The sequence below is a fragment of the Acinetobacter calcoaceticus genome, from assembly GCF_900520355.1.
In the GTDB taxonomy this organism is placed as follows: Bacteria; Pseudomonadota; Gammaproteobacteria; order Pseudomonadales; family Moraxellaceae; genus Acinetobacter; species Acinetobacter calcoaceticus_C.
Window position 1 is genome coordinate 980120 of sequence record NZ_LS999521.1, and the last position, 56956, is coordinate 1037075.

Consider the following 56956-nt stretch of genomic DNA (forward strand, 5'->3'; position numbering starts at 1 on the left):
TGCTTTAGGTGAGATTGGGCGTATTTTTGAATTAAAAAATAATAATCAGTCGCAGTGGGTCATCATCGGTATTTTTTCAGGAATGACCATTGGACAGCTCATTGCAGGCCCATTATCTGATGCTATTGGGCGTAAACGCATTTTATTCACAGGAATTATTATTTATTTTCTGGGAAGTTTATTGTGTTTTTCCACACAAAGTTTTGAGTGGTTCTTAGTTGGGCGCTTTATTCAGGGACTTGGTGTTTCGGGGCCTTACGTTGCTTCTATTTCTATCGTGAGAGATAAATACAGCGGAGCTCAAATGGCACGCATCATGTCTTTAATTATGATGGTGTTTATGGTGGCTCCTGCAATTGCACCAAGTTTGGGGCAGCTCATTATTCATTTCTTTGGTTGGCGTGAAATTTTTGTTTTATATATGGTCTATGCCACAGTTGTGGGAGCATGGGTCGCTTTACGACTAGAAGAGACTTTACTTCCCGAAAATCGTTTGCCCATGCGTATAGACGCATTTAAGGAAGGCTTTAAAGAGGTCGTAAGTAATAAAACCACTATGAGTTATCTCTTATGTGCAGGGTTCTGCTTCGGTGGATTTATTGGTTATTTAGGAACTTCACAGCAAATTTTTATGCAGCAGTTTAGTAAAACAGGGCAAGAGTTTAGTGCTTATTTTGCTGTGCTGGCAGGTGTAATGGGAATTGCATCATTTACAAACTCTAAAATTGTCATGAAGTTTGGTATGCGCCCAATCTGTATTTATGGCTTTTTGGGCTTATGTTTAATTTCTTTAATTTTCTTGTTAATTCAACTTGCGGGTGTAACGGTATCATTTTGGATGTTTATGCTTTATGCCTGCATTTTGTTTTTATTATTTGGAACCCTCTTTGGTAATTTAAATGCGATTGCCATGGAACCGATGGGGCATGTTGCTGGAATGGCATCGGCTATTATTGGTGCAGCTTCCTCTGTATTGTCACTTATTCTGGCATCTATTATTGGGCAGTTATATAACGGTACATTAATTCCAATGACTTGCGGTTTTGTGATTTTGTGTGGTTTAGCTTTTGTTATGACGATATATGAGAACAGACATTTAAGAAAAATGAGTGCTTAAGAGTTTAAAGGTGAAGATAGGCCACTGATTTTTTAAATTTTCTTTAGACTAAAAGTTGCATATGGATGAGTGCAGCTCTTTTAAGCGTTTTAGAAAACTTAGGAGACTATAGACATAGAGCTATTTATCGCAGTATGCTCGGTTCGAGGTTGGACCAATTTTTGCTTTCTCTGCAACAACGATAAAAAATCGGAGATCAAAATGATGAAAAACAAAAATCACATGAAAATGATTTATACAAAAGATAAAGGCTGGCGTTGGTTTGGTTTAGCGCTTGCTCTTCAAATACTATTTATTGGAGTGAATTATTTAGCAATGATGAGCTGACTTTGATTTTAGTTCTTTTTTAACGGTATGATTTAAACCTAATTTATAAGTCTTGAGCCATTTTACTCATGCTAAAGCTGATTTATTACGTACCAGAATCATATCTTGAGACGACTAAACAAGCCATTTTTTCTGCTGGTGCAGGCGGCATTGGTAATTACGAACACTGTGCATGGCAAGTGAAGGGAATAGGGCAGTTTAAGCCAGTTAAGGGAGCTGATCCTTATATCGGGCAACTAAATGAACTTGAGCAAGTCGAGGAATGGCGTGTCGAAACAATTGTTCCTGAAGAAAACGCAAAGGCTGTAGCGAAAGTATTAAAGGCAAGCCATCCTTACGAAGAGCCTGCCTTTGAGTTTGTTCAAATCATAGAAATTGATTTTAATTAAACTGAGAGAAGTCGGGTTTACGTTTTTGCATAAATGCTTGAACGGCCTCTAGCATTTCGGGTGAGCGAACGCGTTGCATAAAGATTTCAGCTTCATGATCAACACATTCAATAATTTGTTCTAAATTATGCTTCATAAGTGCTTTAGTTTGTTTTAAAGATGCAAGAGGTAAAGCTGCTAAGTGTTGAGCAGTCTGTTGAGCTGAAACATAAGCGTCTTCAACCACTTCATTGACTAAGCCTGCTTGTACCGCAGTTTCTACATTAAATTTTTTCGCAGTAAATAAAAGCTCGGCTGCTTTATGATAGCCTGCTTGTTGAACGAGTAATTGGCTTGCTCCACCTTCAGGAGAAAGACCGAGGCTTACAAATGGAATTTGGAAAAGAGCTGTATTGTCAGCAAAAACCAGATCTGCATGTAATAAAATCGTAACGCCAATACCAATTGCGACACCTTTTATAGCAACAATAAGTGGCTTTGATAATTTGGCAGCCGCTTTAAGTAAAACGAATGGTGGGACTTCTCCGGCTGGGCCTGTGTTAGGATTTTGTACAAAACCCATAAAGTCTTTCATGTCATTGCCAGCAGTAAAATCTTGTTCTGCACCGCGTAGAACGACTACTCTAACTTCTTTATTGAGGTCGGCTTCATCTAGTGCTTTAGCAATCCATAAATAAAGTTCGCCATACAGTGCATTTTTTGCTTCTGGACGATTTATGGCTAAGGTGAGTACGCCACCCTCTAAATTTGCGTTTAAATGTTGATGAGGTTGTTGAATACAGCTAAGTGTCATCGTACTATCCTTGCTTTAAACCACGTTGTTAATTTTTAGGCTCTCATTATGGCGCATATTTTTTGTATTAAGCGTAACTGGTGAGTTCATAAAAAGTGAAAATCTAATTATGTATAAATTTGACTATCTCGTTTTTATAGGTCGTTTTCAACCATTTCATTTGGCTCATATGCAGACAATTGAAATTGCCTTACAGCAAAGCCACTATGTAGTTTTGGCATTAGGCTCTGCACAAATGGAACGTAATATTAAAAACCCGTTCCTTGCGATTGAACGAGAGCAAATGATTTTATCTAATTTCTCATTAGATGAGCAAAAACGTATTAAATTTGTGCATGTGGTCGATGTTTATAATGATGAAAAATGGGTAAAACAAGTCAAATCTTTAGTGAATGGGGTGATTGAACCTACCTCAACAGTAGGTTTGATAGGACATTTTAAAGATGAGTCTTCTTACTATTTAAAACTTTTCCCTGAATGGATTATGGTTGAGCTTGATAGTTTAAAAGATTCTATTTCGGCAACGCCAATGCGTGAAGCTTATTACCGTGGTGAAATCCAAACAGAATTTTTCCCTGTGGGAACCATTCAGTTTTTGGATGAATTTCAAAAAACACGTACTTATCAGCAGTTACAACAACGATTTGAACAAGATGACCGTTCTAATTTAGATGAGTTTGAATAAACGCATTAGAATAGATCAAGCATCTGCCCAAAAAATAATTCGATTGGAAAAAGGATCGGTGATACTAAGCTCAAGTGTTTCCCAATCTGTTTTTTCAACTTGAGGTTTGGCGAACTTATAATCTTTTTGACTCAATTCACTATGCAGCTCATAAATAGGTTCCCAATAAATACGGATTGCACTATGCGGGCTTGCATCTCCAAAATGTTCCGATAAGTGAATTACGCATTCATCTTTGGAAATTTGTAGATATAAGGGAAAGTTATCTTCAAATTGATGCTGCCAATCAAGCTGAAAACCTAAGAATTCTAGATAAAATGATTGGGCTAAATTCACATCAAAAATTCTTAAGATAGGAGTGATTGAACCTGATTGCATCATTATTCCTTTTAACGTGTGCCAAATTGTTGAGTCCAATAACTCTTTTGTTTTACAGACTGATCAGAGGCGCAGGCAAGTGCGTAAGTTGTGAATTTCGGGTTCATTATATTACTACAATGCAAAGGGCTAGCTATCCATTTAGTAATTACTTCATTTAAAGTTTTTTGACCACTTGCAACATTCTCGCCATTGGCTTTACCCAAGGCATTATAGTTTTTTAAACGTGTTCTGAAATCTTGACCTGTTGAGCTTACGTGGCTAAGAAAATTATGATTTGCCATATCTACACTATGGGCGAGGGCACCTTTATATAAATTATTATTCCAGCTAAGAGGCTTTGCGGCTGAGAAATATTGTTGGCCACATTGGCGTGATTGTTGGCGAACTTGATTAATTCTATCAAGTACAGCTTGTTGATAAGCTGGGTTTTGTAAATCTTGGCAGCTTATTTCAATGGCAGTTTTCTGAATTTGAGCAATTGATGGGGTGGTGTCGGTTGGCATGGGTAATGTATTTGCACTACATGCGCAGATAAAAAGAGTCAAAGGCAGTAAAGAGTAATTTTTGAGTAGACTCATGTGAACGCCTTAAAATAATTATTCTAATGTTTTTATCATACGCCAAAGTAAAATTATTGAGCAATTCTTTGCAATAAAAAAGCAAGTTCGATACTCGCTTTTTTATTGCATAACTTTATCAAACCGATTGAAGGGCTTTTAGGTCTTCAAGTACTTGTTCAGCATGTCCTGCTGCTTTGACTTTACGGTAGCTTTTAACTAAGGTTTTGTTATGGAAAATGAAAGTAGAGCGTTCAATTCCCATAACTTTTTTGCCATACATATTTTTTTCTTTAATGACATCAAAATGATTACAGAGCACTTCTTCTTTGTCGCTAATGAGGTCAATCGTGAGCGCTTGTTTTTCAGTAAAGTTTTGATGGGCTTTTACCGAGTCGCGTGAAATACCGAAAATACGTGTACCTAAAGCTTCAAATTGGTCTTTTAAACAAGAGAAACCAACTGCTTGTGTTGTACATCCTGGTGTTGAATCTTTTGGGTAGAAATAAATGATTAACCATTCATTTTCAACCTCGGCCAAGTTCACTTCACCGTGGGTAGTAGGAAAAACTTGATTTGGTAATTGAATATTCTCAGACATTTCTCATCCTTCAAAAGCTAAATTTGATCTAATTCAAGTGGTAAAAAAGCATATTCTTCATGATAAACAATATCGAGCTTTCTTACAGGAATTGCTTTGTTAAAAATTGGGCCGTCAATCACGGTTGTATGAAATTCACCGCCTTCGCCACATGGATCAATACCGCGATTCTCAAGTTCTGTTATATATTCTAAGGTTAAAGTTTTTCCTAAATCTTCAATTGTCATGCCTAGTTTTAAGTTTACTGTCACGATGACACTACAGAAACCAAGATTGATAAACTCTTCAACAACCTCACGATGTGGACGTAGCCAAAGAGGCATGCCTAATTTGAGCCCCACTTGTTGAGTGATCCGATCATGCCAACACCCATGTTCAGGCATATCAAGGTCACCTGTAACGAGTACCTCTGCACCTTGTTGTTTTGCTTGAATGAGTAATGTAATAAATTTAGCTTCATAGTCATTCCAGCTTGATGAAGCCATGAATATTGGTAGGCCAATTGCTTCAGCTTGAGCTTGAATAATATCAAGTGGCATAGCATGTGAACGAGAGCGCTCGCCTTGTTCTTCCAACATAACGATGAGTCCATTAACCGTACCAGTTTGCATTGCATGGTAGAGTGCAAGAGAACTATCTTTGCCACCACTGAATGAGACAATAGACTGTTTGTTAATTGCGTTGGTTTTCCATTGTTCTTGCATGGTTTATTTCGAATGAATTGGTCAAGATTGATTTTATTTTAACAGAGCTACAAAAAAGCCTGCATAAATGCAGGCTTAATTTGGAATAACTAAAGCTTATTTTTTAGGAGCTTGTTGTTGAGCTGCTTTCATTGCATCTTCAGTTAATTTTTCAAGCTTAGTTGTTAACTGAGGGCCGAAACATGCTTTAAGATCACGGTTTTGCTGTTGTACAAATCCTAGAGAGCTTGGGCTTTTCTTGGCATTGATTGCACTTTGGATTTCCCATTTTTGTGCTTCAGTGACTTTACCTTGTGCTTCAACTTGGCAGCTACAGAATTTGCTAACTTCAGATGAACTTAGTTTGCCACCTTTAGCTGTTTGATCTTTACAAACGTTAACTAATGCACCTTTAACGTTAGTACTTTTATATGCTGCTTGAACTGGGTTTTCGGCAGCATGTGCTGCGCCAGCCATAAGAGCAACTGTTGAAAACAAAGATGAAAGAATAAGATTTGATTTTAACAACTTCATAAATTTTACCTACTTATTACGGTATATAGCGTGTTGGGTCGGCAACACCAGCCTCGATAAAGCCTTCTTTACGCAAACGGCAACTGTCACATTTGCCACACGCACGTCCTTGAGCATCTGCTTGGTAGCAAGATACCGTTTGACTATAGTCTACGCCATGTTCAATCCCTAAACGTATAATATTCGCTTTGGATAAATGTAACAGGGGTGTTTCAAATTTAAGTGGTTTTCCTTCTACGCCAGCTTTAGTTGCTAACCGTGCCATATTGGCAAAAGCATCAATAAATTCAGGACGACAATCAGGATATCCTGAATAATCAACAGCATTGATACCAATAACGATAGCTTCAGCATTAAATACTTCGGCTGCGGCTAGGGCATAAGAGAGGAAAATAGTGTTACGCGCTGGTACATAAGTTACAGGAATACCTTCTTGTAACTGTTCTGGTACGGCAATGTTGTGATCTGTAAGTGCAGATCCACCTAAATTAGCCAAATCAATATTAATTACACGATGTTCAACCCCTGCACGTTGAGCTAATGCTTTTGCAGCATCAAGTTCAGTGGTTGAGCGTTGACCATACATAAAACTAATAGTAATACATTCATAGCGTGCTTGTGCCCAAGCTAGGCAAGTGGTTGAGTCTAAGCCGCCTGAAAGTAAAACAATCGCACGAGGGCGCATATTTTTCTCCATATTCGGAATGATTTATTTTATTGAGTGATTAGCGACCTGATTCGTCATTCCACAGCAGTTTATGTAACTGAAGTTGGAAGCGAACGGGTAATTTATCATCCAGTATCCACTGTGCCAGATCACGTGCTAGACGTGGCAGGCCAACAGCACCTTTTTCAACTGCAAAGGCAGGGGAGAACCAAACGGTACTGACTTTTTTATGCAGTTGATATTTTTCAACTTGTTGCTTTGACCATTCATAATCTTCGCGGTTACAAATGACGAATTTAATTTGGTCACGCGCAGTCAAATGATCAAGATTGCTGATGAGATTACGATGTTCCTCACCAGAAGTTGGAGTTTTTAAGTCGAGAACTTTAGAAACACGCGAATCTACTTTTGAGACATCGAGCGCGCCACTGGTTTCTAAAGAAACATCAAAGCCAGCTTCACATAGACGTTGTAATAAAATCAAACAGTTTGGCTGTGCAAGTGGTTCACCACCAGTTACACAAATATAAGGCGTTTGAAATTGAGTAGCTGTTTCAATGATATGTTCAAGTGAAAAACGTTCACCACCTTCAAAAGAATAAGTGGTATCACAATAGCTACAACGTAATGGACAGCCCGTTAGACGAATAAATACAGTCGGTAAACCAGAAGCATTTGCTTCACCCTGCAACGAGTAAAAAATCTCGGTAATGCGTAAACCGGACGCAGGGTCTGAGACAGGAATTGCAGAGGAACGTAAGGAAGCCATTCTAGAAATACCACACTATATAAAAAATAAAATCTCTACGATCAGTGTTGACCGTAGAGATATTTGATCAAACTGAAATTAGTCAGCGCGTAACAAATCGTTCAAACTTGTTTTTGCACGTGTTTGCGCATCAACTTTTTTCACAATAATTGCAGCGTATAAGCTGTAAGTACCACATTTAGAAGGCAGGCTACCTGCTACAACAACTGAACCTGCTGGAACGCGACCATAGTGGATTTCGCCAGTTGCGCGGTCATAAATTTTAGTTGATTGACCAATGAAAACGCCCATTGAAATTACTGAGCCTTCTTCAACAATAACGCCTTCAACGATTTCTGAACGCGCACCGATAAAGCAGTTGTCTTCAATAATGGTTGGGTTAGCTTGTAATGGTTCTAAAACACCACCGATACCTACACCACCAGACAAATGAACGTTTTTACCGATTTGAGCACATGAACCTACAGTTGCCCATGTATCAACCATTGTGCCTTCATCTACATAAGCACCAATGTTTACATAAGAAGGCATTAACACTACGTTTTTAGCTTGGAAGCTACCACGACGTGCTACAGCAGGAGGAACAACACGTACACCGGCTGCTTTAAATTGTTCTTCAGTCCAACCAGAGAATTTAGTTTCTACTTTGTCGTAGAAGCGAAGATCACATGACTCGATTGGTTTATTGTCATTAAGTTTAAATGATAATAAAACAGCTTTTTTTAACCATTGGTGAACAACCCATTCACCATTGATTTTTTCAGCAACTCGAAGTGTACCGTTATCTAAACCAGCAATAGCTTCTTCAACAGCTTGGCGAATTTCGCTTGAGCAATCTGCTGCAGTAAAGTTTGCGCGGTCTTCAAATGCTTGCTCAATGATCGTAGAAAGCTGAGACATGATCTTCCTTCCATAAAAAATTTTAAAGATTTTACACTAATTTGTGACAAGAATCTTTGAAAAAACGTGTTACGTTTAATTGAAGATACAAATAGGTTAAATGAAAATAAGCTTATTAGATAATCAAGTGTTTTTTACACAAAAATGATTTGAAAATAAAAATTTAACTCAATTTGTATCAAAAAATAACAGAAATCTAGCATTTTTTGTATAAAAAAGACTCTAAGCTCTCTTTATTATGATTTCAGTCACAAGATGAATAAATTAAAAACAAAGCCTTTTTGAGGAGAAAACTATGAAAGTATTACGTGTTTTAGTAACAACAACAGCTTTATTCGCTGCTGGTGCTGCAATGGCAGATGAAGCCGTTGTTCATGACAGCTACGCATTTGATCAAAAACAATTACTTCCTGTGGGAGTGCGTGCTGAGGTAGGTACAACTGGTTACGGTGGTGCTTTATTATGGCAAGCAAACCCATATGTAGGTTTGGCTCTAGGTTATAACGGTGGTGACATTTCGTGGACAGATGATGTTTCTGTAAATGGTACTAAATATGACCTAGATATGGATAATAACAATATCTATTTAAATGCTGAGATTCGTCCTTGGGGTGCTAGTTCTAATCCATGGGCTCAAGGCTTATATGTAGCTGCAGGTGCTGCTTATCTCGATAATGATTATGACTTAGCTAAACGTATTGGTAACGGTGAAACTTTATCAATTGATGGTAAGAACTATCAACAAGCAGTTGCTGGTCAAGAGGGCGGTGTAAGAGGTAAGATGAATTATGAAAATAATATTGCCCCTTATTTAGGTTTCGGCTTCGCTCCAAAAATTAACAAAAACTGGGGCGTATTTGGTGAGGTAGGTGCATACTATACTGGCAACCCTAAAGTACAGTTAACTCAATATAACCTTGCTCCAGTGAATGGTAATCCAACATCTGCTCAAGATGCAGTTGATAAGGAAGAAAATGAAATTCGTAATGATAATAAATATGAATGGATGCCAGTTGGTAAAGTTGGTGTGAATTTCTACTGGTAATATCCTAAAGAAAAAACGAGCCACGGCTCGTTTTTTTCATCTAGCAAAATAAAAGAGCTAAAAAGCTCTTTTATTTTGTTCTTAATTTTTATTCATCTGGGTAAGCAATTTTCTTAAGTGCTTTAATATCAGCATCTGGAGAGCACAGCGAAATAAATTCATAGCCATAACCGCGTAATAGATGGCCTTTACGAACCGCAATCCATGTCGTGTTTACACCAAAAATATCGGTTTTAGTTTGTTTTAAACGATGATCACGTTCTGTGTCATAAGCTACGGCATTGACAATGCCGACCCCCATGCCCAATTCGACATAAGTCTTGATAACGTCCGCATCAAGTGCAGACATTACGATATCTGCATCGAGGTGAGCTTCTTCGAAAGCTTTGTCAATTTTTGATCGACCTGTAAAACCACCATGATAAGTAATGAGTGGATAGTCCGCTAAAAGTTCAAGCGTAATCTTGTCTGCCTTCACTAAAGGATGATTTTGCGGTGTGATAATACTGTGTTGCCATTGATAGTAAGGAATACTCGCTAGATTTTCTTCAGTTGTTAAAGATTCTGTAGCAATCCCAATATCTGCCTCACCTTGTAAGAGCATTTCTGAAATTTCAACAGGGCTGGCTTGTTGTAAAATCAAATGAACTTTAGGAAATAACTTCTTAAATTGATTGACGATCGGAGGCAGTACATAACGTGCCTGAGTATGGGTCGTCGCGATCGTTAATGTTCCTTCATCAACTTTATTAAAGTCTTCTGCAAGGCGTTTAATATTTTCAGCATCAACTAACATGCGTTCAACGATGCCAAGAAGAGATTGTCCTGGTTCGGTTAAACCTAAAAGTCGTTTACCTTTCCGTATAAAAAGTTGTACACCTAGCTCGTCTTCTAAATCTTTAATATGTTTACTTACGCCCGATTGAGACGTGTAGAGTGCAGCCGATGCTTCGGTTAAGTTAAAGTTTTGGCGTACAGTTTCTCGGATAATTCTTAATTGTTGAAAGTTCATTCACACTTTTCCTTACCAAATATATTTCTTAAGCAACTTGATCTGCAAATAAGTGCAGTTGAGATGCACTTACCCAAACGGTTTGATTTGGTTTAAATGCATGTAATTTTGCAGCTTCATTGCTCAGAGCAATCTCAATTAAACGTCCATTACGGTCTTGTAATTCCGCCACAACTTTTCCAGCAATCCAGATTTCACGTACAAAAGTCGCTTCAATAGTATTAGCCTGCGGTTGCGAGTGAATATGTAACTCATCTGGACGGGCAAAAGCAATCACTTTTCCTTGAGGCGCCTCAACCAAAGTTGGTAATTGAATTCGGTCATTGCCAATACGGATAATACCGCCTGTGTTTTCACCTTCAAAACGATTTGCCTGACCTAAGAAATCAAAGACAAATGGGGTTGATGGTTTTTCATAGACTTCACGAGGAGAACCAATCTGCTCGACATTGCCTTTATTCATGACAATAATCTGGTCTGCTACTTCAAGTGCTTCTTCTTGATCGTGGGTCACGAAAATTGAAGTAATGTGCAACTCATCATGTAGGTTACGTAACCAGCGACGTAATTCCTTACGGACTTTAGCATCTAAGGCACCGAATGGTTCATCAAGCAATAATACCCGTGGTTCTACAGCCAAGGCGCGTGCTAATGCAATACGCTGGCGTTGTCCGCCTGAAAGCTGAGCAGGGTAGCGGTCTGCCAAAAATCCAAGTTGAACCAGATCAAGCAAACGAGTCACGCGTTTTTTAATTTCAGCTTCAGATGGACGGGTTGCACGGGGACGAACACGTAAGCCAAAGGCAATATTGTCAAATACGGTCATGTGGCGGAATAAAGCATAGTGCTGAAATACAAAGCCGACCTGACGCTCACGGACATGTACATTGGTTGCATCTTCGCCTTCAAGTAGCACTTGACCGCCATCGGCTGACTCTAGGCCCGCAATAATACGTAGTAGAGTTGTTTTACCGCAACCAGATGGGCCGAGTAGGGCAACCAGTTCACCTTCCGGAAAATCTAGTGAAATATTTTTAAGCGCATGGAATGCACCAAAGTGTTTTTCAATATTTTTAACTTGAATACTCATGTGTTCATTCCTTACGAATTAGTTGAATGCGGTTCTGGTTTGTCTTGGCGTAGTTCTAACCAAGTTTTTAGTACCAGTGTTAATAGGGCTAAAAAAGCAAGTAATGAGGACACGGCAAACGCTGCACTAAATGTGTACTCGTTATATAAAATTTCGACATGAAGTGGCAGGGTGTTGGTTTCACCACGGATGTGACCAGAAACCACTGATACTGCACCAAACTCACCCATTGCACGGGCATTACACAAAATCACGCCATAAATGAGGCCCCATTTAATGTTGGGTAGTGTGACCTTCCAAAACGTTTGCCATCCTGATGCGCCGAGTACAATTGCTGCTTCTTCTTCTTCAGTGCCTTGAGCTTCCATGAGGGGAATTAATTCACGAGCGACAAATGGAACAGTAATAAAAATAGTGGCTAAAACAATTGCAGGTACGGCATATAAAATCTTAATGTCATGGTCCATCAACCATCCACCAAACCAGCCTTGCGCACCAAAAATTAATACAATCATTAAGCCGGCAATAACGGGTGAAACCGAAAAAGGCATGTCAATGATGGTGGTTAAAATGGCTTTACCTTTAAATTGAAATTTGGAAACTGCCCATGCTGCTGCAACACCGAATACCACATTAATTGGAACGGCGATTGCTGCGGTTAACAGCGTTAATTTCACTGCCGATAGCGTGTCTGGATCAATCAACGCTTGAACATAGACTTCAAGTCCTTGTTTAAATGCTTCTACAAAAACCAGAATGAGTGGCAACATTAGGCAGCTTAAGAAGAAAATCAAAGCAACCGTAATGAGCGTGTAACGGACCCAAACTGGTTCACGGGTGGCGTCACGTGATTGCAATTTAAATGCAAGTGCATTGCTGTCGCTGTGTAGGTTCATGTGATATTTCTCCCTGTACGACGGTTTGCCCAGACTTGAAGTAAATTAATGGAAAATAAAATGATAAAAGAGAGAACTAACATGACCGCAGCAATCGTTGTTGCACCCGCGTAATCATATTCTTCAAGACGTGAAATGATCATGAGTGGAGCAATTTCAGTTTTAAAAGGTTGGTTACCTGCAATAAAAATAACCGAACCATATTCACCAACGCCGCGGGCGAATGCTAAAGCAAAGCCTGTAAATAGGGCTGGTAATAAAATAGGCAAAATGATTTTTGTAATGGTTTGCCAGCGATTTGCCCCAAGTGCCGATGCCGCTTCTTCTAACTCGGTTTCAATATCACTCAAAACAGGTTGAACTGTTCGTACAATGAATGGAATACCAATAAATACTAAAGCTAGAGTAATCCCGATAGGCGTGTACGCAACCTCAATACCCAGTGGCACTAAATATTGGCCAATCCAGCCGGTAGGAGCATAGAGTGAGGTAAGTGCAATACCTGCAACTGCGGTTGGTAATGCAAAAGGTAAATCTACTAGGGCATCAACCAGACGTTTTCCGGGGAAGTTATAACGTACAAGGCACCAAGCCAGAAGCAAGCCAAATACAACATTAATAAAGGCTGCAATTAATGCTGAACTAAAGCTGAGTTGAAGCGACTTTAAAATACGTTCAGAAGTTAAAATTTCCCACAATCCGTCCCATCCGATTCCAAATGATTTGATAAAGACTGCGGCTAATGGAATAAGCACAATAAAAGACACATAGGCGAGGGTAAAACCTAATGAAAGGCCAAACCCAGGCAGCACTCGGGATCGCTGCGACATGATATTTCCTCAAAGAGAAAAGCCTGCTGAAACCAGTAAGCGAATAAATAAAGATAAACAGTGCGATATAAAGATGGGTATTAAGCAAATTTCAAAGAGAAATGAGTTTTTACCGGGTCGAAAGATGAGCGACTACACATCGAATTTTCTGGAATCAAATAATTCAGCAGGGCCGGAAAGGGACCAAAACCCGATGCAACATTAATATGACCAACTTCCCCTAAGTTAATCGGTTCTAGACGCCAAGCTTTTGCAAGCTGTAAGGCATCTACAAAACCCAACCATGGGTCATTTTCACTAATGAGCAGCGTAGCTGGAATATCAATTCGCAAATGATAGAAATACTCTTTGTAGTCAGTCAGACTATGCCGAGCAAAGCCTGCTTCACCAAAACGTGCCGGATTGGCTGGAGCCACCAAAATAAGTTTTTTGACTTGGCTTTTTAATTCAGGGTGCTCAGCTAAAGCTGCGACACTGGTTAAGCAGCCAAAGCTATGTGCAACAATTTGTACAGGAGCTTTTACTGCTTGAACTGTTTTAACGAACTGCTCAATCCATTCACTTAATACGGGTCTATCCCAGTTTTTTTGCTCAACACGAGAACTAGACACAAGTTGACGCTGCAACCAAGATTGCCAATGCTGATGTTCACTTCCACCTACGCCTGGAACAATTACAGTGTGAGTCATGTCTGTTCTCCTTGTCTTTAGTGCAAAGAATTACTTCTCTGTACTATTGATTTTCACGATTTGATCGAAAACACCGCCGTTATCGAAGTGCTGTTTTTGCACCTTCGTCCAGCCACCAAATTCTTTATCAATCGTAACCAATTTCAACGGCTTAAATACGTTGCTGTATTTTTTAAGCACGGCTGCATTACGTGGACGATAGAAGTTGCGTGCTGCAATTTCTTGACCTGCTGGAGAATACAAATAGTTGAGATAACCTTTAGCAATGGTTAAGTTGCCTTTTTTTGTTGCATTTTTCTCGACAATTGCTACAGGAGGTTCAGCTAAGATTGAAAGAGAGGGAGTAATGATTTCAAACTTGCCCGGTTGCTCACGAGTTGCTAAATGTGCTTCATTTTCCCAAGCCAGTAAGACATCACCAATACCACGCTCAGCAAAAGTTGTAGTTGCACCACGCGCACCTGAGTCTAAAACTTTGGTATGTTTATAAATTTGACGAACAAACTCTTGAGCTTTTGCATCGTTACCACCTGCTTGATGTTTTGCCCATGCCCATGCAGCAAGATAGTTCCAACGAGCACCACCAGAAGTTTTCGGGTTTGGTGTAATAATTTCTACACCTGGTTTGATTAAATCACCCCAGTCTTTAATTTGTTTAGGATTACCTTTACGCACTAAAAACACGATAGTTGATGTGTATGGAGTAGAATTCTGCGGTAACTTTTTCTGCCAGTCAGTTGGAAGTAATTTTGCTTTTTCAGCAATTTCATCAATATCTGCTGCAAGTGCTAAAGTCACTACATCTGCATTTAAGCCATCAATAACAGCACGAGCCTGTTTACCAGAGCCGCCGTGTGATTGTTTAAACTCAATATCTTGACCAGTACGTTGTTTCCAGTAAGTACCGAACTGTTTATTGAAATCTGTATATAACTCACGAGTAGGGTCGTAAGAGACGTTTAAAAATTCTTGAGCTGCAAATGATGAAACTGAAAGAAGTGCAGCGATAACCCCGACTTTTAACTGAGAAAAACGCATGAGATAAGTCCTCAAAAAATATGAAATGTTCAAAACATGAACGAAGAATAGCGCTAGTCTTTATTCTAAAAAAATAATAAAAAACGAATTTAATATGAAAAAAATAGAAATAGTAAAAACAGATAAGTTATTCTTAAATCTTGATATATAACAAGTTTCAAAAGTGGATACGAAATCGGTATAATTTTTAAAAATCAGTCATTTATTGTTTAAATGAAAGGTGTTGTATTGTTGGATCATTTTAAGCAGGGGGTGGATTAAACATGTGGTGTTTTAAAAATGGGCAACCTGTTGAAACCATTCCTTTACTCGATCGAGCATTTCATTATGGTGATGGATGCTTTACCACAATTCGTGTTTTTCAAAACCAGATTGAGCTTAAAGAAAGACATTGGGAACGGCTAAAACTTGCATGTCAAAAACTGTCTTTAACTGCAGATTTCGAATTAATAGAACAGAGTTTACAGCAACTACAAAAACAGCATCTTGTGCTCAATGGCACTTTAAAAATTGTGATTAGTCGTGGGATAGGTGACCGTGGTTATAGTTTGCCAAAGCATAATGCTGATATTTATATCTGGTTTTATCCGAAAGCTTTAGAGCCATTTCAGCCAGACTCTATCCAGTGTGGCGTTTTAAATCAGGCCTTAGGTTTAACCATGCCAAGCTTAGTTGGGCTTAAATCTTTAAACCGTCTTGAACAAGTATTGCTAAAAAAAGAAGCAGATCAACTAAGGTGGGCTGAAGCATTAGTTACTGATGTACAAGGTTATATTGTTGAAGGGGTCAGTAGTAATTGTTTTATTCGTTTAAATGATGGATGGATTACTCCCGAACTTCGCTATAATGGCGTCCACGGTGTAATGCGGGCAGAAATTCTGGCGCGTATGCAGCACCATGGTATTGCCTGTGAAGTACGTGTGGTTGAATTAGATGAAGTATCTGAAATACAAAGTCTATTCTTCTGTAATGCTTTACACCCTATGCGAGTGGTCACTCATTTAGGTGAAAAAACGCTAGAAACACAGGCATGCATAGATTTATTTCATATCCTTAACTTGAATCAGATTCATTAATATGCCGAAGCCACCTGTGAATGCGAAAGCAAAAAACGCCAAGAAAAATAACAAGAAACAAGCTCCAAAATTTTCTAAGCCACTGGTTTTAATTGGCCTTTTTATTGTCTTAATTTCTACTTTTGCCATTTTATGGTCGAGTTTATTTAAAGCTTATCCTATTGAAGGCAAAAAACAGATGTTATCGATTACATCTGGTGAAACCTATTCTGGTTTTATTGATCGGTTGGCGAAAGAAGGCCAAGTTAGCTTTCCAGTAGTATTGAAGCTTTATCAGAAATTTATGATTCATGACAGCATGAAAGCTGGTGTGTATGAAATTGAACAGGGAATGAGTGTAAGAGAAGTATTAGAGATGTTATCTGATGCGGATAATGCTCAGATGAACCGTGTTTTGGTCATTGAAGGTACAACTTTTAAACAGCTTATTACTGCACTAAAAAATGATAAAAACGTAAAAAATACAATATTAGATTTACCTGACGATCAGCTCATGAAAGCATTGGGCATTCCGTATGATCATCCTGAAGGTTTGTTTGCACCGAATACCTACTTTTTTGCTAAAGGCGAGACTGACAAGAAAATCCTTACCGATTTATATCATCGCCAAAGGAAAGCATTGGATGCAGCTTGGGCAAATCGTGCACCAAATTTACCTTATAAAGATAAATATGAAGCATTAATTATGGCTTCTATTGTTGAAAAAGAAACGAGCTTAGACAGTGAACTCACACAGGTTTCGGGTGTTTTTGTACGCCGTTTAAAAATGGGTATGCGTCTACAAACTGATCCAACTGTGATTTACGGTATGGGTGAAACTTATCGAGGTAACATTACCCGAGAAGACCTTCGTACCCCAACAGCATATAATACCTATACCATTAATGGCTTACCGCCAACACCAATTGCTTTGCCGAGCCAGAAAGCAATTGAAGCTGCGTTGCATCCAGATGATTCAAACAACATCTATTTTGTTGCAACCGGAAATGGTGGTCATAAATTTACGGCAAGCTTGCAAGCGCATAATCAAGCGGTGCAAGACTATTTATCCGTGTTGAGATCGAAGAAATAAGGAAAAAAGATGTTTATTAGCTTTGAAGGCACGGAAGGTGTAGGCAAAACTACGCTTATTCGAAAAATTCATCAGCATTTTGAAGAACAAGGTAAACAGGTTGTTTTAACACGTGAACCGGGTGGTACACCGCTAGCTGAACAAATTCGCGCTATGCTTTTGGCGGTTAATCATGATGAAAATATGAGTCATGATACTGAGTTGCTTCTGATTTATGCTGCCCGTGCGCAACATTTACAGCAAGTCATTGTACCTGCTTTAGAAGCCAAAAAAATTGTGCTAAGTGACCGTTTTACCGATGCAAGTTTTGCTTATCAATGTTCTGGTCGTGGTTTAAGCCAAGATAAATTACAGCTTTTAAATCAGAACTTTGTTTCACGCATGCCAGATATTACATTCTGGTTAGATGCACCGATTGAACTTGGTATGAATCGAGCACGCGAACGCGGAGCTTTAGATCGATTTGAACAAGAAAAGCTAAGCTTCTTTACCAAGGTTCGTGAAGGTTATGAAACCTTGTGGAAAGCTGAACCAGAACGGATTAAGCGATTAGATGCTACACAAAGTCCTGATCAGGTTTTTGAGCAAGCTTTGCAATATTTAGGATAGATAAGTGTATGAGCCACTCTCATATTTTATGGGAGTGGTTAAAAATAACGACAATTCTGGTTTGAATCGTCATAGAAAATATTCTTCATTTTCTTATGCTATCTTACATATGATTTTATAGATTGAAGAATAACAAGGATGAAAAGTTCAAAAGAAGAAATCGTGGCATTTCTTGAAAAGGAATTTCCACCCAGTCTTGAACATTGCACGATTGAATCAGTCACACCCAAAGCAGCAGTAGTTTATTATCACGTTGATCAAAGACATCAACGTCCCGGTGGCACCATATCTGGCCCAACTATGATGACTTTGGCAGATTTTGCTTTATATATCGCGATATTAGGTGAGATCGGTATTGTTGGTTTAGCTGTGACGACCAACTTTAATATTAATTTTTTAAGAAAACCCGCGGGTGATCAAGACTTACGTAGTGAATGTAAACTGATGAAAGTCGGGAAGAGCTTGGTTGTTGGTGAAGTTTGGATTTATTCAGTGGGATTAGATGAACCTGTGGCGCATGTTACCGCGACTTACTCAATTCCACCTCGATCATAAATATTAAAGTAATAAAAAGCACAGTCTGAACTGTGCTTTTTTGTAGAAAAACAGCTTAAATATCAGTATTAACCAATGGTTGTTCTACTGCAAAATTAGGCGGAGTCAAAACGGTCTTGCGTATTTCTTTAGAGGTTTCTGGATAATCTAGAGTGTAGTGCAAACCTCGAGACTCTTTACGTTGCATTGCACAACGAACAATCATCTCAGATACGAGAACAAGATTACGCAGTTCAATCAGATTCTTGCTCACACGATAGTCTTGATAGTATTCAGTAATCTCACGCTTTAACATTTCAATACGGTGTAAAGCACGTTCTAAACGTTTCGTGGTTCTGACAATACCGACGTAATTCCACATGGTGGAACGTAACTCATCCCAGTTTTGTAAAATCACCACATCTTCATCGGGATTGGTAACTTGAGAGTCATCCCAAGACGGTACTTCTGGTAGTTTTAAATCTTCATCAAATTTATTTTCGATGTCTTTTGCTGCGCTCATGCCATAGACGAAGCACTCAAGTAATGAGTTACTTGCCATACGGTTTGCACCATGTAAACCCGTATAAGATGTTTCACCAATCGCATATAAGCCTTCAATATCGGTTTGGCTATTTGAGTCGACTACAACACCGCCACAGGTGTAATGAGCAGCAGGTACGACAGGAATCATATCTTTGGTAATGTCGATGCCGAGCTCTAATAAACGTGCATAAAGTGTAGGGAAGTGTTCTTTAATAAATTCAGGTGATTTGTGGGTAATGTCTAACCACACATGGCGAATACCGAGACGTTTGATTTCGTGGTCAATGGTACGTGCGACAATATCGCGTGGAGCTAATTCCGCACGCTCATCAAAACGAAGCATGAAACGTTCACCATCAGGTAAGCGTAAATACGCACCTTCACCACGCATAGCTTCAGTAATTAAAAAAGAACGAGCTTGAGGGTGATAGAGACAAGTTGGATGGAATTGGTTAAATTCCATGTTCGCTACACGGCAACCCGCACGGTAAGCCATGGCAATGCCGTCACCTGTAGCAATATCTGGATTAGATGTGTATAGGTAAGCTTTCATTGCACCACCGCAAGCAAGCGCGGTAAATGGTGCAAGGACGGTATGCACCTTTTCTGTATTTTCATCTAATGCGTATAAACCAATAGCACGATTCGCTTGTTCGGTATGGCCTAATTTATGTGTTGTAATTAAATCAATCGCAATATAATTTTCAAAAATAGTAATATTTTTTCGTTCTTTAGCGCGTTCAACTAAAGTGGTTGAAATAGCTTTGCCTGTTGCATCAGCAGAATGAATAATGCGGCGGTGTGAATGGCCACCTTCTCGGGTTAAATGAAGTTGTTCATCTTCATCTAGGGTAAACTGAACGCCTTGCTTTAATAGAAAATCTACAGAAGAGCGACCACCTTCTACAGTATGCTGAACCGCATCCATTTCACACAAATGAGCACCTGCAATCATAGTGTCATTAATGTGTTGTTGAATAGAGTCAGTCTCATCAAGAACAGCAGCAACACCACCTTGAGCGTAGAAGGTACTTGCTTCAGTTAAAGCAGCTTTGGCTAAAACTGCAATATTAAAATGATTTGGTAACGATAAAGCCAGACTTAAACCAGCGCCGCCGCTGCCCACAATAATCACGTCAAAGTGGTGAATTGTCTGTAAATTAGGCATGTCCATTCGCAACAATTTAAAACGTCCGCTAATGACACCCCTTTTTATCTAAAAAGGCAAGAGCTTAAGCGCTCTAACTCACAGAAAAATTGCAATTGGCTTAAAAAGTTGCAATGCGTAAAATAATCATTGTGAGGATGTATTACAAATAAACATATTGTTACCCACAACTCCAAAGTGTTGTGATACAAAAGTTTTATTCTTTTTCTCGTAGACCAATTGTGGGTGAGCACCAAATGAAAACTCGCTATTTACAACAAGGAATGTATGCAGCGGTATTTACAGTTGCTGCTGTTCAGACAAATGCTGCTGTTGATTTTTCAAACCTCGTTGAACAAGTTAGTCCAGCAGTAGTGAGTGTGAATGTCGTAAAAAAAATGACTCAGGATGAATTGCTGCAGCAACAAGTTCCTGAAATTTTAAAACGTTTCTTCGGAAATCAAGTCATCATTCCACAGCAACAAGGTCCACAAGAAAAGACCGCATATGGTAGTGCTTTCTTTATTAGTAAAGATGGTTATCTACTCACAAACCATCATGTGATTGAAAATGCTTCACGCATTAGTATTACTTTAAATGATCGACGTGAAATTGATGCAACAGTTGTTGGTAGCGATGAGCGTACAGACGTTGCATTGTTAAAGGTGACCGGAAATAGCTATCCAGCTTTACGAGTAGGGAACGTTGACCGCTTACGAGTAGGAGAGCCTGTTTTAGCAATTGGTTCTCCATTTGGTTTTGACTATTCAGCATCTGCGGGTATTGTCAGTGCTAAATCACGAAATATGATGGGCGAAACTTCAGTACCGTTTATTCAAACTGATGTTGCGCTAAATCCTGGTAACTCTGGTGGGCCACTATTTAACCAAAATGGTGAAGTGGTCGGAGTTAACTCTCGTATATTTAGCGGTACTGGCGGATATATGGGGTTATCTTTCTCTATCCCAATTGATGTAGCAATGGATGTAGCTGATCAGCTTAAAACTAAAGGTAAGGTCACACGTTCTTATCTTGGCGTAATGATGCAAGATATTGATCGTAATCTTGCAGATGCTTACAAATTGCCTAAGCCTGAAGGCGCTTTAATTACTCAGATTTCTCCAAACTCACCTGCACAAAAAGCAGGACTTAGAGCTGGAGATGTCATCTTAAAATTAAATGGCGTCCCTGTACTTCGTACTAGTGATTTACTCTATTCTTTGAATAAGGTACAACCAAATCAAACTGTTCAGTTTGAAGTATTACGTGATGATAAAACCCGTAATATTTCGGCGACTTTAAGTACTGCACCAGATGAGACTCCTGCTACAGGAGCACAAGCTGCGGTGTCTAAAGGTCCAGTTCTAGGAATGAGCATTCGTGATTTAGCTGAACCAGAAAAAAGTGCTTTAAGTGTAAAAGGTGGTATCTATGTACAAGATGTTCGCCGTGGTGGCTTAGCGTCATTGTCAAATATCATTCCGGGTGATGTGATTATTCAAGTCAACAATAACCAGATTTTAAATAGTCAGGATTTTGCAAAAGTTGTTTCTAACTTGCAAAAAAATACCGTAGCACGTGTCGCAATTATTCGTCAGGGACAACGCGCAATGCTTGGTTTACGTATTCAGTAAACTTAAAAAAGAAACAATGAACCACCTTAAATATGGGTGGTTTTTTGTTATTTATCTTGAGCGTATAGTGATATCTACCTACACTTATTTTAGTTTGAACGTTAATAAATAAGAGTGAACATTTGTGAGTAGTATTTTTGATTTACATATTCAGGTACAGCCACATCATATTGATGCGTTAGGACATGTGAATAATGTAATGTATGTACAGTGGATGCAAGATGTAGCTGCTGCTCATGTTGAAACATTAGGAGTAGGGGTCACTAAATATCTAGAGTTAAAACATGCAATGGTCGCTGTTGAGCATCATGTGCAATATCGTAAAGCTGCATTTGAAGGTGAACAAATTGTATTACGCACATGGTTAGATGATATCAATGCGCTTTATTCTTTCCGCCAGTATGTATTTTTCCGTCCATCAGATCAGGCTGTATTATTTGTTGGAAATACCAAATGGGCATGTATTGAAATTGCCACAGGGCGCCCAAAACGAATGTCTCCAACTTTTACCCATGCATACAAGCCACTTGATTCAAGCATAAACCCTTATGATTTTACTGTTTCTTATACATGAGGTTGCTTAAGAAGGAATTGGGCTGCATTGGCCTTTTAAAAACATAAGTAAAAGGTAATGATTATTTTGGATACTTTAAAATATCCATCTGTTATAATCGCACGCAATTAATTTAACTGCTTTGGCTGTGTATTAAAACAAGCTACATAGCACTCTATATTTTCTCAAGGTAACCCATGGCGCAAGCTAAAAAATCCGTCGATATCAAAAATATACGAAATTTCTCGATTATTGCTCACATTGACCATGGTAAGTCTACATTGGCTGACCGTTTTATTCAGATGTGTGGTGGTCTACAAGATCGTGAAATGCAAGCCCAAGTCTTGGACTCAATGGAGCTTGAGCGTGAACGTGGGATTACCATTAAAGCCGCTTCTGTCACGCTGTATTACACTCATCCGAATGGTCAGGAATATCAACTTAACTTTATTGATACTCCTGGACACGTAGACTTCTCGTATGAAGTTTCTCGTTCTTTAGCCGCATGTGAAGGTGCGCTATTGGTTGTAGATGCTGCGCAAGGCGTAGAAGCACAATCAGTTGCAAACTGTTATACCGCAATTGAACAAGGTCTCGAAGTTCTTCCTATTTTAAATAAAATTGATTTACCGCAGGCTGAACCTGAACGTGTAATTCATGAAATTGAAGAAATTATCGGAATTGAAGCAACCGACGCACCAACCTGTTCAGCAAAAACTGGTTTAGGTGTTGAAGGTGTTTTAGAGCGTTTAGTCGATGTTATTCCATCACCTGAAGGCAATCGTGATGCTCCATTGCAGGCATTAATTATCGATTCATGGTTTGATAACTACCTAGGTGTAGTTTCTCTTGTACGTATTAAACAAGGTCGTATCCGTAAGGGCGACAAAATGTTGGTTAAATCGACAGGACAAACTCATCCGGTAACTTCAGTGGGTGTATTTAATCCTAAGCATACTGAAACAGATATTCTTGAAGCTGGTGAAGTAGGTTTTGTTATTGCGGGTATTAAAGATATTTTTGGTGCACCAGTAGGTGACACTATTACCCTTGCTGCTACACCTGATGTTGCTATTTTACCGGGTTTTAAAAAGGTTAAACCGCAGGTTTATGCTGGTCTTTTCCCGATTGATGCGAGTGATTTTGAGCCATTCCGTGAAGCACTACAAAAATTGCAGATCAACGACTCGGCTTTATTTTTTGAACCAGAAAGCTCAGATGCATTAGGTTTTGGTTTCCGTTGTGGCTTCTTAGGAATGCTACACATGGAGATTGTACAAGAGCGTTTAGAGCGTGAATATGACCTTGATCTAATCAGTTCTGCGCCTACCGTAATTTATGAAGCATTAACCAAGAAGGGCGAAACGATTTATATCGATAGTCCATCAAAAATGCCAGACGGATCTACTGTAGAAGATTTGCGCGAGCCGATTGCAGAGTGTCATATCCTTGTTCCTCAAGAATACTTAGGGAATGTAATGACCCTATGTATTGAACGCCGTGGTGTTCAAAAAGATATGAAATTCTTGGGTAATCAAGTTTCTATTACCTTTGAAATCCCGATGGCTGAAGTCGTTATGGATTTCTTTGATAAATTAAAATCATGTTCTCGTGGTTTTGCATCGCTAGACTATAACTTTGTACGTTTCGAAAGTTCAGCTTTAGTTAAGGTTGATGTATTAATTAATAGTGACAAGGTTGATGCCTTGGCTATGATTTGTCACCGTAATGACGCACGTCATCGTGGTATTGCATTGGTTGAGAAAATGAAAGATTTGATTCCTCGCCAAATGTACGACGTTGCTATTCAGGCGGCTATCGGTGCACAGATTATTGCTCGTTCTACTGTAAAAGCGATGCGTAAAAACGTATTAGCGAAATGTTATGGTGGTGACGTTTCACGTAAGAAAAAACTACTTTCTAAACAAAAAGAAGGTAAGAAACGTATGAAACAAGTGGGAAGTGTTGAAATTCCACAAGAAGCGTTCTTGGCTGTATTGAAAGTAGAAAGATAAGAAATGAGGGTAGGGGGAAGCAAAATATTGCTTTTCCCTACTTTAAGACAAGCAGCTAGGCTGCGAGTGAGGTCGTGTGGATTTTGATTTTAATTTAATTCTTGTTCCAGTTACGCTGATTCTATTTGCAGTGTGGTTGTTAGATAAACTTGTATTCAAACAGCGTGCAAATAAAGGGCGCGGGAACGAAAATTTTGTTATTACCTGGGCCTATGACTTTTGGCCAGTTTTAGCTGTAGTACTTGTACTTCGTTCATTTCTTTATGAACCATTTAATATTCCATCAGACTCTATGGTACCCACTTTAGAAACTGGTGATTTTATTCTGGTTAATAAATTTGATTATGGTGTGCGTTTACCTATCGTCAATAAGAAAATTATTGATGTGGGAGAACCCAAGCGTGGTGATGTGATTGTATTCCGTTATCCACCTCAACCTACCATTAGTTATATTAAACGTGTAATCGGTTTGCCGGGTGATCATCTTGTTTATGATCATGGACAATTGATTATTAACGGACAAAAAGTACCGAAAGTATTAACACAGTTTAGTCGCGAAAAAGATGTGTTAGATACCCCAACGTCTATTTATCATAAAGAGACGATAGGTGAGCACACCTTTACGATGCGTGAACTTGAAGGCGTAAATGTGGCGCGTCAAGCACCGTTTATCAACTATGTTGAAAATGGTAAATATGCAAACCAAGACGGTTTATATTGGGAAGTGACTGTTCCAAAAGGACATTACTTTGCAATGGGAGATAACCGTGATCAAAGTGCAGACAGTCGTTTCTGGGGCTTCGTTCCTGAAGAAAATTTAACAGGGCGAGCATTCTATGTGTGGATGCATAAAGAACCGGGTTTACATCTTCCTAACTTTGGCCGAAATGGAAAAATAGATTAAAAACAACCATTAGGAAAAAAAGAAATGCGTAAGGCACAACAAGGTACTTCGTATTTAGCAATTTTATTTGGGGTGGTTATATTTGCAGTTGCAGTAAAAGCTGTACTTGCAGTTTGGCCAGCATATTGGGATGATCGCTTGATTAATAATCAGATAGAGGAGCTTTTACAAGAAAGCTCTTCTGAGATCACACCACAGAAGTTTGCGACACAAATGGATCAGCGACTGGAAATGAACAATATTCGTGATCTCCACTTTAAAGAGATTGCGCAAGTGTTTAATCAGTCTGGTCTGATAGTCAAAAAGAAATATGAAGTAAGAAAACCTTTCTTATCAAATATTGATTTAGTTTTAACATTTGAGAAGAGTTTTGATAAAACATCAGTTCAAACTAAGTGATCCTCGCTTATTGAGTCGAATCGGATATCAATTCAAGCAGCTTGAATTGTTACAGTTAGCTTTGACTCATCGTTCGGTGAGTCATAAATACAATTACGAGCGCTTGGAATTTTTAGGCGATTCATTATTAGGTATGATTGTTGCCAATTATCTATATCATGCCTATCCAAATGAAAACGAAGGTCGTCTAACGCGTATGCGAGCGACTTTAGTACGTCAGGAAGCTTTAGGTAAGATTGCAACCGATTTGCAACTTAGTCGGTGTTTAATATTAAGTACGGGTGAATTGAAATCTGGTGGTCATCATCGTGAGTCAATATTGGCTGACACGGTAGAAGCGATTATTGGTGCAATTTATATTGATAGTGGTGATCTCAACTTACTTACAGATATTGTGCTAAAATGGTATGTACCCTATTTAGACCATATTGAACCTACGGATCAACTTAAAGACCCGAAATCACGTTTACAAGAGTATCTACAAGCACGTAAAAAACCTCTCCCTGTTTACGAGGTTGTAGATATTCAGGGTGATGCACCTCACCAGCACTTTAAAGTTGAATGTTTGATAGATGGTTTATCAAGGATTTATGGTGAGGGTTCAAGTCGTCGTTTTGCCGAGCAGGCAGCAGCGGCGGAAATTTTAAAGTTATTGGAGCAATAACCTGCATGTCGATGCATTCTGATCAAATCAATCCAGATTCAAATGATAACCAAGATCCTAATAATCTGATTGATCAATTTTTTAGTTCCAAAGGCGTGACAATTCCTTCGGATTTTAAGAGCGGATTTGTGGCGATTGTAGGACGTCCAAATGTGGGTAAATCTACCCTCATGAACCATTTATTAGGTCAAAAGCTCTCTATTACTTCGCGTAAACCTCAAACAACACGTCATAAAATTATTGGTATTGATTCGCGTGAAAAAATGCAGGCGGTATATGTAGATACCCCAGGTATGCATAAAAAAGAAGTACGCGCTATTAATAAAATGATGAACCGTGCAGCTCATTCTGCATTACGTGACGTCAATTTGGTCTTATTCGTTATTGATGCTTATAAGTGGACTCCAAATGACGACTTAGTGCTTGAAAAACTCAAAAATGCTGAAATGCCAGTAATTTTGGTGATTAACAAGGCTGATACTTTTGAAGATAAAAGAGATATTCTGCCTTTAATTCAAGAGCGTGCAAAGCTTATGAATTTTGCCGAGATTGTTCCTGTATCTGCATTACGTGGAGCAAATCTGGAACACTTGAGTGAAACGATTGAGAAGTATCTTCCTTATCAAGCGCCTTTGTATTCATTTGATCAGATTACTGACCGTTCTGAACGCTTTTTAGCTAGCGAAATTATTCGTGAAAAAATCATGCGCCAGTTAGGTGAAGAACTACCTTATGATTTAACAGTACAAATCGAATCTTTCAAAACGGAAGAAGCTGCTGTTAGTGAAAAAACGGGTCGTTTAAAACCAGCTTGTACTTATATTGATGCAACGATTTTTGTAGATCGTGCGGGCCAAAAAGCGATTGTAATTGGTGAAAAAGGTGCCAAGCTTAAAACAATCGGTATGGATGCCCGAAAAGACATGGAAAAAATGTTTGAGCAAAAAATTATGCTCACACTTTGGGTGAAAGTGAAGGGTGGCTGGTCTGATGATGAGCGTGCCTTAAAAAGCTTAGGATATAGTGATATCTAAAGGATAAGGATACTGGTATGAAAACAATTACATCATTGGTGACTATAGTTGGATGTACATTGATGTTACAAGGTTGTGTATATAAGCTTGTAACCGTACCAGTAGGGATCGCCTATAAAACTACAAAAGGTGTTGTCAAAGGTACAGCGGCTGTTGTAGGTGCGGTGATTCCTGATGGTGATGATGAGGATGACAAAAAAGAAAAAGAATCTGAGGAATAGTTTCTTTTTATGATGCGCAATGAAGTCCTCCATGGATATATGATTCATCACCGTAAGTACCGTGAAAAAAGTCATATTGTGCATCTTTTTACTCAGGAATATGGGCGAGTCGATGGTATTTTAAGACAGACTCCGCCCCCTCAGTATCAACCTATCCGATTACAAGCGACAGGTAAAAGTGAGCTAAAAAACTTTACCAAGTTAGAAATATTAAATCAGCCTGTTTTCTTTTTTGGTGACGCCTTTTTTGCCGGATTTTATTTAAGTGAAATCATTCTTCGGCTATGTCCACTAGAAGAGGCAATGCCTCAATCTTTTGAGCAATATCAGTTAACTCTATTGCAGTTACAGCAGCTCGCTTCTAATGATCAGCCCGATCTTTTTTTAAGACAGATATTGCGTCAGTTCGAACATGTGCTTCTGCCTGAACTAGGGTACGCACTTGATTTTTCAATTGATACTCAGCAGCAGCCGATTCAATCTCATCAGTTTTATCAATTTCAAGTGACCGAAGGTTTTGCTCCCGTTGCGCAGGCGAGTCGTTCCTCTTTGTCAGGAAAAGCGATTTTGTCTATGGTGGATTATGAGCAAGGACAGGATTTTTCTCACGAACAACTGCAATTATTAGGTAAACTATACCGTCAAATGATTACATCGCTTTTAGGAGATCGTCCCCTAAAAAGTCGACAATTGTGGATTCAAAATACTCAAACTCAATCGTAATTAGGATTTATTTATGGCTGCATTGCTTGGTGTAAACATAGACCATGTTGCTACTTTAAGACAGGCGCGCGGTACTACTTATCCAGACCCTGTAGAAGCTGCTCTCATTTGTGAACAAGCTGGTGCAGAAGGGATTACCTTGCATTTGCGTGAAGATCGTCGCCATATTCAGGATGATGACGTACGTCGTATGCGACCATTATTAAAAACACGCATGAATCTAGAAATGGCTGTTACTGATGAAATGGTTGAGTTTGCCAAAGAAATTCAGCCACAGCATGTATGCTTCGTGCCAGAAAGACGCCAAGAAGTAACAACTGAAGGTGGTTTAGATGTAGTAGGTAACTTTGATAAGGTTAAAGCTGCAACTCAGGCCTTGGCTGCTATTGGTTGTGATGTATCATTATTTATTGATGCCGATTTAGCTCAGATTGATGCAGCAATTGCTTGTGGAGCACCTACTATTGAATTACACACGGGGGCCTATGCAGACGCGATAACAGAACAAGAGCAGCAAGAAGAACTAGCACGTATTATAAAAGGTGTGGAATACGCAGCTTCAAAAGGTTTGGTGGTAAATGCGGGTCACGGACTTAATTTAAAGAATGTTGCTCCAATTGCTGCTATCTCACAAATTCACGAGTTAAACATTGGGCACTCGATTATTGCTGACAGCATTTTTGTAGGTCTGGTTCAAGCTGTTAAAGATATGAAAGCGGCAATTCAGGTGGCAGGTTAATTGGTTATGTCGAGTATCAATTACGATGAATTAATGCAACCTGTCTTGGCTTTTTTAGGATGCCAAACACCAAACGCGTGGTTAGATGAGGCAATTAATAATTTAGATATCTTGATGCAAGATCATGCTAATTGCGAAAAAAAAGCAGCTAGTACAGCAATGAACTTAATGTTCCGTTATAGCTTTTTTCCTGATTTGCAAGTAAAGCTTGCACAACTAGTACGGGAAGAAATGCTCCATTATGAACAGGTGCTTGAGCTTATGGCCAAGCGTGGTCAGAAATGGGATGGCTTAAGTGCAGGGCGCTATGCGGGTGGCTTGCGTAAAGAGATTCGTACTTATGAACCCGAAGCTTTAATTGATGTACTAGTGGTAGGTGCTTTTGTTGAGGCTCGCTCATGCGAACGTTTCCATGCACTTGCTCCACGCGTAGATGAAGAGTTGGGGCGCTATTATCGCTACTTGCTTAAGTCGGAGTCTCGTCATTTTGAAGACTATTTGGCACTTGCACTTGATGCTGCAAAAAATGCAAAAATGAAAAATCCTAAAGAGGATATTCAACAGCGAATTGAGCATATTCGTGAGGTTGAAAAGAATCTGATTTTAACGCCTGATGATACCTTCCGTTTTCACAGTGGCGTGCCTGCATAATATTAAAAGTTTTAAAAAAGTTTATCTTATCTAGATAAACTTTTTTTATTTTAACTCTTTAATTGTAAATTAATTTTTAAAATTGGTTAGCTTAGGATCTGCGCTGTTTATTACCTGTTAATCTTAATAAAATTATATTCCTACATTTTTAGTTTCTCGATTTTTATTATTCGTAATAAAATTTTCGAAAATTTTTATTTTTAAAGTAATAACGAATATTATGTAAATATACAGATAAGATTGTTCATAATCGGTTCAACTAAAGTAGTCAAATATTTTAAGGATATAAGAATGTTAGCATTAGTTACAGGTGCCTCGGCGGGCTTTGGTTATAGCATTTCAAAAAAACTGATTGAGTTAGGTTATAAGGTTATTGGCTGTGGAAGACGGGCAGAAAAACTAAAAGAATTACAGCAAGAGCTTGGTGATACATTCTATCCGTTAGTATTTGATATGACAGATACGGCAGAAAATATAAATAAAGCATTGGTTGATTTACCAGCTGAATTTCAAATCAGTCAAATTGATTTATTGGTTAATAATGCTGGTCTAGCATTAGGGCTAGAGTCAGCAGATAAATCAGATTTGGGTGATTGGTACACCATGGTCGATACCAATATTAAAGGGTTGATCACCGTTACACGGTTAATTTTACCGAATATGGTGAAGAAAAAATCAGGTTTAATTATCAATATGGGATCTATTGCAGGTACATATCCGTATCCGGGCGGTAATGTTTATGGTGCAACCAAAGCATTTGTGGAGCAATTTAGTTTAAACCTTCGAGCTGATTTGTCTGGTACTGGCATTCGAGTGACTAATATTGAGCCGGGGCTTTGCGGTGGTACAGAATTTTCTTTAGTACGTTTTAAAGGCGATCAGGAGAAAGTAAACAATCTGTATGATAAAAAGAACCCAATTTTGCCTGAAGATATTGCAAATACGGTAGCGTGGGTTGCATCACAACCTTCACATATTAATATTAACCGTATTGAAATGATGCCTACTTCTCAGTCTTTTAATCCTTTAAAAGTTGTTGAGGTAGAGTAATAAGGTTCAGAATGAACCGATAGTGAGTTTATAGATGCTATGTCTTTTGAATTTTGATTCGGACATTGAATGAAATTAATAGATTAATCATTAAATCCTCTATGTTGTGATAGGGGATTTTTTATGGTTATTGATAAATTTATGGCAAAAAAAAGCCCGCTTTAATGCTGCGGGCTTTTTAGTATTTGGCTCTCCCACCTGGGCTCGAACCAGGGACCTGCGGATTAACAGTCCGTCGCTCTACCGACTGAGCTATGGGAGAATCTGCATGCGATTATAAGGAGATTTTGAGAAGGGTCAAGTGTAAATTGCCATGTTTACTTTATTTTTGTGCTGTATGCTTTTTATTTGATCAGTTAAGGGGTGAGCTAAGAAATTACTTGCACTTTAAAAAATCAATTGCTAAATTCGGAACAGAACAAGCGTTTGAAGAAATTCAAACAGTGTGGATTTAAAACCAACTTGCCAGCACTAAAATGGCTAAATCGGAGATAAGTATGAAAACACTTACTGTTGCCTCTATTTTTTCTAATTTTGATTTTTATCAACGTAATTATCTCAATATTTTAAGTCAACCAGAATCTTATTACACGCCTGTAGAGGGTGCGTCGATTGATGCTTATCCTTTTAAAAAGCAGGACTTGTATTTAGGTGATTTATTGCAGCTTTGGTTTAGTTCCAAATGGAATGTGCATAGTTCACTAAAAGTTTTAAAAAGTTCAAAACTATTAAACCCTTCTAAAGCTTTATATATTTTTCAATTAGAAGGAGAGTTGCTGCTGGGCAAAAATAAAGTTCTAGCTTGGTCTGTTGAACATCAAGAGGTGGTAGAGCTTCAACTTAAAAATATTTGGGCCTCTTATGTCGTGGCACAAACCTGTGACCGTCCAGATAATTCAGATTACTCAATAAAAAAGGCAGCGGTTTAAAGCTGCCTTTAATGATTATGGGCGAATAATCATGCAGGTCGCTGTTGCATAAGCATACAGTTTACCTTCCTCATCAATAACCTTTCCTTCGGAAATTCCTAAGTTTTTACTTAAATTAATGACTTTACCTATCGCAATTAAAGGGTGGTTCTTTGGAATAGGGCGACACATTTTTACGTTAAGATCGATTGTTCCGTAGCCTACACCCGCAGGTAACATCGTATGTACTGCACAGCCAGTCACAGAGTCTAAAACTGTAGCAGCAAAGCCACCATGTACGCCGCCTAGCGGATTTAGATGATTATGATCTGCTTGGGCTTTAAAAGTAACAGACCCTTCTGAAATTTCAGTAGGTTGCATAGGTATGGTTTTACTAATACTTGCTGCTGGAATATGGCCATCAATCATCGCTTGTAAAAATTCAAGACCAGTCATTTCCATCGGATTTTTCATTTTTGAGTCCTTTAATTATATAAGTTCTTAAATGGAACTTGTTGTTAGCCTATTATTAAGTCATCGATATGTCAATTCCATGAGTTAAAGATTGAACTGATGAGTTGAAGATTTAAAGCTTATTTACGGAGCATAAAACATCTTTATTCTAAAAAGTGGAATAAATTAGTTGCATAATGAATTAGATAGATAAGAGATTCTTCTTATACACTATAAAAAATAGCAGGAGCATAAGGATAATGCTTTTAAAAATTGCACTTGTAATGGTGGCTTTTGCGGCAAATTCTGTGTTGTGCCGTTTGGCTTTAACAGAGCATCATATCGACCCAATGAGTTTTAGCTTAATACGAGTAGTGAGTGGTGCAGTTGTTTTATTGGGAATATTTTTATATTCAAAAACGTCTCAAACTCATGTTCAATGGAATTTTAAGAACGCATTTTTTCTAGCAGTTTATGTTTTAGCATTTTCTTGTGCCTATCTTCAAATAGATGCAGGTATAGGCGCTTTACTATTATTTGGTGTCGTGCAACTTACCATGGTGCTCTACGGTTATTGGCATGGCGAACAAATTGGCATGTACCGTGGTATTGGTTTATGCATAGCTTTAGCAGGCATGATTGTTTTGCTATTACCTGGTACTCACGCACCTCATTGGAAGTATGCTTTGCTTATGATGCTGTCTGGTTTGGCATGGGCTGGATACAGCATTGCTGGCCGTAACATGACACAACCTGTTGGCAGCACATTGGCAAATTTTATATTGGCTGTACCAATCGTTTTGTTGGCAAATATATTGCTTAATCAAGAGCGGTATATTGATTTGCAGGGTTGGGTGTTAGCAATTTTGTCTGGTGGTGTGACTTCAAGCGGGGCTTATGTAGTTTGGTATGCAATTTTGAAGCATATTGATCGAGTGACGGCCAGTACCGTGCAGTTGAGTGTGCCATGTTTGGCAATTTTAGGTGGAAATCTATTTGTGAATGAAGCTGTAACAGGGCGAGTTATTTTGTCTAGTTTTATGGTTTTGTTTGGAATTTTTCTGGTTATTTATATGATGCCCAAGAAAGGCAAAGTATAGATCAATAAAAAAAGGGTTCTCTAAAGAGAACCCTTTTTACGCAAAATGCAGATTATTTTGCAGCTTTTTCAGCTTCAATAGAAGCAATTGCAGCGTCTACACCTTCAATTGAGTCAGCAGCTTTTTTGATACGTGCTAACGCATCAACAAGTACTTCATCAGCAGTTGCATATGAAATACGCATAAAACCGCCTAGACCAAATGCATCACCAGGAACTACTGCTACACCAGTTTCTTCTAGTAACCATTCAGAGAACTCTGTGCAAGACTTTAAGCCTTTTGCACGAATAAGAGGACGAATGTTTGCATAGGCATAGAAAGCACCATCAGCAGGTAAACAAGAGATACCTTTGATGTCATTTAAGCCATTTACAACTAAGTCATGACGGCGTTTGAACGCTTTAATCATTGGTTGAAGTACGTCTTGAGGACCATTCAATGCAGCTTCAGCAGCAACTTGTGAAATAGAAGTTGGGTTTGAAGTTGATTGAGACTGGATTTTTTTCATTGCGCCAATAATTTTTGCTGGGCCGGCTGCATAGCCAATACGCCAACCTGTCATCGCATATGCTTTAGACACACCATTTAAAACAATCGTACGATCATATAAATCTGGAGCAACAGTTGCGATGTTGTAGAACTCATCTTCCCAACGAATTGGTTCATACATATCGTCAGATGCAACAAATACTTGTGGATGACGACGTAATACTTCAGCTAAAGCTTCTAATTCAGCTTTGCTATAGATCATACCTGTCGGGTTAGATGGGCTGTTTAGTACAACTAAACGAGTGTTAGGAGTAATAGCCGCTTCTAATTGTTCAGGAGTAATTTTGAAACGTTGGTCTTCACCACATTTCACAATGACTGGAGTACCTTCAGCAATAATGACCATATCTGGATAGCTTACCCAGAACGGTGCTGGAATGATAACTTCATCGCCTTTGTTTAATAGAGCAAGTGCCAAGTTAAAGAAGCTTTGCTTACCACCACATGAAACCAAAATCTGATTCGCTTGATAATCAAGATTATTATCACGTTTAAATTTAGCAATAATTGCTTTTTTTAACCCAGGAGTACCATCTACAGCCGTATATTTGGTGAAACCATTATTAATCGCTTCAATTGCAGCATCTTTGATGTGTTGAGGGGTATCAAAGTCTGGTTCGCCAGCACCTAAACCAATCACGTTCTTGCCAGCAGCTTTAAGTTCAGCAGCTTTGTTGGTTACAGCAAGTGTAGGGGACGGTTTGATAGCATTGACACGATCAGAAAGACGTACGTCCACGGCAATATTCCTCTTATGGGATTAAAAAATAAAAAGCATACTATCTTATCGCAAAAATTAAGTAATTTGCGGATGTGAACCTTTTCAGATGTAAAAAAGTTTAGTTTAGTAATCATCTTAAGCAATATTTATTCAATTGAAGCTTTTTTAGAAAGAAATGAGAAAATCATTTATAATAAGCCGCAATCGAAATTTCGAGAATGAATCATGACTGAGCAACAGCCAAAACAGAAAAAGGCTTTGGTGAAATTGCCATTCCCAATGCCGAATGATAGCAATGAAGCCGACGACGCGGTACACAACCAAGTGCGTCCAAAACCAGAGCAATACGCAGATAGAACATGGATGCCTCCACGTGGTACTCGTCGTTCTATGGGAAAACGTTAAGTTCAAAAACAGGCAATATGCCTGTTTTTTTATTGATTAAATAAAATTTCCTGATAATAGCTTTTTTTCTTTTGGTACATGTGATGGTCAGCTCGCTTCAACATGTCCTCAATTTGTTCATTTGCTTGAGTTGTTGCATGTCCAATTGCAATGCTAACTGGGTGGCTTGAATAATATTGATTGTCGATATTAAAAAGCTCCTGAATAGTTTGAAGCATAATTAGAACATTCGCTTCATCTGCCCCCGGCATTAAAATTACGAACTCATCGCCACCTATTCTAGAGGCTGTATAGGGCGTATTTATAATGGTCTGATTTAAAATATTTCCGACGCGACGCAATAAGCCGTCCCCAATATCATGACCAAACTGATCATTTGTTTCTTTTAATCCATTCATATCTAAGAAAATTGAAGAAACAGGCCGAATAATACTTCGGTTTAAACGATTAAGTTCTTCTGTAAAAAAAGCACGATTATATAGTTTGGTAAGAACATCGTGTTGTCCCAGATATTCAAGATAGTTTTCTGCTTTTTTTCGTGCGGTAATATCTGTAAGTGCAACCTGTACCAGCCCCCAAGTCTCTTCATAACCAGGGAAAACGGTAAATTGAAGCAATACATTTCTTATTTGCCCATCTAAGGCATAATTGATGGCTTCACGTTTATGATGAATATTACCCTGCCAAAGTTCGATAAGTTGTTCCCGAAAGGTTTCAATCATCTCTTGTGCAAAAATTTTATGTGTATTTCTCAAGAGTGTCGTTTTATCAGGTGCTTTAAATAAGTCTAAAGTTGCCTGATTAACATCTAAAATTAAAATATCTTCAATGCATTGACGGACAAATTCAGGATGCACATCTAAAAACGTTCTAAAGTCCTCAATACCCAATAGCCTAAGTTGATCAATTCTATTTTTAATACGGCTGAAATCTTCGACCCAAAGAGAGGTAGGTGAATAAATAAACATAGACTCAGCTAGGCGGCGATTTTTTTCTTCCTCACGAAGTGCATTCTGATAAGGTGTAATATCTTCGGTCGTGATTAATACACGCTCAAAGGTCGATTCAGAGCCGGGTAAAATAGAACCTCTTAGCTGAACATCAATACGTTTGCCTGATAAGGTGTAATTTACAGTCGTACTTGAAAAGTGAGTTTTACCCTTCCATAGTTCTTCAAGTTCATGAATATGTGATTCGAACATTTCTTTTTTAAAAATAAGATTTAAATTCGAATAGAGTTCTTCGTGAGTTTTTGCTTCAAAAAGTTCTAATGTTTTTTGATTAACGCGAACGATTTTAATTTTATGTGCGCATTCAATAATTAAATTTTTATTTTGACTTAAAAACTCATGGAGGTTTTCAATACCTTGATTTCTCCATAAGTCAAATTGTTGTTTAACTTCACTGAAATCTTCAATCCACATTGGAATTGGGCTAAGGTCAAAAATTGAAGAATCTAAAGTTTCCATATGTTTCTTTAAGTATTCAGTTTGCCTTAAAGTATAATGAGAAAAGCTCATATTTGAAAAGATAAAGATTTTAAATTTATTAGAATAATTAAATAGTAGTAATTGAAAATAGAATAATAAAAAAGCAGAAATTAATCTGCTTTTTGAGAATGTTATAAAATAAATTATCGATTAATAGGGTGATCAATATTTTTTTCACCACGCCATAATTTGATAAAGTCTTGCTCGTCAAAATCGTAAAGTTCCATGAGGGCAACGACTGCACTCACAAAAATCATGGCACCCTCAGAATTTCCATGAAGATCAAATATCTTGCCGTTGAGCTTACCTAAAATATCACTCAGCTCATGATCACGGCCTCGTCCATAACGATCCCGAGGGTAAAGCTCTTCATTTAAAACAATTAGAGCAATGGCTTTTTCGGCACTTGATAAATCTGTTTTATCTAAGGCTTCTTCAAAAGATTCACTTCCATGATTGAAGTAAAAAATAACCTCATCATTAATGAAACTTTTCACCATCTTTTGAGTTAATGTCGGAAATTGAGAAACTGCATTGTCTTCAACATAAGGTTTAAAAGATTCTGGAAAGATAACGTTGTGATGAATATCTTTAAACAGTGGTGCAATTTCAGAAACTTTATAACCCGCGATGCCACAACCTAAAGCAGTGACAAAATATTTCATTTTAGGATGGTTTTTTGCATATATTTTAAAATCTTCAACATAGTGCCCAATTTGTGAAAGAGGCATTTGTTGAATATGTTCATTTAAGGTGGGAATTGCAAAGCTTTGACCAGCCCAGCCACGACCTACACCTTCAACTGCTCCGAAGTGTTGGCGGGCAACGCGTGCTGCACCGCTACCGTGCTGTCCAGCAAGGTTACTTCCAAATACAAAAACGGTATCTTCGGGAAGTTCGGTTACAATACTTTCATCATGATATTGGTAGGTCATGGTTATGCTTTTTATTTAATGGATAGGTCCATGTTGCAACTGATTATGGTATTGGTCAAGTGTTAAGATGCTTATTCTTTTGCATAGAATTTTCAACGCAATTTGGACTTTAAATTAAAAGAAAAATCCCCATTAATGAGGAAGACGTTAAATTCAATTTTTTAATAAAGAGAGATAACTTTGAACGAAAATCAACCTTTTGATTTGGTCACTCATTATCAGCCAGCAGGTGATCAGCCACAGGCAATTGAAAAGCTGGTCAGTGGTATCGAACATGGTTTTCGTAATCAGTTATTGCTAGGGGTAACAGGTTCGGGTAAGACCTATACCATGGCAAATGTGATCGCCCAAACACAGCGACCTACAATTGTGATGGCCCATAACAAAACTTTGGCTGCCCAGCTTTATGGTGAGTTTAAATCTTTCTTCCCCAATAATGCGGTTGAATATTTTGTAAGTTATTACGATTACTACCAGCCAGAAGCTTACGTTCCATCTTCGGATACGTTTATTGAAAAAGATTCAGCCATTAATGATCACATTGATCAGATGCGATTATCGGCAACACGAGCTTTATTAGAACGTCGTGATGCAATTATTGTGGCATCAGTGTCTGCAATTTATGGTTTGGGTGACCCGAATGCCTATATGCAAATGTTGCTGCATGTGGTTGAGGGCGACCGAGTAAGTCGTGATGAAATCATCCGCCGATTGGTTGAAATGCAATATACGCGTAATGAACTTGAATTTTTACGTGGTACTTATCGAATTCGTGGCGAAATTATTGATATTTTCCCAGCAGAATCCGATCAACATGCAATTCGTATTGAACTATTTGATGATGAGGTCGACTCAATCCGTTGGTTTGACCCGCTAACAGGTAAAATGGTTCGTAAAGTTTCTCGGATAACGATTTATCCGAAAAGCCATTATGTAACACCAAAAGATCATTTAACCCGTGCCATCGATACAATTAAAGATGAATTACAAGATCAGCTCAAATTCTTCCGTGAACATGACAAATTGCTCGAAGCACAGCGCATTGAACAACGGACACGCTACGATTTAGAAATGATGCAACAGTTGGGCTATACCAATGGTATCGAAAACTATTCACGTCATTTGTCTGGACGTCCATCTGGTGAAGCGCCGCCGACTTTATTTGACTATATTCCAGAAGATGCTTTACTGATTATTGACGAATCACACGTTACTGTTCCGCAAATTGGAGCGATGTATAAAGGTGACCGATCACGTAAAGAAAACTTAGTGAATTATGGGTTCCGTTTACCAAGTGCGCTTGATAACCGTCCTATGAAATTTGAAGAATGGGAGCGTATTGTACCGACGACCATTTTTGTAAGTGCAACACCTGCTAAATATGAATTAGAAAAGTCAGACCAAATCGTTGAACAGGTGGTACGTCCAACAGGTCTCATCGATCCTGAGATTGAAATTCGTCCTGTCTTAACCCAAGTAGATGATGTTCTTTCTGAAATTAATATTCGTAAAAACTTGAATGAAAGGGTATTAATTACCACTTTAACAAAGCGTATGGCAGAAGACCTGACTTCTTATTTAAAAGAATATGGCGTTAAGGTTGCTTATCTCCACTCAGATATTGATACGGTTGAACGTGTCAAAATTATTCATGAACTACGTACAGGTGTATTTGATGTTTTAGTCGGTATTAACCTATTACGTGAAGGTCTGGATATGCCTGAAGTTTCTTTGGTTGCTATTTTAGATGCAGATAAAGAGGGCTTTTTACGTTCTGAACGTTCACTTATTCAAACAATTGGTCGTGCTGCACGTAATGTGAAAGGTAAAGCAATTTTATATGCTGACCGAATTACCGATTCTATGCAAAAAGCAATAGATGAAACTGATCGCCGTAGAGCTAAACAAATTGAGTTTAATGAGCTGCATGGTATTACGCCACGTAGTGCTGTCCGTCAGGTTATCAAAGAAATTGACTCTGGTGAGGTACTTTCAGATGATGAGATTGATGAAAAAGTACTTGAACAAGCACAAGCATTGAGTGCCGACGAAAGACATATTCTTTCAGATCCAAAATTGTTTAGTAAACATATTACTAAGCTTGAAAAAGATATGTTAAAGGCCTCGAAAGATCTACAGTTCGAACAAGCAGCGCGGATACGTGATGATATCATTCGATTAAAAGCGCAGATGTTGCAATAAACGAATACATAACGCTACATAATGTGTTTAAAAAACAAGCTACTGTAGATGTTTGAGTTCTTTTGTATTCACAACTAATCGTTGAGGGCAACAATGGCATTTCGAAATAATGTTCCGCAAGCCAGTTGGCGTTTGGGTAAAATTGCGTTGGGCGGCATCGTTTTGGCTGGTTTAGCTGTTGGAACGTATGTCTATGCTCAACCAAAACCCTTGCAAACTGTTTATAAAGTTGAACTGGACCGATATTTAGGTGTCTGGTATGAAGTTGCCCGTAAGCCTGCATTTTTTCAAAAAAAATGTGCTTACAACGTATCTGCAACTTACACCTTAAATGAAAATGGCAATGTGGTTGTAGATAATCGCTGTTATGACAATAGAAAACAATTACAGCAATCTATTGGTGAAGCCTTTGTGGTAAATCCGCCATATAACACGAAATTGAAGGTGAGTTTCTTACCCGAAGCTGTGAGATGGATTCCCGTTATTCGTGGAGATTACTGGATTTTAAAAATAGATGAAGACTATCAAACTGTTTTAGTCGGAGAACCTTCTCGTAAATATCTGTGGGTATTATCAAGAACACCTCATCCTGAACAAGAAGTGGTTGATGAATATCTAAATTATGCAAAAACCTTAGGTTTTGATATTCGCGATGTTATCCGTACAGAACATCAAGAATAACAGTAGATGTCTGATTAATAAAAAACCATGTTTTTACATGGTTTTTTCTTTTTTATAGTGGATAAATCAAGTATTGTGGTGAGCTGTTTTTACTAAAGTCTAAGAGGGTGATGATGTTTAAAGGCGTGAGCTTGTCTGTCATGGCATCTATCACTTTTGGTGTACTTTATTTTTATACTCAATTATTAAGTCAGCTGGATAGTGAACAGACTTTTGGATGGCGGATTATTGCAACATTACCAGTTCTCACTTTGTTTATGTGGTGGAGTGGTGATTTAGGATATATAAAAAATATCTACCAGCGTATTTTGGCTAAGCCATCTTTATTATTGTTGTTAATCACAACCTCCGTTTTAACTTCGGTACAGCTTTGGCTTTTTTTATGGGGGCCAATGCACGGGCGTGGCTTACAAGTATCTTTAGGCTACTTTCTATTGCCACTTGTTCTTGTCTTGGCTGGAAGTGTGCTGTATGGCGAAAAAATATCAAAATTTCAATGGGTCGCAATTATTCTTGCCGTCATTGGCGTAGGCCATGAGATCTGGCGTTTAGGAAGTATCGCTTGGGAAACTGCATTGGTTGCGGTTGGCTATTCTGCCTATTTTTTATTACGTAAGACCATTAAAACAGACAATTTAGGCGGTTTTTGGTGGGACTTAGTTATTATTCTACCAATTGCAATTTATTTGACCCATACAGGTTTACTTCCTTATAGCAAATTTATAGACCAGCCAAGTCTTGCTTTGGTCATTGTTGGGCTTGGAATTTTAAGTGCTATTGGTTTAGGAAGCTATATTCTGGCAAGTCGCTTTTTACCATTAGTTGTGTTTGGACTTTTAGGATATTTAGAACCTGTATTACTTGCTCTAGCTTCTTTAGTTTTAGGGGAGAGTATTGGCCAAGAAGAATGGTTCACTTATATTCCGATCTGGTGCGCGGTATTTGTGTTGGTTTTAGAAGGTGCAGTACACCTTTATCAGCAACGTCAAAAAGCCAAAAATTTGCAGCTCAACATCGCGAAATATCAAAAAAGATTAAAAAATGATGAGTTTGATTAGAGACTCAGAATATAAAAAGTAAGAAAAAGCAAAAATTTAGCTGCTTTAAACAATAAAATAATAAAAAATAATTATAGGTATTTTATGAATTTATGATGAATTTTAGGAAAATCTAATCACTAACGTCAGCTTTTGATTCATTCTTGCCAATAATTCCATTACAATTACGGGGTTTAAAAAATCACGCCTAGATATAATTAATTAGAGGACGTATCTGTGAGCAAAGACACTATCATCGCCCTGCATGCTGAACACCAAGGCCGTTGGAAAAACCGTGAAGAAATCGCGGAACGTATGATTGCATTAATCGGACAATTATACCGTGAAAAAAATATTGTCGTATCTGTTTACGGTCGCTCTTTAATTAACCGTTCTGTTATCCAAATTTTGAAAACTCACCGCCGTACACGTGTTGTAGACGTTGAGCTTTCTGTTGTAAATACATTCCCAATTTTAGAAGCTTTAGCTAAGCTTGAAAATATTGGCTCTGCAGAAGTTGATATCGGTAAACTTGCTGTTGAATATAAAGAAAAAGGCGGTGATGTTGATGCTTTTGTTGCTCAAGCAGTTGAGTCAATCAAAGGTAGCGCAACTTCTGAACAACCTAAAGATGTCGTTCTTTATGGTTTTGGTCGTATTGGCCGTATCTTGGCTCGTTTAATCATTAGCCAATCAGGTTTAGGTCGTGGTTTAAGCCTTAAAGCAATTGTTGTGCGTAAATCCTCTGATGGCGATTTAGCAAAACGTGCTTCTTTACTTCGTCGTGACTCTATTCACGGTACTTTTGCTGGTACAATCGCTGTTGATGAAGAAAACGAAGCAATCATTGCGAATGGTAACTTCATTAAAGTGATTTATGCGTCTAGCCCAAGTGAAGTTGACTATACTGAATACGGTATTTCAAATGCACTTTTAATTGACAATACTGGTAAATGGCGTGATGCTGAAGGTCTAAGCCAACACTTAAAATGCCCAGGCGTTGCACGTGTTGTATTGACTGCACCAAGTAAAGGCGAAATGAAAAACGTTGTATTTGGCGTAAACAACACAGACATCTTGGATGAAGACAAAATCATCTCTGCTGCAAGTTGTACAACAAATGCAATTACTCCAATTCTTAAAGTATTGGATGACAAATATAAAGTTCTTAATGGTCATGTTGAAACTGTTCACTCATTTACAAATGACCAGAACTTGATCGACAACTACCATAAAGCAGATCGTCGTGGCCGTGCTGCTACTTTGAACATGGTAATTACAGAAACTGGTGCAGCTAAAGCAGTTGCTAAAGCATTACCTGCATTAAAAGGTAAGTTAACTGGTAACTCTGTACGTGTTCCTACACCAAACGTATCTCTTGCTATCTTGAACTTAACGCTTGATAAAGAAATTGATCGTGAAGAAGTGAACGAATACATTCGTCAAATTTCAATTAACTCTAGCCTTCAAGGTCAAATTGGTTATACCAACTCGACTGAAGTTGTATCGAGTGACTTTATCGGTTCTCGTACTGCTGGTGTATATGATGCTCAAGCAACGATTACTTCTGGTAACCGTTTAACTGCTTATGTTTGGTACGATAACGAAGTAGGTTATAGCTGTCAGGTATTACGTATCGCAGAACAAATGTGCGGCGTAAGCTACAAGAAAATCCCAGCAGAATTGAATGCTTAAGATCATTTAACGATCTATAAAAGATTTTCACAAAAAGACCCAGTTTAGACTGGGTTTTTTTACAACCGTACAAAATATATGCTGACTATTTTTTGTAAATAAATGAGAATATGAATTAAGGAAAAAAAGAAAATAGTAAGGGATAGGAATTGTCGCAGTTTAAACGTTTGTTGGTCGTTTTTATATTCATCATTATTGCCAATTTATGTGGTGTGCTCATTGCAATATGGGTGTTTAAGCATTTTAATATTTATATTCCATTGAAGAATCAAGCAGTTGCTATTGACTTGCAAGAACCTCTACAAGTTAAGGTTAAAGTACAAGATGCTTTAAACGTTGATGTGAAAGGGCGGGTAAATGCCAGTATTCCAATTGATGAGCAATTGAATATTCCTTTAACGCAAACTTTAACTCCGCGTGTCTATTTCGATAATATGGTTCCTATTAGTACAACAATTCCTGTTAAAGAAGTATTAAAGGTTGAGCAAAATTTACCAATTGATACGAAGGTTCAGGTTAGAGTTTTGGGGCGTGATATTACACTGCCATTAAAAGGAACAATTCCATTAAAACTAGATGTTCCAATTGATATTAATGTTCCTCTTGAGCAAAAGGTCCATTTGAAATTTGATGCACCAGTGCGGACAGTATTAAAAGAAAATTTACATATCCCTCTAAAAGCAAGATTGGATACTAATATTCCAATTGAGGGTAATTTGAGTGTCCCTGTTAAAACAGCATTAAATGCTTCGGTCGATGTAAAAAATACATTGCCTGTGAAGATTGCAAATGGTGAGTTAAAAATTCCTCTGTCCAGTATGCGATTAAATCGGGTAGTAGGTTCAGAAACATTGCAGACGACAGCTGATCAATAGGGTGGATGGTAATGTTTCGTTCACTCAAGAGTATGCTCATCAGTTTTATTTTAATGATGATACTTGCCGCGGTTATGTTTTGGGTATACCTCAATATTCAAGCAAACTTAGTTGTTTCGGCTCATAATGCCGATATTAGTTTACCTGACTCTTTAGAAACAAAGATTCAAGTTGGTAATACATTGCAAGTTCAGTCTATTGGTAAACTTGATACAACCTTAGATATAAATCGCCAACTGACTCTACCGCTAAAAGGGAGATATTTAGCAGATATAGGTTTTGCTGTAGAAACACCTGTTACAGTAAGTGTTGACTACACAACAACTCTAAAAATTGATCAGGTTATGCCGCTTGAAACAACTACAGATCTAATTTATCAAAATAAGTTTTTACCTAAATTTCCACTTAAACTTGATATTCCCATAAAGTTAGATGTGCCTTTTCAGTTAAAGCGTAGTTATACCATTCCGATTAAAATTGTTTTTGATGGTCCTGTTTATTTTGAATTTGATGAGCCAGTAAATTTATCGGTTAAACATCAGTTTAAACCAAGTTTAGAGGTGAATGACCCTATGGAAATGGGGAATATCTCTTCATTTAATGCCATTATGTATAATTCGGTTCCAAAAACAAAAGCCAATCTTGATATGCAAATGACCTTACCTTTACGCAATGTTCATCCTTAAAAATTAAATAGGCATCCTGCATTTTATTTTGGATAAAGCCCATATTTGTGAATCTAAAATGCTTTTGATGACTTAAAGATAAAAACAGATCGTTATAAATGGGATTTGTCCCATTTTCTATTCGAGAATTTTATGAAAATATGGCAGAATAGGCGGTTTTAGAGTTTTTAGAGGATTGGCAGATGCGCTTTGTTGATGAAGCAGTCATTACCGTAGAGGCTGGCGACGGTGGCAATGGCGTAGCCAGTTTTCGCCGTGAAAAATTTGTCCCATTTGGTGGCCCAGATGGTGGTGATGGCGGACGTGGTGGAAGTATCTATATTCAAGCTGATGATGATACGAGTACGCTAGTCGATTACCGTTACACACGTAAGTTCCGTGCTGAGCGCGGAAAGAATGGTGCAGGCGCTAACTGTACCGGACGTGGTGGTGAAGATGTGGTTTTAAAAGTACCCGTGGGTACAACAATTGTTGATACAGATTCAGGCGATATTATTGGCGATTTGGTTGAAGACGGCCAAAGAATTCTGGTTGCAGGTGGTGGTGACGGTGGTTTGGGGAATACCCACTTTAAATCATCAACTAACCGTGCTCCGCGTAAATGTACGACTGGTATCAAAGGTGAGTTTCGTGAAATTCGCCTTGAATTAAAAGTATTGGCAGATGTTGGTTTGTTGGGCATGCCAAATGCTGGTAAATCAACATTTATTCGTGCTGTAAGTGCTGCAAAACCAAAAGTGGCAGATTATCCATTTACAACCATGGTTCCAAACCTAGGTGTAGTAGATGCTGACCGTCATCGTTCATTTGTAATGGCCGATATTCCTGGGTTGATTGAAGGTGCTGCTGAAGGCGCTGGTTTGGGAATTCGTTTCCTTAAACATTTGGCCCGTACGCGTATCCTTTTACACATTATTGATGTGCAACCAATTGATGGTTCAGATCCGGCGCATAATGCAAAAGCAATTATGAACGAGTTAGCTAAGTTTTCACCGACTTTGGCTAAACTACCGATTGTTTTAGTACTGAACAAACTTGATCAGATTGCTGAAGAAAGTCGTGAAGAGTGGTGTCAGCATATTCTAGATGAACTAGAGTGGACTGGACCTGTCTTTAAGACATCAGGCTTATTAAGTGAAGGAACGAAAGAGGTTGTGTATTACCTCATGGATCAGCTTGAACAACAACGTGAACGCGAAGTTGAAGATCCTGAATATGCAGCAGAAGTAAGAGCTTTCCGTGAACAACTAGAAGTTGAAACACGTGAACAAACCATTGCGGCAAAAGAAGCATATCGCGCTATGCGTCGAGCACAACGTCTTGAAGGCATGTTGGGCGATGATGATGATTTTGACGATGATGAAGACGACAATGATGTAGAAGTCATCTACGTTCGTGATTAGAAAACCGAGGAAAACATGATAGAAGTGGTCGATGGGCAACGTCAGCTCAGTGAGTGTAAACGAATCGTTGTTAAAATCGGATCATCTTTACTCACAGCCAATGGGCAAGGTTTAGATTTGGATGCTATTTCGCATTGGGCGAAACAAATTGCAGATCTACACAATGCCGGACACGAAATTATTTTAGTGTCTTCTGGAGCCGTGGCTGAAGGTATGGTTCGTATGAAGTTTGCGAGTCGACCCACCGATTTACCCAGTCTACAAGCCTGTGCTGCAATTGGGCAGATGGGTTTAATTCATACTTGGTCTAGTGTGCTTGAAGAACATGGCATTCGTACTGCTCAGGTTTTACTGACACATGATGATCTGGCGGACCGCCGTCGTTATTTAAACTCATGTGATGCTTTGCAAAATTTGATTGATTGGCATGTAATTCCAGTCATTAATGAAAATGATACGGTATCTACCGATGAGATCCGCTTTGGTGATAACGATACTTTAGCTGCGATGGTTGCAGGTCAGGTTCATGCAGAATTGCTGATCATTTTAACGGATCAGCAGGGTATGTTTGACTCAGATCCACGTCATAACCCTGATGCTAAACTACTCTCTACTGTTCGTGCCATGGACGATGTTTTATTTGAAATGGCTGGCGGTGGCGGTGTACTCGGCAGAGGTGGTATGGTGACTAAGGTCCGTGCCGCACGTTTAGCTGCTAAGTCGGGTTGTCCAACGCTCATTGCGAGTGGCGAAAGTGATAATGTCTTGTCACGTGCCATGGCAGGTGAAATGCTAGGTACGTTGTTTACTACAGATAAAGACCGTATGACTGCTCATCAACAATGGCTCGCTGCTCATTTACAAACAGCAGGCCGTCTTGTAATTGATGATGGTGCTGTTGAAGCGATTAAATTGAAACATCGCAGTTTACTCCCTGTTGGAGTTAAAACTGTTGAAGGACATTTTGATCGTGGCGATGTGGTTGAATGTGTCGATAAACAAGGTAAACGTATTGCAGTGGGGCGAGTGAATTTTAGTTCGCGATCTGCTGAAATTATTAAAGGCTTAGCTTCTGATAAGGTTTATCAAGTACTTGGTGAAGCTCGTTCACTTGAAATGATTCATCGTGATCATATGGCGATTTACTAGATTATTGTAAAATTAAAAAAGCTCGCTTTATGCGAGCTTTTTTTCTGGCGCTAAACGGGGTAGAACACGATCTTCACCCACCATATACGGATGTGTGGCGAGACTCAACATATCTAGGTCTTCTGAGCTATTACCATAAGCATAAATTTGATGGTAATGCTGTAGCTTATATTGTTGATGAATACGCAACTTCTTTTGTTCGCTACTACAATCTGGGGTGGAGTAGTAACCCGTCACCATGCCGTTTTTAATTTGTGTTTCGGTACAAATTAATTCGATATCGAGTAACTTGCAAAGTGGAGCAAGGTAGACATCAATTGAGGCAGAAACCAGTACCACCTGATCACCACGTAACTGGTGGTGTTGTAACTGTGCGAAAAGTTCAGGTGAAAGTGCAGAGACTAACTCTTGTGCATATTCTTCACCTAATCTTTGCAATTCAATTGCGGAGGTATCTTTGAACATGCTGCGAAATAACTTGGCGCGCATGGCATGGGCTGGATAAAAGTTAAGATAGTAGGCTTGAATCCATGGCAGGATTTTTAAGCTTTGTTTAACAATGTGGCGCTTAGACAAAGCATAAAAGATGAACCCTGTAAAACTGTCTTTGCTACACAAGGTTCCATCAAAATCGAACAGGGCGAGACTTTTTATAGTCTTATTCGTTTCGCTCGTTGCATACATGTTTCATATCGTCCGTTTACTCGGGTTGCAAACCAGTTGGTATTATAATCACGACTTAATTTTGGTCCAGAAATAACAACTTGCGGCATAACCGCATAGATAGGTTCTTTATCTGTCTTTGCTTTATAAAGTTTAGTCAGAGCAATATAGGTTTGTGTACTTTCAAACTTTTTCTCTTTTTCTAATTTAAGATCATCACGAATTTGTCTTGGTGTAACTAAAATATTATTTTTTGCAAATACAGTAATGAGTTCTTTTTCTGATTGGCTTTGAGTCGGACGTGGATCACCATCTTTTGTGTAAAGAAGTAGATCACCATCTAAACTTACTTCTGAGTCGGTCAGATCATTGAGCATACTTTGGAAAGCAGCATTACGGCTTGAATACATACCTGAGTTATAGTCTGCAAATCGATAAATAGCTTTATCATAATTTGCTGGATAAACCATTAAACGGTGGATGCCGTAATATAAACCGCCGTATTCTGTATATAAGTCATTACGAAGCTCAGCGATATTCATGCTGGAGCGTTTGTTGGCTTTCGCGTAGTTAATGTGTACTTGCATAGAACCCAAAGTGGTAATTGGGTTCATTTTTTCACCAATATCTTGTCCGACCAGTTTGGCTGCACCTGTTAGAGCGCTGACATGATAATGCTTCGCCATGAAATCGAAAATTTCTCTATAGAGTAAGTCTAGTTCACGTTCAGTTTTAACTTTACGCATCCGACTCATATAATTATCATCTGGTGAAGGTTGTGTTTTAAGAACTTCTTCGAAGTAACCAGCAACTGTCCCACCAATTTTTTGGCCCAGTTTTGCTTCAAATTTTTCTTGTAAGCGTGTATTTACTTCTTGAACTGCTTTCGTGCCTAGTCCAGGAACTGATGGGTCAGCTACAAAATTTGATTCCTGATCGACCACAGCAATAATACTGCATGCATTTGTTTTAGTTTTAGCTATATCTAGCTCTTGCATAATATCATCAATATCTTTTGCCCAAGACTCACGGTTATGTACACGCGATGGGATTAGACGTTTAATCTGTTGGCTTTCTAGTTCAGGCTCATCACTATTTGACCACCAAGCTTTATCACCACAAGCAGCTAAACTCATGCACACGGTGACCATACCGAATGATTTTAATAAAAAACGGGAAGACAACGGTTTGTTCATGGCGAGGAAAGCACCTGCATAAAAAGATGAGCCGATCAAGCGGATTGAAGTATACTATGTTGATCATCAATTGTATGAATATATATGTATATTGGTCCCTATCAACTGTCAAATAATTTAATCGTTGCTCCTATGGCTGGGGTCACTGACCGCCCATTTAGAACGCTCTGTAAGTATTTTGGTGCAGGCCATGCAGTCAGTGAAATGATGACTGCCGATAAGACTTTGCAGATGAGCAAGAAAAGCCTCTACCGTGCAAATTTTGATGGGGAACTTGCTCCAATCTCTGCACAAATTGCCGGTTCTGATCCTGAGCAGTTAGCTGAGGCTGCACGTCATCAAGTGGCGAATGGCGCTCAAATTGTTGATATCAATATGGGATGTCCTGCCAAAAAAGTATGTAATAAACTCGCAGGTTCAGCTTTATTACAAGATGAAGACTTGGTGGCAAGAATTCTTGATACGGTGGTCGCTGCTGTTGATGTTCCTGTTACATTGAAAACCCGATTGGGATTTTTAAATGGTCAAGAAAATATTTTAAGGGTAGCGAAAAGGGCAGAAGAGGCTGGTATTGCAGCGTTAGCTTTACATGGTCGTACCCGTGAAGACATGTATTTAAATACAGCGCGCTATGACCTGATAAAACATGTCAAAGAATTAATCAATATTCCACTTATTGCGAACGGTGATATCGATAGCCCTGAAAAAGCAAAATATGTGCTCGACTATACAGGGGCTGACGCGATTATGATTGGTCGTGCCGCACAAGGCCGTCCATGGATTTTTCGTGAAATTGCTCATTATTTAAAAACTGGAGAGCACTTAGCCGCACCTAATATTGAAGAAGTGAAGCAGGTGCTACTTGGACATTTATCAGAACTTTATCAATTTTATGGTGAATATTCTGGATGCCGTATTGCCCGAAAACACATTGCTTGGTACACAAAAGGATTACGTTCAAGTAATGAGTTCCGCCAAAATATGTATAAAGTTGAAAGTACAGCTGAGCAAGCATTAGTGGTCGAAAAATATTTTAATCAGTTATTGGCTGAAGGAAATTTGATGAGTGATGTACAAGTTGAGCAAGTCAATTTATTGCAGACCCATTAAATTAAAAAGCCAGTATGATGACTGGCTTTTTAAGATTTATTCATCTTCTAACATTTCTACGACTAACTGATTAACTAAATCGGCAGCATTTAATTCTCGTATTTGTGAGACATTGCTACCTGCCCAAAAAGCACCAAAGCCATAGTCTTTATGTTTACTTGCAATCGTATTTAATTGCTTGGCTAAATCATAGGTATATGGATATGCAGGTTGAGGCGGTCGATTCGGTAAATCAATTTGTGTGTGCCAATGGTTGAGCAGACCACGGGCTGGACGACCAGAAAGACTCGCACTGATTTGTGTTACTGGTTCATTAAATAAAGCTTTACGATATTCAGTAGATGCATTGGATGATGGGCATTGAACGAAAGCGGTTCCCAGTTGAACAGCTGTAGCACCTAAACTTAACATATGTCTTGCTTGTGCACCGTTCATAATACCACCAGCAGCTACTACAGGTGGTGCGCAATGTTTCACAATAAGGTGTACTAAATCGCTCGTTTTAATCGCTGCATCAAAAGTCTTATTAAAGATTCCTCTATGTCCACCAGCTTCAATACCTTGGGCAATAATAATATCAATGCCAGCTGCTTCAATAGTTTGTGCTTCAACCAAATTGGTAGCAGAAACCATTGTTAGAATTCCGGCATCTTTTAATGCCTGAATTTGATGTGGATGGGGAATACCAAAATGAAAACTGACAGCTTTAGGTTTGGTTTCTAATACAACCTTTAAAAAGTCATCATTATCAAGAAAACTTGGATAAATGCAGTCCAAATTTTGAGGAGGTTGCTCACCAAACTTCTCAAATTGTGGGCGTAAATATTCAATCCATTGTGCTGAAATTTGAGGATTAAGTTGCTCAGGTTGATGGCAGAAAAAATTAACCTGAAAAGAACTTTCTGTAAGTGTTTGGGTTTTTAAAATCTGCTCACGGGCACTTTGAGCCGTATTTGCTCCTAGGCCTAGTGCCCCTAGTCCACCTTGATTAGAAACTTCCGCGGCAAGTTCGGGAGTAGACACACCTGCCATGGGGGCAAGAAAAATTGGATGTTTAATTTCAAGTTGTTGTAACAGGGTCATTTTATTCACCTCATTTCTTTATGTTCACCATAACGTGGAATCTGAATCAAGAGCAAATAATATTGGCTATTTAGTTTTTAAATATTTGGGGAAGTCCTCTTTAAAAAATATGTTTTATAAAGGAGTAACATTAAACAATGAGCCAATCCAACTTGAAAAAGCCATTGCCAGAATCCCCCACAATGTAATACGTAAACTGCCTTTAAGTTTAGATGTGCCTGCAAAATAACTTGCAAGTGCACCTAAGATAGCTAAAGCAACAATTCCTGTAACGAGAACACTTTGCATAATTAAATGTTCAGGAGTGAATAAGATGGCGAGCATTGGAAAAAAAGCGCCAAAAGTAAATGATGCAGCGGATGAAAGAGCGGCTTGAATTGGATTTGCAGCTGTATTTTCATGAATACCAATTTCATCACGGGCATGCGCACCTAAAGCATCATGTGTTGTGAGCTGTATCGCAACCTCTTTTGCTAATTCACTAGAAAGCCCTCTAGCGATATAAATTTGAGTTAACTCATCTAATTCTTTCTGAGGATATTTTTTTAATTCTTTTTCTTCAATTGCTAAATCTGATTTTTCAATATCTTCTTGAGATTTAACGGAAATATATTCTCCAGCAGCCATTGAGGTTGCACCAGAAATTAAACCAGCAATACATGTAATTAACAGAGTATGAGAAGCAGCTCCACTTGCAGCCATTCCCATAATTAAGCTAGTCACAGAAATAATTCCATCATTGGCCCCTAATACGGAAGCCCTTAACCAGCCTGAACGGTGAATAGCATGATGTTCTACATGATGTGGAAAAGCCATAATTTTTCCTTATAAATTCTTTATATATGCTATGAAATTTTACAATTTATTGATTAAAAAATATGTCATTATTATAGGGAATTTAGGGATAAGACAGAATAGATCAATAACAAAAGAGGGAGACTAAATAATTCATTTTAAATACCCTTAACCTAACTTAACGATGTAAATTATTCTTTCTAATTATAATATTATTGGTGATTTCAAGAATTTGCCTTCCCTAATAATTCTAATTTACTGTAGAGGTGAAAATGAAAAATAGCAAAACAATAAATTCTATAACGCATTCAATATTAATTATGGGAGCAGTGATTTCTAGTGTAGGCGTACTAAGCATTAGCTCGGCTTTTGCACAAGATCAACTAAATGCTGAATATAAGCCTGGCAATATCATTTATGATAAATGGGATAGATTTTATAAGATCGAACAATCTCAACCAGCAGAAGCTGAGAAAATATTAATCGAGCTAAGCAAGCTGACACCAACAGATATTAAAGTCTGGAAAAGCCTAACTTATTTACAAATTCGGCTTGAAAAGAGAGAAGAGGCTTTACAAAGCTTAAAACAAGCAAGAAATTTGGCTCCTCAAGATGATACCTTAAAACTACAAGAAGCTTATTTGCTTAATCAGCAAAAAAAGAATCGCGAAGCATTAGTTTTATTTAAAGAGTTAACGTCATCTTCAGATCCTGCAATTGCTGATAAAGCCAATCAGGCAGTTAAAAATTTAAGTGGTGGAGAGGTCAAAACTTATTTCCGTGATGTTTATTTTGCACCTTCATATGAGTCACGTTACGACGATGTAATTTTTCCACTCAAAGCCCGTTATGGTAAGAACTTTGATAATGGCCGAGCACAAGTATATGGCTTTTTAAACCTAAACCGTGACACTCAATCTCAAGGCGGTGTACGACCAGAAATTATTGATGAAAACGCGGTAACTTTAGGGATAGGGGCTAATTATCAACCTTGGACTTCAATCCCTGTGCGTGCATATCTAGAAGTTGGTGGAAGTTACGATCTGATTGATCGAAATAGAGATAAATTTCGTGAAAGTGTTGTCGGTGGGGTCACTGGTTATCAAGAGTGGTATTCTCAAAATAATTGTAATCATTCACTTTGCTTTAATGATTACTTCACTGATTTATATGGCAATGCAGCGACTTATTCTAGAGAAGATTATAACGTTATTGGGGATTTGCGCTTACGTACAGGCTTAAATGTCTATAAAGGTGAGAATGGAACTGTGCAGGCTTATGTGAAATTGCATGGCTTAGCCGATAGTAAAGATGAATATTACAATAATTTATTTGAATATGGCCCTGGTATTTCGTGGCAGCCTTTTAATTATCAACCTATAAAATTACGTGTTGAACGACTCTACGGCAATTACTTTAAAGATGTACCAATAGATACAAAAGATCATTACAACAATACGCGAGTAGAACTCGTATTTTATAAGGATTTCTAAAATGAAGAAAATTTTTATATCTATTGTATTTGGAACCCGTCCTGAATTAATCAAACTTGCTCCTGTTATTTTATTGGCAAAACAGGATTCACGTTTTCAAGTTGAAGTCATTTTTACTGGACAACATGATGAATTGGTCAGGGATGCGATAGATTTCTTTGGGGTTGAAATTGACCACCGCCTTAAAATTATGAATGCTGGACAAAGTCTAAATCAATTATTAATACATGGTTTAAGTCAAATCGAACAAGTATATACCGATGGTCAAAAAAGAGATGCTATCGTTATTCAGGGTGATACAACGACTGTTTTAGCGGCAGGGTTAGTCGCGTTCTCAATGAAAGTTCCTGTTGCGCATGTCGAAGCAGGTTTGCGTTCTTATGATTTAGATCATCCTTTTCCAGAAGAAGGAAATCGTCAGTTAGTTTCTCGTATTACTAAATGGCATTTTGCTCCGACTGAACAATCAAAAAGAAATCTACTCAATGAACAAATTTCACCAGAGCTTATTACTGTTACAGGCAATACCGTTGTTGATGCTGTGTATTTAGGACGTAAATTAATTTCTGAAAAATCAGGTTTGAAAAATCAGCTAGAACCTTATGGAATTCAATTAAAGCAAGATGATAAAGTTGTGCTTATTACGGCCCACCGCCGTGAAAATTTTGGAGATGGAATTCAAAATATTTGTAATGCAGTTGAGCATTTAGCGAATGGACATCCTAATTTACATTTTATTTGGCCAGTCCATTTAAACCCTGCCGTACATGATGTTGTCCATAATAAGTTTAAAGATCATTCCCAAATTCATCTTGTTAAACCATTAGACTACCCAAGTCTATTGGCAGTCATAGACCGATCTACTTTTATTTTGACAGATTCGGGTGGCCTGCAAGAAGAGAGTCCATCATTTAATAAGCCAGTTTTGATCCTGCGAGACACCACAGAACGACCTGAAGTTGTTGAAGTGGGGGCAGGTGTTTTAGTCGGTACAAACCAACAAAAAATTATTGAAGAAGCTGAAAAGCTAATTAATAACCAACAGCATTATGAAAAAATGGCCCATGTAGAAAATCCATTTGGTGACGGACAAGCTGCTCAGCGTATTCTTGACCAAATTGCGCAATCTTATGAATTAGCATAATGATGAGTTAAAGATTTATTCTCACTTATGGAAGTGTTGTTGGTATCGCCATAAGTGAGGCGATACCACAAGCTAACAATATTGACGGACCAACGATTCATATAGTGAGGTCCATCAAAAATATAGACAGTTTTTCCTTCATATGCTTTTAATTGAGAAATAATTTCCCAAGGATATGCGGCTCTAAATTGCCCATTCTTTTTAACTCTAAAGGCTTCTAGTACTATAATTACTTTATCTTTCCCAAGCTTTTGTTCAAGTTGGTCTAAAATATGTTTGGCTTGCTGAGGAGATCGTACACCTACGCCAACTCCGTCTTGGAAGAAAACACCGTTATGTTCTGGTAGCCAGCTTTTAACCCATAAATCATAATGTTCAGGTTCGCGTTCACCACTATAAATACTCACCCAAACTGGTACTGGAAGTTTATTTAAAACCTGACCTAAAGCACTTACTCTTAACCAAGTAGGATCTGCTTCCACTGGAAAATAATAACCTTTAGGCACCGTTTTTTGCTCTTTTATAATTTCGGCAGATTTTTCACCTAACTCAGTTACATTTGCGCGAGCTTTGGGTTCATTATATTCGCCGGCTAAGCCCAATATTAGATTTTTAGCCCATGGCTCTTGTCTAATTTTCTCTAAACTAATTGCTTTTTCCCATTGAGGAAAGTTCGACTCTTTCCACCATGATTTAGACTCAACAACAGACCATTGGGGAACAAATGTATTAACGCCCAAGTAGTGCCAGTTTCCCTCTGGTGGGGTCGTGTTATTGTCGGGCTGCCAGAAAATTCCTTCAATGTGAGGGGCTTGTCCTTGATGCTTGAACAACCCCGCATAAGCTATAAAACTACATATAATTAAAATAATAAAAGCAGCTATTTTAATTGGTATCTGTTTTCTCATTATTTCGTCTTAACCAGTACCACAAGAAGATAATTATTATCATAATTGCAGAGATAATCACAACTAATAAGAAGAAAGATGATTGTTGGACTAAAGGTGCTTTTTGATTTCCGACAATGAGCTTTTGTAGAACATAAATATTTCCATTTTCTGAAACCAACATTTTGGTGACATTATTTGGAATTTTATGCTGTATTTTCCCCCATAAATGCATAAAGGTTTGTGCGCCACCTTCTGAATCGGTAATAACATCGAAACGGTTGTTGTCATAACTCACAATAAAACCATTAACAGCAGCAGGTGAATAAATAATATCTTGATGCATTAAGACTTGTTGCTGGTAGATGTCTTTATTCACTCGGACATTTATTGACTGTGGCGTGCTGGGGGTATAACGGACTAGATTTAAAGGCATGGGTGCTTGTGTTAAAAGCATCTTTTTTGCAACTTGACCTAGAACAATAGCAATATTTAATGCCCCAGATTGATCATCAATTGCAATCGTCGGGGTCGTTGCTAAAGTCATGGAAATTGCAGCTACTCCATTTTTGAGTTTATGGGGGAGTTTTACAGTAGATTTAGCTGTATCAATCCAGAGTGAACCATGGGCATTGGGTAGACATTGAGAGTTGGCAATTACGGAGTTTTCAAGTTTTAAGCTGAAATTTGTTGTATTTGAAATATTTTTAGCAAAAATATTAAATTGCCTATTTACTGGATCTGAAGCAAGATCAGCCGTTTTCATGCTTCCTGCTAGTCCACCATCAATCCATGCCGTAATATTTGAACCTTGTAATAGCCCACTTTGAATACGAAGAGCAATTTGCCCTTGTAAGATATCTGTTGGTTGCCACACCGCAGGGAAGTCAAGAAATAGATTCTTTTCAGCATGGTTTAATCTAAAATCTTCAATTCCTAAGTCTGAAAGTGTTTCAATTTTTTTAAATTGGGCCCATGTCGGGTTTGAAATAGTAGTGGGGAAAATTGCACTGCTAGTATTTAATTGTTGGACATACAATGGGTTAATTAGTCCATTTATGGCAGCAGTGAGTTCTTGTTGACTGTGATAGGTAATTGATAGGGTTGCTACTCCTTCATTTGGTTTTGCAATCTGTACTAAAGCTCCACCTTTAAGTGGAGTGGATGAATGAATAACTTCAATAATAAAATTCGTTTCAGGATTTAAGTTAGTTTGCCCAGAGTCAACCCACTCAATTGGAGTTACAGAACCCCATGAGCTTGCTAATCTAGCGAGCATGGAGGCTTCTATAATTTCTTTACGGTTATATTTTAAAATTCCAACAAAAGAGGTAGGTCGTCTAGCTTGCGGATTAAATAAAGCATCTGGTAAGTATTTTAGCTGATAGTCCTTTCGAATGGGTACAAAGTCGATTTGGGAATTATTGAAGTAGGTTAAGTGATCAATATCTTCAGAACAGAAAGATTCCTTTGTTCTGTTAAGTGTTGATGGTTTAGCATATTGTTGAATAATAAAATCTAATCGATGAAAACCGCTTTGACTTTTAGGAATATCAAACTTTAATTGGCCATCACCATTTAAGGTAGTGTTATAGATGAGTTTGTCATCATATTTAACCAATAAAGTTGTATCATTTTCAGTAGAGTAGTTACTTGAAAATTGAATATTTTCCCATTCTGCACCTTTCCCAATATAGAAGAAATGAGGCTCGACCGTATATT

At 38.3% G+C, this 56956-nt stretch carries 61 protein-coding genes, 1 tRNA gene and 1 pseudogene (2 of these 63 cut by a window edge); 36 read left to right on the forward strand and 27 right to left on the reverse strand.

Going from position 1 to position 56956, the window contains the following annotated elements; translation table 11 throughout:
* The 3 genes from AC2117_RS04600 to AC2117_RS04605 form a co-directional block, all read left to right on the forward strand.
* A protein-coding gene (locus AC2117_RS04600) for a multidrug effflux MFS transporter (protein ID WP_197730986.1) crosses the window boundary here: on the forward strand, nt 1-1117 show its 3' portion. 89 nt of this gene lie to the left of the window's left edge; 1117 of the gene's 1206 nt are visible here — the last part of the coding sequence; its start codon lies beyond the left edge, outside the window; it ends in the stop codon at nt 1115-1117.
* A 201-nt stretch (nt 1118-1318) separates the two neighbouring features.
* Entirely contained in the window at nt 1319-1444 is a 126-nt protein-coding gene (locus AC2117_RS19140; protein ID WP_262472576.1) for a KGW motif small protein, read from the forward strand.
* 68 nt (nt 1445-1512) lie between these two features.
* Entirely contained in the window at nt 1513-1833 is a 321-nt protein-coding gene (locus AC2117_RS04605) for an NGG1p interacting factor NIF3 (protein WP_133972227.1), read from the forward strand.
* Here AC2117_RS04605 and AC2117_RS04610 read toward each other — a convergent pair.
* Complete coding sequence (locus AC2117_RS04610; protein ID WP_133972229.1) at nt 1826-2626, reverse strand: enoyl-CoA hydratase-related protein; 801 nt, start codon at nt 2624-2626, stop codon at nt 1826-1828. The genes AC2117_RS04605 and AC2117_RS04610 overlap by 8 nt on opposite strands.
* A 109-nt stretch (nt 2627-2735) precedes the next feature.
* On the opposite strand from AC2117_RS04610, the gene AC2117_RS04615 reads away from it, so the two are divergent.
* Entirely contained in the window at nt 2736-3311 is a 576-nt protein-coding gene (locus AC2117_RS04615) for a nicotinate-nicotinamide nucleotide adenylyltransferase (RefSeq protein WP_133972231.1), read from the forward strand.
* A 15-nt stretch (nt 3312-3326) separates the two neighbouring features.
* Here AC2117_RS04615 and AC2117_RS04620 read toward each other — a convergent pair whose 3' ends face one another.
* The 8 genes from AC2117_RS04620 to dapD form a co-directional block, all read right to left on the reverse strand.
* Nucleotides 3327-3689, reverse strand: coding sequence for a glyoxalase superfamily protein (locus AC2117_RS04620; protein WP_133972233.1), 363 nt, complete (start codon nt 3687-3689; stop codon nt 3327-3329).
* Between the two features lie 11 nt (nt 3690-3700).
* Nucleotides 3701-4270, reverse strand: a complete 570-nt coding sequence (locus AC2117_RS04625) for a CAP domain-containing protein (RefSeq protein WP_133972235.1) — start codon at nt 4268-4270, stop codon at nt 3701-3703.
* A gap of 118 nt (nt 4271-4388) precedes the next feature.
* Nucleotides 4389-4850 (reverse strand): peroxiredoxin, encoded by a 462-nt coding sequence (locus AC2117_RS04630; RefSeq protein WP_133972237.1) that lies wholly within the window; start codon nt 4848-4850, stop codon nt 4389-4391.
* 17 nt (nt 4851-4867) lie between these two features.
* Nucleotides 4868-5554: a diphthine--ammonia ligase gene (locus AC2117_RS04635; protein WP_133972239.1), complete on the reverse strand. Its 687-nt coding sequence runs from the start codon at nt 5552-5554 to the stop codon at nt 4868-4870.
* 96 nt (nt 5555-5650) lie between these two features.
* The gene (locus AC2117_RS04640) at nt 5651-6067 is read right to left on the reverse strand and encodes a hypothetical protein (protein WP_003650267.1); all 417 of its coding nucleotides are present in this window, start codon (nt 6065-6067) and stop codon (nt 5651-5653) included.
* A 16-nt stretch (nt 6068-6083) separates the two neighbouring features.
* Nucleotides 6084-6752 carry a 7-cyano-7-deazaguanine synthase QueC gene (gene queC, locus AC2117_RS04645; protein WP_197730987.1) on the reverse strand — a complete coding sequence of 223 codons (669 nt, stop codon included), beginning with the start codon at nt 6750-6752 and terminating at the stop codon, nt 6084-6086.
* A gap of 40 nt (nt 6753-6792) precedes the next feature.
* Nucleotides 6793-7503: a 7-carboxy-7-deazaguanine synthase QueE gene (queE, locus tag AC2117_RS04650; protein WP_133972243.1), complete on the reverse strand. Its 711-nt coding sequence runs from the start codon at nt 7501-7503 to the stop codon at nt 6793-6795.
* Between the two features lie 78 nt (nt 7504-7581).
* On the reverse strand, nt 7582-8403 hold the full coding sequence (gene dapD, locus AC2117_RS04655) for a 2,3,4,5-tetrahydropyridine-2,6-dicarboxylate N-succinyltransferase (protein ID WP_042898115.1): 822 nt from the start codon (nt 8401-8403) through the stop codon (nt 7582-7584).
* A 295-nt stretch (nt 8404-8698) separates the two neighbouring features.
* Here dapD and carO point away from each other — a divergent pair, with 295 nt between their 5' ends.
* Nucleotides 8699-9448, forward strand: a complete 750-nt coding sequence (gene carO / locus AC2117_RS04660) for an ornithine uptake porin CarO type 1 (protein ID WP_133972245.1) — start codon at nt 8699-8701, stop codon at nt 9446-9448.
* 88 nt (nt 9449-9536) lie between these two features.
* On the opposite strand, the gene AC2117_RS04665 is transcribed toward carO, so the two are convergent.
* The 6 genes from AC2117_RS04665 to AC2117_RS04690 form a co-directional block, all read right to left on the reverse strand.
* Nucleotides 9537-10460: a CysB family HTH-type transcriptional regulator gene (locus AC2117_RS04665; protein ID WP_003650277.1), complete on the reverse strand. Its 924-nt coding sequence runs from the start codon at nt 10458-10460 to the stop codon at nt 9537-9539.
* 28 nt (nt 10461-10488) lie between these two features.
* The gene (locus tag AC2117_RS04670; RefSeq protein WP_003650279.1) at nt 10489-11550 is read right to left on the reverse strand and encodes a sulfate/molybdate ABC transporter ATP-binding protein; all 1062 of its coding nucleotides are present in this window, start codon (nt 11548-11550) and stop codon (nt 10489-10491) included.
* 11 nt (nt 11551-11561) lie between these two features.
* Nucleotides 11562-12446, reverse strand: coding sequence for a sulfate ABC transporter permease subunit CysW (gene cysW, locus AC2117_RS04675; protein ID WP_133972247.1), 885 nt, complete (start codon nt 12444-12446; stop codon nt 11562-11564).
* Entirely contained in the window at nt 12443-13276 is an 834-nt protein-coding gene (cysT, locus tag AC2117_RS04680) for a sulfate ABC transporter permease subunit CysT (RefSeq protein ID WP_133972248.1), read from the reverse strand. The genes cysW and cysT overlap by 4 nt, the downstream gene beginning before the upstream one ends.
* Nucleotides 13277-13356: 80 nt before the next feature.
* Nucleotides 13357-13965, reverse strand: a complete 609-nt coding sequence (locus tag AC2117_RS04685; RefSeq protein WP_133972249.1) for an RBBP9/YdeN family alpha/beta hydrolase — start codon at nt 13963-13965, stop codon at nt 13357-13359.
* A 30-nt stretch (nt 13966-13995) separates the two neighbouring features.
* A complete protein-coding gene (locus AC2117_RS04690) occupies nt 13996-15003 on the reverse strand; it encodes a sulfate ABC transporter substrate-binding protein (RefSeq protein WP_042898110.1) in 1008 nt (335 codons plus the stop codon).
* A 263-nt stretch (nt 15004-15266) separates the two neighbouring features.
* Between AC2117_RS04690 and pabC the strand changes: the two genes are divergently transcribed.
* The 4 genes from pabC to AC2117_RS04710 all read left to right on the forward strand — a co-directional run bounded on the left by pabC (nt 15267) and on the right by AC2117_RS04710 (nt 18315).
* On the forward strand, nt 15267-16079 hold the full coding sequence (gene pabC / locus AC2117_RS04695) for an aminodeoxychorismate lyase (protein ID WP_133972250.1): 813 nt from the start codon (nt 15267-15269) through the stop codon (nt 16077-16079).
* A 1-nt stretch (nt 16080) separates the two neighbouring features.
* Complete coding sequence (gene mltG, locus AC2117_RS04700) at nt 16081-17151, forward strand: endolytic transglycosylase MltG (RefSeq protein WP_133972251.1); 1071 nt, start codon at nt 16081-16083, stop codon at nt 17149-17151.
* A 9-nt stretch (nt 17152-17160) separates the two neighbouring features.
* Nucleotides 17161-17760 carry a dTMP kinase gene (tmk, locus tag AC2117_RS04705; protein ID WP_133972252.1) on the forward strand — a complete coding sequence of 200 codons (600 nt, stop codon included), beginning with the start codon at nt 17161-17163 and terminating at the stop codon, nt 17758-17760.
* Between the two features lie 138 nt (nt 17761-17898).
* Nucleotides 17899-18315, forward strand: a complete 417-nt coding sequence (locus AC2117_RS04710) for a PaaI family thioesterase (RefSeq protein WP_016146122.1) — start codon at nt 17899-17901, stop codon at nt 18313-18315.
* A 55-nt stretch (nt 18316-18370) separates the two neighbouring features.
* Here the strand turns inward: AC2117_RS04710 and nadB are convergent, their stop codons facing one another.
* On the reverse strand, nt 18371-20014 hold the full coding sequence (gene nadB, locus AC2117_RS04715; RefSeq protein ID WP_133972253.1) for an L-aspartate oxidase: 1644 nt from the start codon (nt 20012-20014) through the stop codon (nt 18371-18373).
* Nucleotides 20015-20244: 230 nt separating this feature from the next.
* Between nadB and AC2117_RS04720 the strand changes: the two genes are divergently transcribed.
* The 12 genes from AC2117_RS04720 to AC2117_RS04775 all read left to right on the forward strand — a co-directional run bounded on the left by AC2117_RS04720 (nt 20245) and on the right by AC2117_RS04775 (nt 30574).
* Nucleotides 20245-21621 carry a Do family serine endopeptidase gene (locus AC2117_RS04720; protein ID WP_197730988.1) on the forward strand — a complete coding sequence of 459 codons (1377 nt, stop codon included), beginning with the start codon at nt 20245-20247 and terminating at the stop codon, nt 21619-21621.
* 124 nt (nt 21622-21745) lie between these two features.
* Nucleotides 21746-22195 carry an acyl-CoA thioesterase gene (locus AC2117_RS04725; RefSeq protein ID WP_045429619.1) on the forward strand — a complete coding sequence of 150 codons (450 nt, stop codon included), beginning with the start codon at nt 21746-21748 and terminating at the stop codon, nt 22193-22195.
* A 176-nt stretch (nt 22196-22371) separates the two neighbouring features.
* Nucleotides 22372-24189: a translation elongation factor 4 gene (gene lepA / locus AC2117_RS04730; protein ID WP_133972255.1), complete on the forward strand. Its 1818-nt coding sequence runs from the start codon at nt 22372-22374 to the stop codon at nt 24187-24189.
* 76 nt (nt 24190-24265) lie between these two features.
* Entirely contained in the window at nt 24266-25093 is an 828-nt protein-coding gene (lepB, locus tag AC2117_RS04735; protein WP_013197097.1) for a signal peptidase I, read from the forward strand.
* 24 nt (nt 25094-25117) lie between these two features.
* Nucleotides 25118-25492 carry a DUF4845 domain-containing protein gene (locus AC2117_RS04740; protein WP_133972257.1) on the forward strand — a complete coding sequence of 125 codons (375 nt, stop codon included), beginning with the start codon at nt 25118-25120 and terminating at the stop codon, nt 25490-25492.
* On the forward strand, nt 25464-26156 hold the full coding sequence (rnc, locus tag AC2117_RS04745) for a ribonuclease III (protein WP_016137378.1): 693 nt from the start codon (nt 25464-25466) through the stop codon (nt 26154-26156). The genes AC2117_RS04740 and rnc overlap by 29 nt, the downstream gene beginning before the upstream one ends.
* Nucleotides 26157-26167: 11 nt before the next feature.
* Nucleotides 26168-27190, forward strand: a complete 1023-nt coding sequence (era, locus tag AC2117_RS04750; RefSeq protein WP_133976197.1) for a GTPase Era — start codon at nt 26168-26170, stop codon at nt 27188-27190.
* 17 nt (nt 27191-27207) lie between these two features.
* Nucleotides 27208-27411 (forward strand): NF038104 family lipoprotein, encoded by a 204-nt coding sequence (locus AC2117_RS04755; RefSeq protein ID WP_133972259.1) that lies wholly within the window; start codon nt 27208-27210, stop codon nt 27409-27411.
* Between the two features lie 9 nt (nt 27412-27420).
* Nucleotides 27421-28134 carry a DNA repair protein RecO gene (recO, locus tag AC2117_RS04760; protein WP_003650313.1) on the forward strand — a complete coding sequence of 238 codons (714 nt, stop codon included), beginning with the start codon at nt 27421-27423 and terminating at the stop codon, nt 28132-28134.
* A gap of 13 nt (nt 28135-28147) precedes the next feature.
* Nucleotides 28148-28873, forward strand: coding sequence for a pyridoxine 5'-phosphate synthase (gene pdxJ / locus AC2117_RS04765; RefSeq protein ID WP_133972261.1), 726 nt, complete (start codon nt 28148-28150; stop codon nt 28871-28873).
* 6 nt (nt 28874-28879) lie between these two features.
* A complete protein-coding gene (locus AC2117_RS04770) occupies nt 28880-29524 on the forward strand; it encodes a tRNA-(ms[2]io[6]A)-hydroxylase (protein WP_133972263.1) in 645 nt (214 codons plus the stop codon).
* A 291-nt stretch (nt 29525-29815) separates the two neighbouring features.
* Nucleotides 29816-30574 (forward strand): SDR family NAD(P)-dependent oxidoreductase, encoded by a 759-nt coding sequence (locus AC2117_RS04775; RefSeq protein WP_133972265.1) that lies wholly within the window; start codon nt 29816-29818, stop codon nt 30572-30574.
* Between the two features lie 186 nt (nt 30575-30760).
* Here the strand turns inward: AC2117_RS04775 and AC2117_RS04780 are convergent.
* Nucleotides 30761-30836, reverse strand: a tRNA-Asn gene (locus tag AC2117_RS04780).
* A 46-nt stretch (nt 30837-30882) separates the two neighbouring features.
* On the opposite strand from AC2117_RS04780, the gene AC2117_RS04785 reads away from it, so the two are divergent.
* Together AC2117_RS04785 and AC2117_RS04790 are read left to right on the forward strand one after the other, a co-directional pair.
* Entirely contained in the window at nt 30883-31029 is a 147-nt protein-coding gene (locus AC2117_RS04785; RefSeq protein ID WP_133976199.1) for a hypothetical protein, read from the forward strand.
* 42 nt (nt 31030-31071) lie between these two features.
* Nucleotides 31072-31503 (forward strand): hypothetical protein, encoded by a 432-nt coding sequence (locus tag AC2117_RS04790; RefSeq protein ID WP_133972267.1) that lies wholly within the window; start codon nt 31072-31074, stop codon nt 31501-31503.
* Nucleotides 31504-31518: 15 nt separating this feature from the next.
* On the opposite strand, the gene AC2117_RS04795 is transcribed toward AC2117_RS04790, so the two are convergent.
* The gene (locus tag AC2117_RS04795) at nt 31519-31956 is read right to left on the reverse strand and encodes a PaaI family thioesterase (protein ID WP_133972269.1); all 438 of its coding nucleotides are present in this window, start codon (nt 31954-31956) and stop codon (nt 31519-31521) included.
* Nucleotides 31957-32195: 239 nt separating this feature from the next.
* On the opposite strand from AC2117_RS04795, the gene AC2117_RS04800 reads away from it, so the two are divergent.
* Nucleotides 32196-33035 (forward strand): DMT family transporter, encoded by an 840-nt coding sequence (locus AC2117_RS04800; protein ID WP_133972271.1) that lies wholly within the window; start codon nt 32196-32198, stop codon nt 33033-33035.
* Nucleotides 33036-33087: 52 nt separating this feature from the next.
* On the opposite strand, the gene AC2117_RS04805 is transcribed toward AC2117_RS04800, so the two are convergent.
* A complete protein-coding gene (locus AC2117_RS04805; protein ID WP_042898097.1) occupies nt 33088-34323 on the reverse strand; it encodes a pyridoxal phosphate-dependent aminotransferase in 1236 nt (411 codons plus the stop codon).
* 207 nt (nt 34324-34530) lie between these two features.
* Here AC2117_RS04805 and AC2117_RS04815 point away from each other — a divergent pair, with 207 nt between their 5' ends.
* Nucleotides 34531-34710 carry a hypothetical protein gene (locus AC2117_RS04815; RefSeq protein ID WP_005038911.1) on the forward strand — a complete coding sequence of 60 codons (180 nt, stop codon included), beginning with the start codon at nt 34531-34533 and terminating at the stop codon, nt 34708-34710.
* A 32-nt stretch (nt 34711-34742) separates the two neighbouring features.
* Here the strand turns inward: AC2117_RS04815 and AC2117_RS04820 are convergent.
* Together AC2117_RS04820 and AC2117_RS04825 are read right to left on the reverse strand one after the other, a co-directional pair.
* A pseudogene (locus AC2117_RS04820) lies at nt 34743-36179 on the reverse strand (diguanylate cyclase domain-containing protein); the annotation flags it as partial.
* A 164-nt stretch (nt 36180-36343) separates the two neighbouring features.
* Nucleotides 36344-37135, reverse strand: coding sequence for a hypothetical protein (locus AC2117_RS04825; protein ID WP_133972275.1), 792 nt, complete (start codon nt 37133-37135; stop codon nt 36344-36346).
* A 180-nt stretch (nt 37136-37315) separates the two neighbouring features.
* Here AC2117_RS04825 and uvrB point away from each other — a divergent pair, with 180 nt between their 5' ends.
* The 8 genes from uvrB (at nt 37316) to proB (ending at nt 46863) form a co-directional block, all read left to right on the forward strand.
* Nucleotides 37316-39337, forward strand: a complete 2022-nt coding sequence (gene uvrB, locus AC2117_RS04830; RefSeq protein ID WP_133972277.1) for an excinuclease ABC subunit UvrB — start codon at nt 37316-37318, stop codon at nt 39335-39337.
* A gap of 93 nt (nt 39338-39430) precedes the next feature.
* Nucleotides 39431-40018: a lipocalin family protein gene (locus tag AC2117_RS04835; RefSeq protein WP_042898094.1), complete on the forward strand. Its 588-nt coding sequence runs from the start codon at nt 39431-39433 to the stop codon at nt 40016-40018.
* Nucleotides 40019-40128: 110 nt separating this feature from the next.
* The gene (gene rarD / locus AC2117_RS04840) at nt 40129-41076 is read left to right on the forward strand and encodes an EamA family transporter RarD (protein WP_127492705.1); all 948 of its coding nucleotides are present in this window, start codon (nt 40129-40131) and stop codon (nt 41074-41076) included.
* Between the two features lie 216 nt (nt 41077-41292).
* Entirely contained in the window at nt 41293-42750 is a 1458-nt protein-coding gene (locus AC2117_RS04845; RefSeq protein WP_003650341.1) for a glyceraldehyde-3-phosphate dehydrogenase, read from the forward strand.
* Nucleotides 42751-42899: 149 nt separating this feature from the next.
* Nucleotides 42900-43625, forward strand: coding sequence for an MFS transporter (locus AC2117_RS04850; RefSeq protein WP_197730989.1), 726 nt, complete (start codon nt 42900-42902; stop codon nt 43623-43625).
* 11 nt (nt 43626-43636) lie between these two features.
* Nucleotides 43637-44311, forward strand: coding sequence for a hypothetical protein (locus AC2117_RS04855; protein ID WP_197730990.1), 675 nt, complete (start codon nt 43637-43639; stop codon nt 44309-44311).
* Between the two features lie 182 nt (nt 44312-44493).
* Nucleotides 44494-45714: an Obg family GTPase CgtA gene (gene cgtA, locus AC2117_RS04860; protein WP_133972279.1), complete on the forward strand. Its 1221-nt coding sequence runs from the start codon at nt 44494-44496 to the stop codon at nt 45712-45714.
* A 15-nt stretch (nt 45715-45729) separates the two neighbouring features.
* A complete protein-coding gene (proB, locus tag AC2117_RS04865; protein ID WP_133972281.1) occupies nt 45730-46863 on the forward strand; it encodes a glutamate 5-kinase in 1134 nt (377 codons plus the stop codon).
* Between the two features lie 27 nt (nt 46864-46890).
* Here the strand turns inward: proB and AC2117_RS04870 are convergent, their stop codons facing one another.
* Nucleotides 46891-47547, reverse strand: a complete 657-nt coding sequence (locus tag AC2117_RS04870; RefSeq protein WP_133972283.1) for an HAD-IB family hydrolase — start codon at nt 47545-47547, stop codon at nt 46891-46893.
* Complete coding sequence (locus AC2117_RS04875) at nt 47514-48722, reverse strand: DUF1615 domain-containing protein (RefSeq protein ID WP_197730991.1); 1209 nt, start codon at nt 48720-48722, stop codon at nt 47514-47516. The genes AC2117_RS04870 and AC2117_RS04875 overlap by 34 nt, the downstream gene beginning before the upstream one ends.
* Before the next feature lie 84 nt (nt 48723-48806).
* Here AC2117_RS04875 and dusB point away from each other — a divergent pair, with 84 nt between their 5' ends.
* Nucleotides 48807-49832, forward strand: coding sequence for a tRNA dihydrouridine synthase DusB (gene dusB / locus AC2117_RS04880; protein ID WP_133972285.1), 1026 nt, complete (start codon nt 48807-48809; stop codon nt 49830-49832).
* 36 nt (nt 49833-49868) lie between these two features.
* Here the strand turns inward: dusB and AC2117_RS04885 are convergent, their stop codons facing one another.
* Together AC2117_RS04885 and AC2117_RS04890 are read right to left on the reverse strand one after the other, a co-directional pair.
* Nucleotides 49869-50915, reverse strand: a complete 1047-nt coding sequence (locus tag AC2117_RS04885) for an NAD(P)H-dependent flavin oxidoreductase (RefSeq protein WP_133972287.1) — start codon at nt 50913-50915, stop codon at nt 49869-49871.
* Nucleotides 50916-51029: 114 nt separating this feature from the next.
* The gene (locus AC2117_RS04890) at nt 51030-51731 is read right to left on the reverse strand and encodes a VIT family protein (protein ID WP_133972289.1); all 702 of its coding nucleotides are present in this window, start codon (nt 51729-51731) and stop codon (nt 51030-51032) included.
* Nucleotides 51732-51982: 251 nt separating this feature from the next.
* Between AC2117_RS04890 and AC2117_RS04895 the strand changes: the two genes are divergently transcribed.
* Nucleotides 51983-53203, forward strand: a complete 1221-nt coding sequence (locus AC2117_RS04895) for a tetratricopeptide repeat protein (protein WP_227549228.1) — start codon at nt 51983-51985, stop codon at nt 53201-53203.
* A 1-nt stretch (nt 53204) separates the two neighbouring features.
* Entirely contained in the window at nt 53205-54347 is a 1143-nt protein-coding gene (wecB, locus tag AC2117_RS04900) for a non-hydrolyzing UDP-N-acetylglucosamine 2-epimerase (protein ID WP_133972291.1), read from the forward strand.
* Here wecB and AC2117_RS04905 read toward each other — a convergent pair.
* Nucleotides 54332-55255: a hypothetical protein gene (locus AC2117_RS04905; RefSeq protein WP_133972293.1), complete on the reverse strand. Its 924-nt coding sequence runs from the start codon at nt 55253-55255 to the stop codon at nt 54332-54334. The genes wecB and AC2117_RS04905 overlap by 16 nt on opposite strands.
* Nucleotides 55233-56956, reverse strand: the 3' portion of a protein-coding gene (locus tag AC2117_RS04910) for a hypothetical protein (RefSeq protein WP_133972295.1). Its footprint extends 121 nt past the window's final position; 1724 of the gene's 1845 nt are visible here — the last part of the coding sequence; the start codon falls outside the window, past its right edge — the gene reads right to left on this strand; the stop codon is at nt 55233-55235. Before AC2117_RS04910 ends, AC2117_RS04905 begins: the two co-directional genes overlap by 23 nt.

Bases quoted from the DNA above. Each gene is read 5' to 3' on its own strand.
- AC2117_RS04855 (WP_197730990.1), top strand. From the start codon at position 43,637: ATGTTTCGTTCACTCAAGAGTATGCTCATCAGTTTTATTTTAATGATG.
- cysT (WP_133972248.1), bottom strand. From the start codon at position 13,276: ATGTCGCAGCGATCCCGAGTGCTGCCTGGGTTTGGCCTTTCATTAGGT.
- AC2117_RS04755 (WP_133972259.1), top strand. From the start codon at position 27,208: ATGAAAACAATTACATCATTGGTGACTATAGTTGGATGTACATTGATG.
- proB (WP_133972281.1), top strand. From the start codon at position 45,730: ATGATAGAAGTGGTCGATGGGCAACGTCAGCTCAGTGAGTGTAAACGA.
- nadB (WP_133972253.1), bottom strand. From the start codon at position 20,014: ATGGACATGCCTAATTTACAGACAATTCACCACTTTGACGTGATTATT.
- recO (WP_003650313.1), top strand. From the start codon at position 27,421: ATGATGCGCAATGAAGTCCTCCATGGATATATGATTCATCACCGTAAG.
- AC2117_RS04665 (WP_003650277.1), bottom strand. From the start codon at position 10,460: ATGAACTTTCAACAATTAAGAATTATCCGAGAAACTGTACGCCAAAAC.
- pabC (WP_133972250.1), top strand. From the start codon at position 15,267: ATGTGGTGTTTTAAAAATGGGCAACCTGTTGAAACCATTCCTTTACTC.
- AC2117_RS04795 (WP_133972269.1), bottom strand. From the start codon at position 31,956: ATGAAAAATCCGATGGAAATGACTGGTCTTGAATTTTTACAAGCGATG.
- lepA (WP_133972255.1), top strand. From the start codon at position 22,372: ATGGCGCAAGCTAAAAAATCCGTCGATATCAAAAATATACGAAATTTC.
- AC2117_RS04825 (WP_133972275.1), bottom strand. From the start codon at position 37,135: ATGACCTACCAATATCATGATGAAAGTATTGTAACCGAACTTCCCGAA.
- AC2117_RS04815 (WP_005038911.1), top strand. From the start codon at position 34,531: ATGACTGAGCAACAGCCAAAACAGAAAAAGGCTTTGGTGAAATTGCCA.
- AC2117_RS04690 (WP_042898110.1), bottom strand. From the start codon at position 15,003: ATGCGTTTTTCTCAGTTAAAAGTCGGGGTTATCGCTGCACTTCTTTCA.
- tmk (WP_133972252.1), top strand. From the start codon at position 17,161: ATGTTTATTAGCTTTGAAGGCACGGAAGGTGTAGGCAAAACTACGCTT.
- AC2117_RS04835 (WP_042898094.1), top strand. From the start codon at position 39,431: ATGGCATTTCGAAATAATGTTCCGCAAGCCAGTTGGCGTTTGGGTAAA.
- AC2117_RS04875 (WP_197730991.1), bottom strand. From the start codon at position 48,722: ATGAACAAACCGTTGTCTTCCCGTTTTTTATTAAAATCATTCGGTATG.
- rarD (WP_127492705.1), top strand. From the start codon at position 40,129: ATGATGTTTAAAGGCGTGAGCTTGTCTGTCATGGCATCTATCACTTTT.
- AC2117_RS04905 (WP_133972293.1), bottom strand. From the start codon at position 55,255: ATGAGAAAACAGATACCAATTAAAATAGCTGCTTTTATTATTTTAATT.
- AC2117_RS04610 (WP_133972229.1), bottom strand. From the start codon at position 2,626: ATGACACTTAGCTGTATTCAACAACCTCATCAACATTTAAACGCAAAT.
- mltG (WP_133972251.1), top strand. From the start codon at position 16,081: ATGCCGAAGCCACCTGTGAATGCGAAAGCAAAAAACGCCAAGAAAAAT.
- AC2117_RS04870 (WP_133972283.1), bottom strand. From the start codon at position 47,547: ATGTATGCAACGAGCGAAACGAATAAGACTATAAAAAGTCTCGCCCTG.
- AC2117_RS04640 (WP_003650267.1), bottom strand. From the start codon at position 6,067: ATGAAGTTGTTAAAATCAAATCTTATTCTTTCATCTTTGTTTTCAACA.
- cgtA (WP_133972279.1), top strand. From the start codon at position 44,494: ATGCGCTTTGTTGATGAAGCAGTCATTACCGTAGAGGCTGGCGACGGT.
- cysW (WP_133972247.1), bottom strand. From the start codon at position 12,446: ATGAACCTACACAGCGACAGCAATGCACTTGCATTTAAATTGCAATCA.
- AC2117_RS04670 (WP_003650279.1), bottom strand. From the start codon at position 11,550: ATGAGTATTCAAGTTAAAAATATTGAAAAACACTTTGGTGCATTCCAT.
- wecB (WP_133972291.1), top strand. From the start codon at position 53,205: ATGAAGAAAATTTTTATATCTATTGTATTTGGAACCCGTCCTGAATTA.
- AC2117_RS04630 (WP_133972237.1), bottom strand. From the start codon at position 4,850: ATGTCTGAGAATATTCAATTACCAAATCAAGTTTTTCCTACTACCCAC.
- AC2117_RS04885 (WP_133972287.1), bottom strand. From the start codon at position 50,915: ATGACCCTGTTACAACAACTTGAAATTAAACATCCAATTTTTCTTGCC.
- AC2117_RS04615 (WP_133972231.1), top strand. From the start codon at position 2,736: ATGTATAAATTTGACTATCTCGTTTTTATAGGTCGTTTTCAACCATTT.
- AC2117_RS04720 (WP_197730988.1), top strand. From the start codon at position 20,245: ATGAAAACTCGCTATTTACAACAAGGAATGTATGCAGCGGTATTTACA.
- AC2117_RS04895 (WP_227549228.1), top strand. From the start codon at position 51,983: ATGAAAAATAGCAAAACAATAAATTCTATAACGCATTCAATATTAATT.
- era (WP_133976197.1), top strand. From the start codon at position 26,168: ATGCATTCTGATCAAATCAATCCAGATTCAAATGATAACCAAGATCCT.
- dapD (WP_042898115.1), bottom strand. From the start codon at position 8,403: ATGTCTCAGCTTTCTACGATCATTGAGCAAGCATTTGAAGACCGCGCA.
- AC2117_RS04770 (WP_133972263.1), top strand. From the start codon at position 28,880: ATGTCGAGTATCAATTACGATGAATTAATGCAACCTGTCTTGGCTTTT.
- AC2117_RS04635 (WP_133972239.1), bottom strand. From the start codon at position 5,554: ATGCAAGAACAATGGAAAACCAACGCAATTAACAAACAGTCTATTGTC.
- AC2117_RS04710 (WP_016146122.1), top strand. From the start codon at position 17,899: ATGAAAAGTTCAAAAGAAGAAATCGTGGCATTTCTTGAAAAGGAATTT.
- AC2117_RS04740 (WP_133972257.1), top strand. From the start codon at position 25,118: ATGCGTAAGGCACAACAAGGTACTTCGTATTTAGCAATTTTATTTGGG.
- AC2117_RS04605 (WP_133972227.1), top strand. From the start codon at position 1,513: ATGCTAAAGCTGATTTATTACGTACCAGAATCATATCTTGAGACGACT.
- queE (WP_133972243.1), bottom strand. From the start codon at position 7,503: ATGGCTTCCTTACGTTCCTCTGCAATTCCTGTCTCAGACCCTGCGTCC.
- AC2117_RS04620 (WP_133972233.1), bottom strand. From the start codon at position 3,689: ATGCAATCAGGTTCAATCACTCCTATCTTAAGAATTTTTGATGTGAAT.
- dusB (WP_133972285.1), top strand. From the start codon at position 48,807: ATGTATATTGGTCCCTATCAACTGTCAAATAATTTAATCGTTGCTCCT.
- AC2117_RS04625 (WP_133972235.1), bottom strand. From the start codon at position 4,270: ATGAGTCTACTCAAAAATTACTCTTTACTGCCTTTGACTCTTTTTATC.
- pdxJ (WP_133972261.1), top strand. From the start codon at position 28,148: ATGGCTGCATTGCTTGGTGTAAACATAGACCATGTTGCTACTTTAAGA.
- AC2117_RS04775 (WP_133972265.1), top strand. From the start codon at position 29,816: ATGTTAGCATTAGTTACAGGTGCCTCGGCGGGCTTTGGTTATAGCATT.
- queC (WP_197730987.1), bottom strand. From the start codon at position 6,752: ATGCGCCCTCGTGCGATTGTTTTACTTTCAGGCGGCTTAGACTCAACC.
- AC2117_RS04685 (WP_133972249.1), bottom strand. From the start codon at position 13,965: ATGACTCACACTGTAATTGTTCCAGGCGTAGGTGGAAGTGAACATCAG.
- AC2117_RS19140 (WP_262472576.1), top strand. From the start codon at position 1,319: ATGATGAAAAACAAAAATCACATGAAAATGATTTATACAAAAGATAAA.
- AC2117_RS04790 (WP_133972267.1), top strand. From the start codon at position 31,072: ATGAAAACACTTACTGTTGCCTCTATTTTTTCTAATTTTGATTTTTAT.
- carO (WP_133972245.1), top strand. From the start codon at position 8,699: ATGAAAGTATTACGTGTTTTAGTAACAACAACAGCTTTATTCGCTGCT.
- AC2117_RS04800 (WP_133972271.1), top strand. From the start codon at position 32,196: ATGCTTTTAAAAATTGCACTTGTAATGGTGGCTTTTGCGGCAAATTCT.
- AC2117_RS04890 (WP_133972289.1), bottom strand. From the start codon at position 51,731: ATGGCTTTTCCACATCATGTAGAACATCATGCTATTCACCGTTCAGGC.